Raw genomic sequence first — 57,671 nt, forward strand, 5'->3', positions numbered from 1 at the left:
CCCCTCAAACAAATCAATACCGACAATGTCAAGCAACTGCGCGTTGCCTGGACCTTCCGAACTGGTGAACTCGAACGCTATAAAGGCACGGATGCCGCCGAAAAAGCCGCCTTTGAAGCCACGCCGGTGCTGGTTGATGGAATGCTTATTTTTACCACGCCTACCACCCGGGTTTTTGCCATCGATGCGGTCAGCGGTACCAAAAAGTGGGAATACGATCCGGACGTGTACCTTCGGCAGGATTTGTCGGAGGTTACTTCGCGGGGTGTATCCATCTGGCCAGCCTCCACAGATCAGGCCAACGCCGGTGCCACCAAACGGGTTTTCGTGCCCACCCTCGACGGCCGACTGATTGCCCTGGATGTAGCCACGGGAAAACCCATTTCTTCGTTTGGAAAGGAAGGCACCATTGATTTGCGACAAGGAATCGGTAACATCAGCGTTACCTCCCCGCCCGCCATCATCGGTAATACCGTTGTTGTAGGTTCCTCCATGGGCGACAACCAACGGTTTAACTACGAGCGGGGCGTTGTTCGGGCCTACGATGCCCGAACCGGCAAACTACGCTGGAGCTGGGACCCCATTCCCCGTTCGGCGAAAGACCCAGGTGCCAAAACCTGGAAAGGCTCCAGTGCCACCCAGACCGGAGCCGCCAATGCCTGGTCCATCATCTCGGCCGACGCCGAACGGGATCTGGTTTTTATCCCTACTACCTCCCCCAGTCCGGATTATTACGGCGGAGAACGACTGGGCCAGAACCTCTACGCCAGTTCGATTGTCGCTATCAGGGCCTCCACGGGTAAAGTGGTCTGGAACTTTCAAACCGTCCATCACGATCTTTGGGACTACGACAATGCCGCTCAACCACTGCTTTTTTCGTTTGAACAGAATGGAAAAACCGTTCCGGCGGTTGCCGTAGGCACAAAAATGGGACACGTTTTCATTCTTCACCGCGAGACGGGCGTTCCACTGCTCCCCGTGGAAGAGCGTCCGGTTCCGGCATCAAAGGTTCCCGGCGAAGAAGCCTCCCCCACCCAGCCTTTTCCTAAAACCCTGCCAGCGCTGGGCCTGCACAAGCTGGAAGCCTGGGGAGCCACGCCAGCCGAAAAGGCCGCGGCCCAAAAACGAATTTCCTCATTTCAATACGAAGGAATTTTCACCCCGCCCTCCCTACAAGGGTCGGTGATCACCCCAAGCAACGTCGGCGGCATCAACTGGAGTGGGATGTGCTACGACCCCGAATCGGGTCTGCTCATTACCAATGTCAACCGCATTGCCGCCGTCATTCGTCTTTTGCCCCGCGAAGGGCTGGCGGTAGCCGTCAAAGACGATCAGGAGTTACTGCGGTCTGAAACCGGTTTCCAGGCCGGAACACCGTACGTTCTCAAAAGAAGTTATTTGTTTACAAAGGGCAAACAAGGCATATCGATGCAGACGGCTCCTCCCTGGGGAACCCTGGCGGCCATCAACCTCAAAAAGGGTTCATTAGCTTGGGAAGTACCCCTGGGTTTCATGTACGATCCCGCTAACTATCCTGACGCCAAGCAATGGGGAGCTATCAACCTTGGCGGGGCTATAGCCACAGCGGGTGGTCTGGTATTTATATCGGCTTCGGTTGACGGTCACTTCCGGGCTTTTAAAACGGCCGATGGCAGTTTGCAGTGGGAAGTACCGCTGCCCGCCGGAGGGCAGGCCACCCCAATGACTTATCAACTTAACGGCAAACAGTATCTGGTCATTGCCGCGGGCGGCCACGGAAAATTAGGAACGAAACTCGGTGATTACATCGTAGCGTATGCCTTACCGTAGTCCATTTTCAGAATACTAAAACTTTTTTCATTTCTACGCAACCGTTTGGCGCTCACGTTCGTATATGTGCATACAGAAGCCTTTGGCCCGACCTTTTATGTGAACGAAGCGCCAGGGGAACCGCTGATGTTACCGGTTCGCGTCATGAGGTTCTGCTTGAACACGCCCGGTCCTTCCGACTTGTTTCGGAAAGGCCGGGTGTTGTATTTCGGTTGGGGTAAGAATCTTTGAAACCGACAGATCTCGAAGACCTGTCAGGTTTACGCTACTCCTTTACAGCACCTTCACCGGATTCTTGTGCTCGTCGATGGCCACAAACGTGAACGAGCCATGAACAGCCCGTTCACGGTGGTCGCTGTACATTTCTTCAACGTAAATCTCCACATCAATTTTTAGACTTGTATTGCCGATATGCGCCACGCTACCCACTAACTCGACAATGGTACCGGCCGGAATGGGTTTGTTGAAATTGATCTTATCCGACGAAACCGTTACCACCCGTTTGCGGGTGAACCGGGTGGCTGTAATGAACGCGATTTCGTCCATCATTTGCATGGCCGTACCCCCGAAAAGCGTGTCGTAGTGATTGGTCGTATTCGGAAAAACCGCTTTGAAAATGCGGGTTTCAGCCAGTTTAATTTTTTCTTCAAGTGAATCCATTGATCAACAAATAAGCTACTTCCCTTAAAATTTTCAATTGGCTCGTCATCCGCTGAAGCAGTCTGCCAGGGCAGTTGATGACTCTGTTCAGGAAGGATTTAGGAGTAATTTCAGCGTTACGCGCTGTAAAGTAAGTGCAGAGAAAGGGTCAATGGGCATTCGGAAATTTATCCATGATTTCCCGATGCTGATTGTGGTTGTATTCCGTCCGGACTTCCTGCAAACAGCTGACACACAGACATGTATCATAGAGCGAACGAACGTAATTCCGCTGATTATCATCCAGTTGCACCATCACACACTGGCAGAGATTGATGTCATCTACCTTGCATTCGAAAGCCGCTCCACAGCGCGGGCAGCCGACAGTTTCGTTCTTTTTGGTTTGTGTTTCCATACGCTTGTCAGATGTCAGATTTTCCGGTCGTACGACCGGAAAATAAAACTTATACCTTCTCAACCACTCAGATTCTGAACCGGCAATACATCGGACAACACCGCGAACTAACGGCAATCTGCCCGCAAAAGCAAGCCCGTTGTGTCACGCGGTTTTCGGACATTCCAACCATCGGGACGTTTCTCGGGTTAAGAGAAAGAATCAGCACCCGGCATTCGCCGACTTACAAACCGTACACTCACTCATGCGCTACCTTCTGCTTTTAGCCTCTCTTCTTTTTGTCTTGACCAGTTGTGGAGATCGCTCCCGTGGATCCGAAACCGCCGATCAATCAGCCGACTCCACGGCATCCGCAACAACCAACCCGGTTTGCTACCAGCAAATAAGTGGCAATGATACCACGCGGCTCCGACTCGTTATTGAGGGATCGGTAGTAACGGGCGAGCTGACGGTTCTGCCGTTCGAAAAAGACCGGGCATCCGGTCCGATTAATGGAATCATCACAAACAATCAAATCCGGGCCGACTGGCAACGATCAGGCGAAGGCGTCGTTCAGCCCTATGAAATAACTTTTACGCTAACTGGTGATGCCGTCATTTGGCGAGAAGGCGAACGCGTTGATAAACAAGGCCGTTGGGTTCTCAAAGACCCGGAAAGCGGTTTTGAGTATAAGCTACTAAAAACCGAATGTCCCTAATATTTTTCCCACGGGCGGCCAGCCAGGTGGTTCGAAGCCGCCAGCGCCCCCACCTTTTTTTCGTATCGCTGGTAAAATCAGTGCCGTTTGTTCGATAATTAGCTTTTAGCCACTGATTTTTTTAAATTAATGGCGGAGCTGACATGATCATTTTTTAAATTTGGTAGCTATCGTGGTATTAGCGAACTTTACTTTAAATTAAAACCACCACCGTTTACATGACCTTTTTTGAAGATACGGTTTCCATTGTAAAAGTAGCCGTATCGTTGCTACTATCCATCGCCAGCTGGCTCCTGATCCAATATCCCGAGCCATTCCGAAGACTGCTGAACCCTCGGCCTACCCTTACTCTTTGGGCCTCATTCATTGGTTTGCGCATTGTCCCGTTCATCATTGTTTACCTGATTATGGGGTTTGACCCCCGAAGTGACACGGAGTTTTTCTACAAGAAAGCGCTGGCCGCTTTTGAAGGCGGCATGGTTTACCGCGACTTTCTCTCCTACCACGCCCCGCTCTTTGGCTATCTGATCAGCTTGCCGCTCTATATCTGGAACAGTGCCAAAATACTGATTCCTTTCATGGCACTATTTGAATTCGTTATTGTCTGGGCGACCTGGCGTTACTACCGATCCAGCCGTCCGGATGCCCTGCTGACGGCGGTTTTGTACTTTATTCTGCCGTTGCCATTTGTTGCCATGATTCTCAGCAGCGAAGAAGACATCTGGTTCTGGGGAGTGGGCCTGGTAACGATGCTGTATGCCAGCCGCAAACAGGGTAGCCTCTGGATTGGTATCATCTGGGGATTGTCAATGATTCTGATCAAAAGTATGGTGATCGTTCTGCTAATTCCCTTGTTTTTTCTGGTCGACAATAAATTTAAATACGTCCTGGGGCTGGCAATCATTGGTCTGCCCACGGTGGTGGTTCTGTATCTGCTAATGGGCGACGCTTTCCTGATGCCCCTGCAACATTCGGGCTACGACATGACGCCGAACATTGTGAGCATCACCCGCCCCTTTCTGAGTGGGCTGTACAATCAGATCAGTTTGACCCGCCTGAACACCATCAGCCTCTTCATCACCATGGGAACCGCTACCTACGTGGCAATTCGCTACCGGCATTTGGGGTACGAAAAAATTTTTCCGTCTCTGTTCATCGTCACCTTCGGAATTTTTATGCTGGCCCAACCCAGCGCACCCGGTTTTTACCTGTTTACGTACATGTTAGTGGTGCTGTTTGAGCTTCTTCGGAACAATAAACCCTTTGGTAACCAACTTATTTTACTCAATTTTCTGGTGGTCATTCAACCCATCATCTGGGTGCTGTACGCCGGCATGAAAAACTACGATAGCTGGCAAACCGTGTTCTCGTCGGGCGTTTGTACCGCCGATTATTTTATCCAGGTAACCGAAGTGGGCTTGCTGCTGGCGCTGGTTTGGAATACCTTTGCGCACTTGAAATCGCTGGACCGAACTGCCAGCGGGGCGTTTGCGGCCCAGTCGCTGCGAGCGGGTAGTTCTTCGCTGTCGTAACCTGGTGTCGGTCCGTCCTGCTTATGTTCATTATCTATTCAAAGGCAGCTGCCTCTCTTTTACTCAGTATTGCACTGATTGTTTTATGGTACAGACGCTCGGCTGTCGAGTCGTTTCTGGACCGTAAACAGTTGCCCTGGCTGCCCGTTTTCTGGGTGCTGCTACGGTTTATTCCGTTTCTGGCCGTTTACATCTTTTTCAATTTTGCGCCACAATCCGACGTTGCGTACTACTACTACCCCATCGGTCTATCGGCAAAAGCACTCGAGGTTCCTTACCGCGACGTGTATAACCCGTACGCACCTTTTTACGGGTACTGGATGGCCATTCCCTTGATTTTGTGGAACAACACGCGGGCGCTGGTCCTTTTTCTGACGCTGGTTGAATTGCTGGCCGTCTGGCTTACGTACCAGACTTATCAGGGCCTTCTCTCCCGGGGCGAGCGGCTTTACAGAGCCTTGTTTTACCTGATGTTGCCCGTGCCTTTTGTTATGTCGGTACTGAGCGGGCAGGAAGATGTGGCACTTTGGGTCTTTGCTTTATTGGCCATTATCGCCTTAAAACGGTACCGCAACGACTATCTCTGCGGACTTCTGCTGGCCTTAGGCATTTTATCGACCAAGGCGGTTTTTGTTCTAATTATTCTTCCGTTTTTTCTGCTCAGCCGCCGGTGGATTCCATTCATGGCGGGACTGGCAACGCTGGGCGTTCCGGTGGTGATTTTTCTGTTCCTCAAAACCGGTCTGTTGTTTATTGAGCAGCCCCTGGATGAGGGACAGTACCTGAAAGCTCCTAACTGGGCGTCGGTACTACACCCCTGGACCGCGTCTTTCATCAACGCCGAATGGTCAGTCTGGAACTACGCCGGCTTGCTTGTGAGTTTGCTGGCCGGTCTTCAGATTCTCCGAAATCGGGGAAATCACGATTACCGCACGTACTTCCCCCTGTTTTACATCGCAACATTTAGCTTGATGACCGTGGTGCAGAAAAATGCTGTGGCCAACTACGCTTATCTGTTCATGTTACCGCTGGTGTTTCAGTTGTTCGATTTCCGGCGTCTCCGTTCATTGTTGTTGCTGCTGCTGTTCAACTGCCTGGCGGCTGTCCAACCCTCCTTTTGGTGGCGCATCGGGCAACCTTATTACAAATCAGCCAGCGACATTCTCAGCCGACCGGATTATGCCCTGGAATACAGCATGGAACTTTTCATTACGGGCTACTTGATTTACCTGGTTATAAAAACGCAAAAACAATTTAAACCATCACCCAAATTACAAACTGAGCCGGTTTAAACCGGTTTGATTTTTCAATAAAAGCCTGAAAGATCGGCACGCAATGGGGCACGGTTTGCGCTAATCTGCTTCAGCCCCTATATTTGGCTTTGCTTACCTCGATTTTACGCTATAGACTGATATGACTGACGTACGCACTGACTGGACCCGCGACGAAATTGCGGATATTTATAACTCCCCCGTTCTTGACCTCATCTACCGGGCGGCCACCGTACACCGGCAACACCACGACCCGCAGGAAGTACAGGTTTGTACCTTATTGTCGGTTAAAACCGGCGGTTGCCCGGAAGACTGCGCTTATTGTCCCCAGGCGGCTCGTTACCATACGAACGTCAAGGTCCACAAGCTAATGGAAGTGGATGAGGTCTTATCGGCCGCTCACCGGGCCAAAGAATCCGGCAGCACCCGGTTTTGCATGGGTGCCGCCTGGCGGGAAGTACGCGACAACCGGGATTTTGACAAGGTGTTGGAAATGGTAAAAGGCGTCAACCGGATGGGCATGGAAGTATGCTGCACGCTCGGGATGCTGACCGAGAGCCAGGCCGAAAAGTTGAAAGATGCCGGGTTGTACGCGTACAATCATAACCTTGACACGAGTGAAGAATACTACGGCGACATTATCTCGACCCGTACTTACGATGACCGTCTGGAAACGCTTGGTAATGTTCGGCAGGCCGGGATTTCAGTTTGTTCCGGCGGTATCATTGGTATGGGTGAATCGCATCAGGATCGGATCGGCATGTTGCTGACGCTGGCCAACCTGCCGGAGCACCCCGAATCGGTTCCGGTCAACGCCCTGGTTCCGGTTGAAGGAACTCCGCTGGAAGAACAGCCCCGCGTATCGGTTTGGGAAATGGTTCGAATGATTGCCACGGCCCGAATCATCATGCCAAAAGCGATGGTGCGGCTATCGGCCGGCCGGGTGCGGATGAGCATCGAAGAGCAGGCACTTTGCTTCCTGGCCGGTGCCAATTCCATTTTCGCTGGGGATAAACTGCTGACCACGCCAAATCCGGAAGAAGATCAGGACCGTCAATTGTTCCAGACCCTGAACATTCGCCCGCGTAAGGCCTTCAAAGATGCCGAACAACCCGCCGTGGTTTTTGAACAAATTCCCCTGTAGTTGATTGTCAGCTCTCTATAAACAAAGTAGCACGATTTTTCAATCGTGCTACTTTGTTTATAAGCTTTTCAATACGAATCAGATAGCCACTTTTTCCCGCGAGATGGTATTGAGCAGCGCATTTTCAATTCGTTCAATGGCTTTATCAAACGTCCATTGTTCCTGAACCGCTCGCCGGGCGTTGCGCGAAAGTCGGTCGGCCAGCGCCTGGTCGGTCAGCACCCGCTCAACGGCATGCGCCATTTCCTCCGGTTTCCGATTGACCAGCAAACCGTTATAATTACCAATAATCGTTTCCCGAACACCACCTTCGGCAACGGCAACCACCGGTAAGCCACAGGCATTGGCTTCTAGCGGAGCCAGACCGAACGGTTCGAGCGTGGAGGTATACAACAGGCAGGAAGCCGTATTAAGCAACCGGACCAGCTCGTTATGCGGTATTTTTTCCCGCGGTTCGAACTGGACACCCGCTTCCTGACTCTGGGCTTTCAGCTTGTCTACGTAGGCCGTGTCGCCCATATCACCCACCCAGACGAGTTTGGGACGAATGGTTTCGGGAACCAGCGCCAGGGATTCGATGGCCAAATCCGGGCGTTTGTGCTGAAAGAAAGCGCCCAAACCCATCACAAACGGTTCTCGTGGTAAATCCAGAAAGGGGAACAAGGCCGAATCGATGCCTAAATAACAGACTTCACCCGCTCCACCATAGGCCCGAAGCAGGTTTTCGTTGCTAAAATACGAGTTGACTAGTACCTTATCGTAGCTACGGTAATTTTCAATTTCTTCCCGAACCCGAACCCTGGCCTGACGAATTTTAAAAATGTCATCCCAATACTGGCTTCGGTAATCGGCTTTTTTCCAATTTCCGTTGGCGGGAGGTAGGCCCTCCCAAATCAAATCGGGTGATGATTCGAACAGGGTACGGTTGGGTTCGCCGAGGTAAAGCGCTTTCGGAATGTTGACAAACCGTCCGATATACGGCATTGAGAAGATGATGCAGGAATTCGCAAACAGTACGTCAAACCCACCTTCGTTAATCTGGTCGGCGCATTGACGGCAAAAATCGAGCATCCGCCGGATGCGCGTTTCTGGCTCAAACTTCAACGCCCAGACTTTGTCCCGGTATTCATCACGAATACGAATATCCATCGACAACGGTAATATGTGCGTTTTAGTCACATATTTATCGACATCCAGAAACGTGCTGTCAGCGATCGACGATGTCCAAACTTCAATAGAGTGACCACGCTGAGCCAACCCCTTAATATGCTGATGCAGAGCCCTACTCCCGCCCCCACTTCGTAGGTTATGCCAAACTGCAATTTTCATTACTTACCACTTAGTTCCGGTAAAACGGTTGCCAATATAGGCTTTTTTTCTGTTAACTTTCTATCGATTTCCCAACTGAATCACTTCCATATCGGTTATTCGATTTGCGTCAATGGCAAACCGGATGGCCGTTCGAGTGGTGTGAAAACCGTGTTTTCCGGCGGCTCCTGGATTGACAAACAGCATGTTATTTAGTTGAGGATCGCGACTTACTTTCAGAATGTGCGAATGGCCGCAGACAAAAAGAGACGGTGTATTAGCCAGTAATTCAGGCCGTACAATAGGATTATACCGGGGTGGCGTTCCGCCAATGTGAGTCATCCAGACGGTTATTCCTTCCCGCTGAAACCGCTGATGCGTAGGACATTCCCGCGCAATCGCCTGATTATCGATATTTCCGTGGACCGCAACAAATGGTTTAAACGCCCGAAGCTGATCAACAATCTCCAGCGACCCAATATCGCCAGCGTGCCAGACTTCATCACATTTGGCAAAATGCGTGAATAATTGCGGATCTAAAAAACCGTGGGTGTCAGAAAGCAGACCGATTCGGATCAATGATAGAGTACAGTGTTTATCAAAGGTAAGCAGCGTTTACCAGAGATGCTCGATGTGTTCCGATAATCTCTGATAAACGCTGTACTTTACAGGCTTACTGCCAGCCGCCCCCCAATGACCGATACAAGTCAACAAGGGCCAGAAACTGGGCTCGTTTGGTGTTCACCAACGATAATTCCGCGGTTAAGACGCTGCGCTGTGCTGTAATTACTTCCAGGTAATTGGCATACCCGGTGGCAAATAATTCGTCAGAAATGGTTGCCGCCTGATTGAGCACCGCCACTTCCTGCGTCTGCAAATCCGCTACTTTCCGGTAGTTTTCAATCCCTCGCAAGCTGGTCATGACCTCACTGAAACCCGCCAGCACGGTTTTTCGGTACTCATAAAAGGCTTCCCGACTTTGGGCGATAGACAGGCTGTAATTCGATTTGAGGTACCGGCGGTTGAAAACCGGAGCCGATAAGCCTCCTATAACTCCCAGCGCCAGCGAAGCCGGATCCAGCAAAACCGATGCCCGGAACGAATTCAGGCCGATATATGGTGTCAAGTTCAGCGAAGGCAGAAACTCAGCCCGGGCTACATCTACATCAATATTAGCGGCTTGCAGTGCCAGCTCAGCCTGCTGAATATCCGGTCGGCGACGCAGCATCTGACTCGGAATTCCCGCCGAAACCTGAGCGGGCAGCTCCTCGTCAATAATTGTTTTGGTGCGGCTGATGGGCTGCGGAAACCGTCCGAGTAATTGATTCAGCTGGTTTTCGGCTTCCACAATCTGCTGCTGCACCTGTGCTTCCAGGCTCCGCGTGTTGATTAATTGGGCGTTGAATTGCTGAACGGCTAACTCCGTAACACGGCCCGCAGCCTTCTGTACACCCACTAATTCGGACGCCCGCTGCTGCAAAGTCAGGTTCTCACGGATAATTTCCAGTTCACCGTCCAACGCTAGCAAGCTGTAATACAAGCGGGCCACTTCGGCGATGAGCGAGGTAACAACCAGCTGACGCCCTTTTTCGGATGCCAGAAAGCGAACATAGGCGGCCTTTTTACGGTTTCGTAACTTCCCCCATAAATCAATCTCCCAGTTGCTCCGGAAGCCCAGAAAGTACTCCGGCGTGGCATCCGGAATACGCTGGTTGCCATCGATATTGGGCGAGAGGTTGGTATCAAAATTCCCCACACCGTTCAGAGTATACCGCCCAAAGCGATCAATTCCCGCAGACGCCACGGCGCTGACGGACGGGATCAGGGCTCCGCGCGTGTATTCAAAATTGGCCCGCGCCACTTCAATCCGTTGCGTGGCAATCTGCAAGTCTGGGTTCCGGGCCAGAACCGTATCAATCAGATTAGCCAGGTTGGGGTCCGAAAAAAAGTCCTTCCACGCCAGATTTCCAATTGATGTAGAATCCGTACTGCCCGAAAAGGTAGTCGGAATGGGCGTTGTGGCGGGTAGTCGGCCCGGCTCAGCAACCCGGCAGCTATTCAACAACAACAGGGGAAAACAACAACAGAGAATTTTAACAAGATTAGTTTTATGAATGAACGGTCGTGCCATTTTCGTGTTTTTGAGTTAATACCGGAATCTGTTCAGCCTCATCGTCTTTGGGCGTTTTGAGTTGCAGTTTCTGCGCCAGTTTGGCAAACGCGACATAAAGGCCGGGAATCAGAAAGAGCCCAAACAAGGTGCCGATGAACATGCCGCCCGCAGCAGCCGTACCGATGGAGCGGTTTCCTAACGCTCCAGCTCCCGATGCGATACAGAGCGGAATCAAACCCGCAATGAACGCAAACGAAGTCATCAGAATGGGGCGTAAACGCGACAACGCACCTTCCATGGCCGCTTTCAGAATCGACATTCCCTCCTGCTGCTTCTGATTGGCAAACTCCACAATCAGAATGGCGTTTTTACCGAGCAAACCAATCAGCATGACCAGCGAAACCTGCGCATAGATGTTGTTCTGCAAACCAGCCAATTTGAGACACAGAAAAGACCCAAAAATACCAGCGGGCAACGAAAGCAAAACCGCCAACGGTAAAAACAAACTCTCGTACTGCGCCACCAGCAGCAGGTACACAAAAACAAGACAGATCACAAAAATCCAGACGGCCTGGTCACCCGAGAGCACCTCCTCCCGCGTCATCCCCGACCACTCAAATGAAAAACCGCGCGGCAGTTTCTCCCGGGCAACTTCCTGCACCGCCTTGATGGCATCCCCGGAACTGTAGCCCGCGGCCGCTTCGCCGTTGATCATGGCCGACGTAAACATGTTGTACCGCGTCAATTGCTCCGGTCCGTACACCCGTTCGAGGGTTACAAAGTTCGAGTAAGGGACCATTTCTCCCTGATCATTCTTTACCCGCATGTTCAGCACGTCTTCGGGTTTGGCACGGTAGCTCGGGGCCGCCTGCACCATCACCTTATACATCTGGTTGAACCGGATAAAGTTAGACGCGTAAAAACTTCCCATCAGGGTTTGCAGCGTGCTCATCGCATTATCGATGGAAACCCCTTTCTGAGCGGCTTTGTCCTGATCCACATGAAGTAGGTATTGCGGGAAGCTCGGGTCAAAGCTGGTAAACACCCGGCTGATCTCAGGGCGTTTTTCCAGCTCCGCAATGAATTCATCGGCTACTTTCTTCGTATTTTGAAGATCGTCGCTCCGGGTTTTGTCGAGCAACCGGATTTCAAAACCGCTGGAGTTCCCAAAACCGGGTACTGTGGGGGGAGAGAAAAACTGAATGCTGGCGTCGTTGATGTGCTTGGTCTTTTCGGCCAGCTCCGCAATTACGTCATCCACGGTTTCCTGGCGTTGATCCCAGCTTTTCAGGTTGATCATTCCCATTCCGTACGAAGCTCCGGCCCCGTCAGTCATCAGGCTCAACCCCGCCAGTGTCGAAACGTTTTCAACCGATTCCAGCTTGGAAGCCGCTTGCTGAACCATGTCCATTACCTCTTCCGTTCGTTCCACGGTAGCCCCTACCGGCGTGGTTACGTTCACGTAAATCATGCCCTGATCCTCAGTAGGAATGAAGCCCGACGGCAAGATAGTATTGACGCCCCAGGTAGCCGCAATAAAGAGTAGAAGGACACCCCAGGTGACAACACTCCGGTTTACAAACGGCCGGACCCCGCCCATGTATTTCTGAGCAAGTGCCTCATAACCCCGGTTGAACTTGGTAAAAAACCGTCCTAGCCAACCCGTTTGCTCACCGTGAACGGGGCGCAGCAGCAGGGCACACAGTGCGGGAGTCAGTGTAACGGCATTAATCCCCGAAATGACAATCGAAATGGCCAGCGTCAGTGAGAACTGCCGGTAGAAAATACCGACGGGTCCCGACAGAAAAGCGACCGGAATAAATACCGCCGACATCACCAGCGTGATGGCAACGATGGCCCCACTGATGTCTTTCATAGCGGCAAAGGTGGCCGCTCGGGGTGACAAATGCTCCTCGGTCATCTTGGCGTGCACGGCTTCCACCACCACAATGGCATTATCCACCACAATACCAATGGCCAGTACCAGCGCGAACAGCGTCAGCAGGTTGATGGAAAAACCGATTACCTGCATAAAGGCAAACGTTCCGACCAAGGCAACCGGCACCGCCAGGGCACAAATCAGCGTCGAGCGCCAGTCTTGCAGAAACAGGAAGACAACGATAAATACCAGAATGAAGGCTTCAAACAATGTCCGCACCACCTCATGAATAGACGCATCCAGAAAGCGCGAAACATCATACGCAAAATTATAGGTCATGCCGGGCGGGAACGTTGTTTCCTTCAGCTCGGCCATTTTCGCCTTGACGTTGTTGATAACCTCCTGCGCGTTGGAACCCGGCCGCTGTTTCAACATAATAGCCGCCGAGGGTTTACCGTCGTTTTTGGAAAGAATACTGTAATCCAGCGAGCCAAACTCCACATCGGCAACGTCTTTCAAACGCAGCAGTGAACCGTCCTCTTCGGTTCGTAGTACCAGATTCTCGTATTGGGCAGGGTCAAAAAACTTCCCGGAATACCGCAAAACGTATTGCAGCACCTGAGCATCCCGATCAGAGCTTTCTCCCGCTTTTCCGGGCGCAGCCTCTACGTTTTGTTTTCGGATAGCACCGATCACATCGTCTGGTGAAACGGCATAGGCCGTCATGCGGTCGGGTTTGAGCCAAATCCGCATGGAGTACTCCCGCGCACCCAGGATATCGACGAAGCCAACGCCATCGATCCGTTTCAGCTCAGGAAAAATATTTATATCGGCGAAATTGTAAATAAACTTCTCATCGGCGGAGGTATCACTGCTGATCAGGTTGAGATACAGCAGCATACTGTTCACTTCTTTTTCGGTGGTTACCCCGGCTTTGATTACTTCCTCGGGCAACTCGTCCAACACCGTAGTGACCCGGTTCTGCACGTTTACGGCGGCCAGGTCGGGGTCAGTACCGACTTCAAAAAAGACCTGAATTAAGGTAGTGCCATCGTTCCCCGATATTGACGTCATGTACGTCATATTGGGCACCCCGTTGATCGCCCGCTCAATGGGCATCGCAACGGCTTTGGTACTCACCTGGGCGTTGGCCCCTGTATACATGGCCGTAACCGTAACCGAGGGGGGAACAATGTCTGGGAATTGGGTAACGGGTAAGCTCACGAGGGCTAACAAGCCCAGCAACGTAATCAATACCGAGATTACGGCGGAGAGCAAAGGCCGCTTTATGAAGGTATTAAACATAGCGTACGAGTATAGGCTTAAACAGTACAATCCAGCCCTTGTGGTCGCTTTGGCAACCAAAGGGGGCTGTACTGTTAAGGTGGGTTAGTGATCGAAAATCCCGAAGATTAATTAGCGCCTACCTGATTTTCATCTTTATCAGGGTTGAGTGTCAGCAGGCTATCAGCCGACATTTCCTGAGGCACAATCTGCATCCCATCGCGAATGTTCTGAATTCCTTCATAAACCACTCTTTCGCCGGGCTCAAGTCCTGATTTAACGAGGTAAAACTGGGCCAGGCGGCTCTGCGGAACAAAGCTTCTCATTTTCACCTTGTTGGCCGTATCAACCACGTAGACGTAGTTCTTATCCTGAATCTCAAAAACCGCTTTTTGCGGCACCAGAACGGCGTTATTTACTTCATTTTTCAAACGGATTTTTCCCGTTGCTCCATGTTTCAACACCTTGTTCGGATTTGGAAAACGCGCCCGGAAAGCGATGGTTCCCGATCCATCGTCAAAAACGCTTTCCATCGTTTCGATTTTACCCGGCTGCCCGTAAGGCGTATTGTCCGCCAGCAGTAAATCAACTTCCTGCCCATTGTGGCTGGGGCGGTTCTTCTTGATGTATTCGAGGTATTCTTTTTCCGAAACGTGGAAATAGGCGTAAACTTCACGAATATCCGAAACCGTCGTCAGCAAGGATCCTTCCTCAATCAGACTGCCCATCTTAAACGGAATCCGGTTGATAACCCCATCGAACGGCGCTCTAACGCTAGCCTGTGACAGCCGTAGACTCGCATTCTGTTGCGCCGATTCGGCTTCTTCGATGGCTGCTTTGGCCGCTTCCAGTTTGGATTTTGACAATTCCAATTCAGAAGCCGAAATTACTTTCTTATCGACCAGCAGCTTCACCCGCCCCATTTCTACTTCGGCGGTTTTGGCTTCGGCCATCGCACTCTTCAAATTAGCTTTTGCCTTAGCCAGTTCGGCCTGGTATTCAGCCTGGTTAATCTGGAACAACAACTGTCCTTTTTTCACCTGCTGGCCTTCATCGACATGGATTTTATCCAAATAGCCACCCACCCGGGCACGGAGCTCTACATTCCGGACGGCTTCTACATTCCCGGCGTACTCCCGTCGCAGCGTAGTTGATTGGCGGGAGATTTCAAAAATTGGTAAGGTCGGTTTTTCAGCTTCGGACTTTTCTTCGGTTGTACTCGAACAACCGGTCAGGAAGCCACTGATCAACAGAGCACTTACGGCGAGGTATCTTTTCATAATTTTTTATGCTAATTTCAATTAGTTAAGCGCACAGAATAGCCATCATAAAGACCCGCCCAAAAGGAGGCCCATCATGAATTTTTCAAGGTAAAATGCTACTGCGGTTTTGTAGTGTACTGTGGTTAGGCTTTTAAAGAAGCCCGGAAGAGATAGCCATGCTGAGGGGGTGGAGAAGATATCTCCTGAACGTGCGAAAAGGCGCGTTCACAGGTGAGACCGGCGGGTCGTGGTATCAGATGCCAACTGGCAGGTTGCAACGTAAAGGCAAAGAGCGGAGCAGAGAAATAATCGTGCTCAATATTAAGCACATCAGATTCCCGGTTCGACTCCTCCTGCTCCGGAACAGCATCAATGATGCCCAGCCATTGTTCCAGAACCAGTTCGCCAATACTTTCGATTCGGTTTACGGATAAGTCTTCTTTTTGGGCACCATGCAGCATGCGGGGCGAGAAATGCTCCGGCACATCAACACTAATGTTGATAATGTGCAAAGCCATCAGCCAGCAGAATAAGCGGTGCAGAAAGAAGTTTTTTCTCCGTTTACTCATTTGAAATTGTATTCTTTACAGTTTCAAAATTAAGCACATATATCGGAAATATGCAAATAATATTCTAAAAATAGGCCATATTTACGAATATATACTGCTTTTTCCCCGATCATTACAATTTAGCCTCAATTCACCTAAACACGTTTTTCAGTCCTTTATGCCCAGTTATAAACTTGAATTACTGAGCCAATGGTATAATCTTAAAACAAAGTGCTTATTAAAATAAAACGCAACAAACAGAAAAGAGTTCGGATTTTGCATTTCGGAATTAATGGACAAGCCTTTGTTGAACTATTACTAGTCTACTTATTCCGCTTTACATGCCAGAGAAACGCTGTTTTAAGGCAGAACCCTTAAAAATATTTATTGATTTCTGAGGGTATTCCAATACGGTTGTAGGAAAAAATGAAGTTTGTCCAGCCTCTGTTGAACTTGGCAGATAAACAGCACAACTTGGCGAATGGAAGCTCAAGATCGTATTTCTTTACGCGATCTCAAAAGGATAAAGTGCTGGTTTTTAATTATCTACAAACGACAAATTCTGCTTTGTATTGCAACGTTTATGTAGCGCAACTTTCAGCCCACAAAAACTTTTATAGCAAAGCTGACCGGAAGAATGTTCCTTGGTTTCCCGACTATAAAACCGCTTCTTTGCAAGGTTGTAGTCTATAACCTGTTCCGAAATTGTCCCCTTCAGAAAACACTCAAAAAGCCGCTAACACGATTTAACTCGTACGGATATGTAAATAAATCGATCAACAAATGATCGGTTTATAATTTATAAAACCCTCCGGTAACGGTATGCTTACAATAATAACCCGGCCAAGGTAGCGGACATATATGAGGCTAAAGTACCGCAAATAAGAGCTTTAAAACCTAGTTTAGCCAAGTCTCTCCGGCGTGATGGGACCAATTCACCAATGCCGCCCACCTGAATAGCAATCGACGAAAAATTGGCAAATCCACACAAAGCAAAACTGGTAATCGCAATGGTTTTGGGGTCGAGTGTTTCTCTAATCTTCACCAATTCGAGGTAAGCGACGAACTCGTTCACGACCATTTTGGTGCCCATCAATGCCCCGGCAGACTGAACGTCTTTTCCCGGCACACCCATTGCCCACGCAAAAACCGAGAACACATTGCCCAGCAGAAAATTAAGACTGAGGTTGGAATAGCCAAAGATGTAATAGCCAATTCGAAACAAAATACTGTCGATGAGAGCAATAAGGGCAATAAAACCAATCAACATTGCGACAACATTAAACCCTACCTTCAGCCCTTCGCTAGCACCGGCAGCAATAGCGTCCAGTAGGTTGGCATAAACTTTCTTAATTTCCAATTTGACCGTACCCTGCGTTTCTGAAACTTCCGTTTCAGGAAAAACAATTTTACTGATCACCAAAGCGCCGGGAGCAGCCATCAAACTGGCTGCCAGCAAATAAGGAGCCGGGACACCCAGCGAAATATAAACCGCCATAACTCCGCCAGCGATGCAGGCAAAACTCCCCGTCATTGATGCCAGCAACTCAGAATTGGTCATGGTTTTTAGGTAGGGCTTGATCATAATCTGCGCTTCCACCTGTCCGACAAAGGTGCTGGAAACGTTTGATAAAGCCTCTGCCCCACTAACACCCATCAGCCATTTCATGAACCTCGCAAGCACCGCAACGATCCGCTGCATGACCCCCAGATGGTAAAATATATTGACCAGAACCGCAACAAAGATGATCGTTGGAATAACTTGAAAGAAAAAAATGAAGCCATTTTCGGGCCCAAAGGCTCTGGTGAGTAACTCCCGGTTCACCAGCGGGGCAAACACAAATTCAGCCCCTTTGACTGATTTCTGCAACAACCGGTCTACAAACTGCCCTAACGTCTGGAAAATGTGCTGACCAATATCGGTTTTCAAAATAAAAACCGCCAAGCCAAACTGCAACAACAGCCCCACGCCAACGGTTCGGTAATTAATTGCTTTACGGTTGTTGGACATGGCATACGCAATGCCCAGAATCAGTACAATACCAATCAGTCCAGTAAAACGACTCATTCAATAAGTTAGTTAGTAGAAGTGTACGGAATTTCACAAAAAACCTGTGAAGATACGAAGCTTTAACCGGTATAGAATAAGAATAGGTGGTTTTATTCCGCTCCACTTCCGGCTTCATCTTTCTTCTACTATACCCATGCTGCTATACCTTTTCTCATGAAGGAGACCCACAATTTCCTTGATCAATTGTAAGACACTTTAACTGAAATATAGTTATGTATACATTATTGATAATTAGATCATTGATTATAAAAATTTAAATAATTAATGGACAGTTATGAAAAAAATTAAATTTCTCTGTTTGCCCGTATTCTTTCTGATTTCGCTGACCGCTTGCCAAAATCCGTTGGAAAATGTAACGCTTGGCTTTAAGGATCCCATCGAAAATGGGGTGGTAGAAATCCGATTTCGTAGCCTGAAAGGCACGATCCCCAAAAACGTCGACCTGACCATAGTAGGCAATGACGCGGACCAAATCGTTACAACGTTGAATACAACTAATTACAAAGTCAACGATGACGGCGTTCTGCTCCTGGCGGCCTCCCCGGAAGCCGATTATTCGCAAACGAACCCGCTGCAATTCATTGTGGCGGCCAAAGCCAGCGGTCATCTGGATATTATTCAGCCGGTCCAACTGGCCGATACGGGACGATCTACGCTGTCTCCGGCCTGGATTAACCTCAGTGATCCACCCGCTCATTTGTCGGCGGTCCAGCAAACCGGTATCAACACCCCGCTTTCGGCTGGCGCAACGCTGACAACCCCAGCCGTTAACCAGAAAAAAGACAACGTAACGGTTTCCATCGAATCGGGCACCGAATTGAAGGATGTGAACGGCACTACGCTAACAGGTCCTTTTACAGCGGCCATTTATCACATCGAAAACCGGGGCAATAATTCGGCGGCTTACTTGCCCACCGGCTCGGTCATGCGCAGTGTAAGGGGACAAAACGGCGCTAATCTGGGTTCTTTACAACTTAGCCAGCTGACTGGCGTTTTCTCGCTGGAGTTTTATAATGAAGACTACCGGATTGCTCAGCAGCTCTCCAAACCGTCAACCGTGGTGATGACGTTGAATCCGGAAACCATTGATCCGGCCGATGGTCGTGCCATTCAGGCGGGGGATAATATCCAGTTTTACCGTTACGACCGGTTTAGCGCCCACTGGCAGCAGGAGAAACCGGGCGTCATCAGCCGGAATGCGTCGGGTCAACTGGAATGCCGCCTTTCTGTTTCGCAACCTGGGCTCTGGGTAGCCGGGTGGACGCAAGCCGTTTGTGATGAAGGCCCGATTTTTACAATCAACAGTGCCCTCAATCAGGTGGATATTCAGTTTCTCTGTAAAGTAGTGGATGCGGATACGCGGCAGGAAATCACGTCCTTTTATTCATCACTCAACAATGGAACCCGGATTACCCTGCAACATTTACAGCAAAATCGGCGGGTACGTTTTCAAGTATTCAACTACAATAATGCCTACAGTAGCGGTAACCCCGGACAACCTTTTTTCGAAACCGCTCCCCTCCAGACCTGTAACACCGTTCCTCAGGGGTTGGATTTGCAGCGTTTTCCGGTTTCGCCAGCAATCACGGTTAGCTTCGACTTCGTCTGCCCTCCCCCAACCCGGTTGAATGAGTCTTTGCTGCCGACCCGATTACGGCTGCAATACAGTGAGGCTGGCAAACGGCAATGGAGCGATCTGATTACCCTGAATCGCAGCAACCTGCGGGCACTTTCGTATAAATTACAGGTCCGAAAACCGTATGATATCCGCGTCAGTACCGACGGCGGAGCAACCTGGCCGCTGGAACGAGCCCGCTTTGTTCCCGACAACAACACTCTGTCGTTCGAGCTGGCTTCACCGGAATTTTGCAAATGAGATGGCACGAAAAAACCGCTCCTCGGAGCGGTTTTTTCGTGTTAGTTATTATGAACTTCTTCCGCCGGTTCAGGCTGCGAGGGGGTATCGGATGGCTCCGGCTCGGGGAGTTTCTCGGTGGCAAAAAGCTTTGCCTGCATGACTTCTTTCTGAGTCACCTCGAAAAATTTCCTCTGCGTATTGAATGGTTGTTCAACCCCTTCTTTCACGCAACATTTATCGTACGTTCCGTCTTCCTGAAGTTCGTAAGCATTTACGTTGTCGCGCAGATTATAGTCCAGAATATGAATAGCCTGCTGTTTCACCCGCTTGTCGACCAGCAAAAACAGGGATTCGATACGCCGATCGAAACTACGCACCATGGCATCGGCACTACCACCGTAGATTTTAGGATCACCGTTGTTATGAAAGTAAAACAACCGGGTGTGTTCCAGGAAGTCCCCCACAATCGACCGAACGGTAATATTCTCACTCAATCCCTGCCGATGTGGGCGCAGGCAGCAAATTCCGCGCACAATGAGTCGGATTGGCACCCCTGCCTGTGACGCCTTGTATAGTTCGTCGATCACAATTTTGTCTTCGAGCGAATTGATCTTGATACATATTCCGCTCGGCAGCCCCTGTATCGCATTTTCGGCCTCGTGTTGAATCAGTTTGACGAGCTGATTCCGCATATCCCGTGGTGCTGTAATCAGGTATTCATAATCATTCGGCAGCGAATGGCCGGTGATGACGTTAAAGAACTCCGAGATGTCGTGCGTGTAAATTTCATCGGTCGTCAGAAGACCGATATCCGTGTACAGTTTTGATGTCTCTTCGTTATAATTTCCACTTGACAAGTGCGCATAGCGAACCACTTTTGATCCCTCATTGCGAACCACCAGCAGCAACTTCGTGTGCGTTTTGTAACTGCTGATGCCATAAATGACAAAGCAGCCCGCCTTCTGAAGCCGTTGCGCTTCGCGGATGTTATTTTCCTCATCGAAACGGGCTTTCACTTCAAACAGTACCGAAACGTGCTTGCCATTTTCGGCGGCTTTGAGCAACGCTTCCGTAATCCGCGAGCGTTTGGCCAACCGATAGATCGTCAGTTTGATAGCGAGCACATTGGGATCTTCAGCGGCCTGTTCCAGCAAGGCGATAACGGGTTCAAAGTTGTTGTAAGGGTGATGCAACAGAATATCGCGTTCCTTCATCAACTCGAAAATATCCGTGTTTTTGTCGCGTTGCATGCCCAACGCCGGAACCGGCGGGGGCGATGCGGGCAATTCATCCCGAAACTCTGGATGACGTACCACCTGCCACAGGCTTGTATAGTCAATCAGTTGGCCGTTTTCAAACAGATTGTAATCGTCAATTTCCCACTTCTTCTTCAACAGATTGATCATCCACTCGGATGCATCCGGCTCGATCTCCACCCGAACAACCCGGCCCAACCGACGGTTTTTGATCTTCTGTTTGATTTCGTAAATAAAATCCGTTTCAATATCATCGCTCTCTTCGAGCGTAAAGTCACCATTGCGGGTAATGCGCAACAAATTGACCGCAACAATGTCAACGTTACGATACAGCTTCTTGATCTCCCGGCGAACAATCTCTTCAATCGGCAGAAAACAGGTTTCGTCTTTGCGTTCAAACGTCATGAAACGCGGCAAATTGGCCGGAATCTGTACGAAAGACATGCGCTGGTTTTCGTCATCATCGCCTGCTTTGACGGATCGGTTTGGATCTTGTGTAACTACACAGAAAATCAACACCTTAGCCAACAACATCGGAAAGGTATGTGTGTAGTCGTATACCATCGGCGTCAGCATCGGATAAATCGTGCGATCAAAGTAATCGACGGCACGTACCCGCTCCTCTTCTGTTAAGTCTTTTAGGCCAATAAAACGCAGGTCAATATCCTTGAATGAGCTTTTCAGTTCCTCAAAAACCGTAAGCTGTTCCCGACTGAACTGCTGAGCCGCCGACATCAGAGCCTTGCGGAACGGTATTTCCCGCAAACCGGAGTAATCGACCCGTTCTTTGCCATAGTCCAGGTAATTGTATAAGCTTCCGATCCGGATGGTAAAAAATTCATCCAGGTTCGAAGCTGTAATGGCCAGAAACTTCAACCGGTCGAGCAGGTGCCGTTCCGGATTCCGAGCCTGATCGAGTACCCGTACATTGAATTTAAGCCAACTTAAATCTCGGCTGATGTAATTACTCTGATCGATTACACTCGCCAGTTTGTCATTTATTTTCATGGCCTTACCGTCTTCCAAATCATGGGGTAAAGTTACTTTACGCCCCGAAAAAAACGAGAAGATACCCCCGAAAGTCCCCTTTCGTTCTGTGTTATCTTTTTGTGAAGGATTTTTGTCAATCATAGGTAGGGTGGATGCTATAACCTAGTAACGTACATCAATACAACATCGTACGATTTTTTTAGTTTTCGTTTCTATTTCCCGTTTTTGGGTAACTACACTTATCGGTACAAAATGTATGCTAAAAAAAAGCGGGCTCTTGGCCCGCTCTCTCTTACACATCTACTTTAGCATACTTTGCGTTTCGTTCTATGAATTCCCGGCGGGGGGCGACCTCATCGCCCATTAAGGTAGAAAAGACGTGATCAGCTTCGGCGGCTGACTCAATCGTCACCCGTTTAAGACTCCGTTTATCAGGATCCATGGTGGTGCTCCAGAGCTGCTCGGGGTTCATCTCACCCAGACCTTTGTAGCGTTGCACGTGGACGTTTTCTTCCCGCCCTGAACCAGCCAGTTCGCGAACGTAGGTTTCACGCTGCTGCTCGGTCCAGCAATACCGCTCTTCTTTTCCTTTTTTGACCAGATACAAAGGCGGTTGTGCGATGTACACAAAACCGTTCTCAATCAATGTCCGCATGTGCCGGAAAAACAAGGTCAGAATCAGCGTCCGGATGTGGCTACCATCAACGTCAGCATCGGTCATGATGATAACTTTGTGGTACCGCAACCGTTCCAGGTTCATGATAGTTTCGCCATTTACCCGTTCAAAGCGAATGCCGAGCGCCGTAATAATATTCTTGATTTCCTCGTTTTCGTAAATCTTATGCTCCAGCGCTTTTTCGACGTTCAGGATTTTTCCCCGTAGCGGCAAAATTGCCTGAAAAGCCCGGTTCCGCCCCTGCTTGGCCGAACCACCGGCCGAATCCCCTTCCACGAGGTAGATCTCGCAATTCTCCGGGTTTGTATCCGAACAGTCGGCCAGCTTGCCGGGTAAGCCCATACCGCCCATGAAGTCCTTCCGGTCTGCCATGATGCGTTTATAAGCCTGATCGGCGGCAATCCGGGCCTGCGCCGAAATCAATACCTTCCGGATGATGGACTGTGCTTCTTTCGGGTGTTCTTCCAGCCACATTTCGAGCATTTCGGCCACCGTTGAGCTAACCGCGCCCACCACATCACTGTTTCCCAGCTTCGTTTTGGTTTGTCCTTCAAACTGCGGCTCAGCCACTTTCACCGAAATAACGGCGGTCAACCCTTTGCGAAAATCGCCCCCGTCAAACACTACCTTACCCGCACTTTTGCCCAATACCTGCGCATTGCGTTCCGCGTAATTTTTCAGAATGCGGGTCAATGCCGTCCGGAAGCCCTGTACGTGCGTACCGCCTTCGATGGTATTGATGTTATTGACGTACGAAGAGATATTTTCGCCCGCTTCCAGGTTATACACCATGGCTACCTGAACAGGAGTCGATCCGGTTTCCCGCTCCATATAAATCGGCTGCATGCCTTCCAGCGAAGCCCGGTTTTCGTCCAGGTACTTGACAAACTCGATCAAACCACCTTCCGAAAGGAATTCCGATCGCAGCGGTTCGCCCTGTTCGTTCAGATCCCGCAGGTCCGTCAGCGTAATCCGAATTCCTTTGTTGAGGAACGCCAATTCGCGCAACCGGCTGGCTACGGTATCGTACTTGTAAACAGCCTCGGTAAAAATCGTTTCGTCGGGCTTGAAGTGAACCGTTGTTCCGGTGTCCTCAGCCGTTCCAATTTCCCGAACCTCATACAACGGATGACCGATGCTATATTCCTGCTCAAAAACTTTTCCTTCCCGGTGAACCTCCACCCGCAGGTGCGTCGAGAGTGCATTAACGCAGGAAACCCCTACCCCGTGCAACCCCCCGGAAACTTTGTACGTATCTTTGTCAAATTTTCCCCCCGCATGCAGTACCGTCATCACGACTTCCAGCGCCGAACGGCCGGTTTTATGCATGCCTGTCGGAATACCCCGCCCATTGTCGCGAACGGTAATGGAATTATCTTCGTTGATGGTTACGTGGATGGTGTCGCAATAGCCGGCAAGTGCCTCATCAATGGAGTTATCGACCACTTCCCAAATCAAATGGTGTAGTCCCTTGATTCCAACATCCCCAATGTACATGGCCGGGCGCTTTCGAACGGCTTCAAGCCCTTCTAAAACCTGGATATTACTAGCTCCATAATCACCTTGTACGTGCTCTTCTGGTGCGATGTCGGTATCAATCACTTCGTTTGTCATAGAATGCAACCAATATGAATCCGCTTTGGCGGAAATGTTATAAGGAATACGGTAAAAAGACGTTTACAGATAGTAAAAATACAAATTTTTAGGGTCATTTCCTAACCTTCCTACCCTTACCGTATAAATATACCAACAAAACAATGGACAGCCAAATTTTGCGTTCATTAAAAACGGCCAGAAGCGCGAAAAAACCGCATTATTAAACTAAACCATTGCACATTGCGTCTATCTAAGAACAACATCCATCAAGAATACAAGTACATGAAAAAACTGCTGTTTTTCGGAGCCTTTTCCGCACTCGTGCTGCTGCTCAGCCAATGCAGTGTCAACCGCCAGCTTGCCCAGGCCAAAGCTATGGGCAACTGCAAGTTTAACATCACGTCAGCCGACAGTATTTACCTGTCCGGCATTGACGTTCGGAAGCTCAAAAACCTGGAAGATCTGAATCCCATGAGGTACCCGCAGCTGGCCGCCGGTCTGTTTTCCAAAAGCATTCCGCTCAGCGCTCGCATCAACGTCGACATAACCAACCCAACCAATAAAGTGGCCGGTATCGAACAACTCGAGTACAAAATTCTGCTGGCCGAACAGGAGCTTTTCAACGGCTTTGTCAACCAGCGGATTGAAGTAGCGCCGGGAGGTGGCACCACCCGCGTTCCGGTCAAACTGAACGCTAATGCTTATCAGTTGATGACCGACGACAAAACCCGCAGCGCCTTCACGGACCTGATGCGGAATATGAGCGGATCCAATAACACAAAACCGTCGAAGCTGACGATCAAAATCAAGCCGACGCTGGCCCTGGGTAATAAAAAAATCGACTATCCTGGTTACATTACCATCGATCAGGAAGTAACCAATAAGATCCTGACAGGACAGTGAAGAGTTCAAATTAAAAGCTAAGAGTTCAAACGGGGCCGCCCGGCGGCAGTGATCCACAGGACTCAGGCGCCAGCCAATTTTTAACTCTTAGCTTTTAATTTTTGCTTACAAAGAGTAGCTTTCTTCTACTTTCCAGACGTTGCTGGCGTAGATGAGCAGTTCGCGAACCCGGTTTCCCAATACCAGACGGCATTTCGGGCGGGCTCCTTTTTCCAGGAAGCTAATGGCTTCTTTGTTTAGAATGTGGCTTTTTCCGATGCGGATAAATTGATCGGCGGGCAAAAGTTTTTCGAGTGTATCGAGCGTCAGGTTTGGCACGTTAAGGTGCTCCTGCTTCGAGCAATACACGTTAATCTGCTTGTTGGCCGATTCGCAGTACATGATATCAGCCACCTCAATCCGGTGCAGTGCCACCGAATTTTGAAATACGAAGAACCTTGGCCCTGATAGCGCAGCGGGCTCCGGATTCTGACTGAAGGCTTTCTCCAACTGGGCAGTCAACTCGAGTTCATGCTCTTTATCAGCTCGCCATTTGTTGTAGAACAACCGGAACTTCTCTTTCAAAATCAACGGGTCGATCGGCTTGACGACAAAGTCAGAATGCAGGTGCGGGGCCGCTTTCTGCACCGCCATCAGCGCATCGTCCGGATACCCCGAAACAAAGATCACCCCGTAAAACTGCTGCTGCTGCGTTAGTTCGTCCAGCAATTCAAAACCGCTCCGGATGGGCATTTTGATATCCAGAAAAATCAAATCCGGTTTTTGCTCCGCAATCATATCAAGTCCTTCGGTCACATTCCCGGCTTCGCCAACTACGCTGACCTCCGGCACCGAAGTCAGCATGCTGCGCAGGGTCCGCCGAACCGGCAGTTCATCGTCAATAATGACAGATCGTACAGTGAGTGAGTTCATAGATCAGCAACGCTAAATGTCAAAATTATTCATTATCAACCGTGTTTTCTTCCGGTGGCAACACCGGATACAACGGTAAAATAGCCTCTTGCCGTACCCCGGAAATGCCTGTTTCAGCGTGGGTCAGATCCGTGATGTGCTGGGCGCTTTTTAAATCGTTGTATTGATTGAGCTGGTCGAAAATCGCCTGATTGATGTTCAGGCCACGACCGGTGCTCCGGCGTCGGTATAGTCTGGCTTTCTCCAGCCCCACCCCGTCGTCTTCCACTTTCACTTGTAAGCACCCGTCGAACTCACGAACGAAAACCCCGACGGTACCGCCCTCCGCCTTATGCTCCAACCCGTGCTTGATGGCATTGGAAACATAGCCCTGAATCAGCATTTTCGGAATATTGGTATCCATCGGTACTTCCGGGCAAACCGTCACCGAGAATTTGATTCGATCGCCAAAACGCAGCCGTTCCAGATCCAGATAATTCTGGACAAACTCCAGTTCTTCGCGAAGCAGCCAGAACACCCGACTGCGCGTCATTAGCTGGTTCCGGAAAATAGAACCAAACTTAGCCAGGTAACTGACAACCGTATCCGGATCAGCTTCGTACGTGATGGATTGAATGGCTGTCAGAAAGTTGGCGACAAAATGGGGGTCAATCTGGTTGGTGATGGCTTTCACTTCCAGCAAAGCCCGTTGCCGCCCCGCTTCGGCCAGTTCACGACGAATTTCCGATTCCTGCTTACCCCGATTGGCAGCTTCCAGTTCCAGCTGGCCCATCCGGCGTTGAATCTGAAGTTGCTTCAGTCGCCGTTGGGCCAGCACCCGCACCTGCCGTAAGCGCGCGTAAAAGAAGGCCCCTACGACGGCGATAATCGCCAGGGTACGAAACCACCAGGTGGCATACCAGGGGGGCGCAATCTGAAAATTCTGCACAATGGGCTGAACATTCCACAAACCGTCGGCCCGCAGCACCTGAATCGTCAACCGGTAGGACCCATCGCCCAGGTTTTGCAGCGTAAAGGAATTACTACGGAACGGTTCCGACCATTCCGGCGTCGTCGGATTGCCGTCCAGGCGTTCCAGCCGGTACTGATACGTTGGATTAGCCAGTACATCGCCCCCGCCGGTTTCCAGCAGTTGAACTTCCAGGTCATTTTCGCTGGATTTGAAGGAAAGTGTTCCCTGCCGGATAGCAACCACCCGCCCCGAGCGCATGTCCTTAAACGCCGTAATGCGGGTCGGTACGGGTTTCAGCAACTGAAAAAGCCGTTTCTGCGAAATCATCATCATCCGATCCCGCGTGGCTACCCACAGCCGGTTCCGGGAATCGAGCAGAATACCGTTGAAAATGCACTGGCTTCCGCGAAAACCGTTTTCCCGGTCAAAATACGCAATCCACTCCTCACCGGTTTCGTAAAACCGTTCCATATCAAATACAAATAATCCTTCCAGCGAACCAACCAGCAAATAGCGGCCTATGGGGCGGCAATAGGTAATCGTTCGCTGGATAAAGTGCGGAGCAATCGGACGGTATTTCTTGTAATCATAAAACCAAAGCCCTTCGCCGGTAGTCAGCCACAAATTTCCGCGCTTGTCTCGTTTCACTTCGGCCAGTACCGACGTGGGTAACCCCTGGTTTTGTTTTGTCAACGGCCGAAACCTTCGACTGACGCCATCCCACAAGAGGGACTTCTCCAGGCCACAAATCCAGAATCGGCCAAATTTATCGGTCTCAATATTTTCGTATTGATCCGGGGGTACTGGAATAACATCCGTTAAATCCAGTGTTTGGCGGTTGTAGATAAACAGGTTGTAATTAGAAATCACCAGATAGCAATTGCGTCGAACATCGTCGTAAAAACCCAGCGCCAGCGTAGCCGTGTCAGAACCGGGCAACAGCCGATAATTTTTTCCATCGAACCGGTAGATCCCCTTCTGGGGCTCTGCCACCAGAAAAATGTTGCCATCGGCATCCATGCGGCTTGTCGGGTGAAAATGATCCGCCGGTAACGACTTCCGGTACGTCTGGTCGGCTACAATACCGTTCGCCCCCAAACGGCTGATGCCTTTTCCCCAGGATGCAAACCATACAACACCATGGCGGTCTTCAGCCACATTATTGGTTTCTTCCAGCCAGCCTTCTGACCCGTCAAAATATTGCCAGCCACTCATCTTAATGTGCACCAGCCCGTGGTGCGACGTTCCGGCCCAGAGGTCTCCCCGCCGATCAAAGATTAGCCGGTTGATGGCCGATGAGCTGATGTGTGAATTTGTCACGGTTTTGCCATCGTACCAACAGATGTCTCTATCGCCCTCACTTTTCTGAAAGGCCAGCTCGCCATGCAAGCCCATCGCGCAAATGGCCAGTTCCGAGGCTGCTACCGGCACCTGATAAACTTTACTGAGGGTTTGGCCTTCCAGTCGATAAACCGTTGAACCAGCCAGGGCATACAGGCGACCTGCCGGGTCGGTCAGCAACTGTTCCAGCGGTAAACGATCGGCCATGAGCGTAAGCTGGCTGTTCTTCAATTCCCACAAACGGCCATCATCCGTTAGGAGCAAGATCCGGCGGTTTGGCCAGTCGGTCAGAATACCCCGCAAGCGCTGATCCGGATTTTTGAAATACCGTTGGGTCATATCCTCCATCTGTTCACCTTCCCAGCGGTAGAGCCGCTTTCCCAGCACGCCATCACGGGCCGAAAACCAGAGGTTGTTTTCATGGTCGGCCGTCATAAAAACCACCTGCTGCAACGGTTCTTTCCGCCCGACCCGAACCGAAAACTCTTTGACCGTCAGGTCCGACGAAGTAATGTTGTTCATCCGAAATAGACGATTGCCAGCACAGGCCCACACTGTTCCGTCGGGCGCATCGGTCAGGTTATCGCCCCCATCGGGCAGTTTTGGTATTTTCCGTTGGTTAACAATGGGATCAACGCCGTCAAAAAAGTTCAATCCAAAATAGGTTCCAATCCAGATTCGCCCAACCCGATCCTGGTGCAAACCCGACACATACAAGTATGATAACCCATCGTAAACGCCGTACGTCCGATCCGCAAACTGTTGTGCAACCCCCGTTCTGACTCCGCAACAGATCATAAGTCCGATCAGCAGTTGATACCGACAACGGTAGAAATACGTCAATAATGGGTGCAACATGCACATTCTGAGCGAGAACGAAGATGATAGCACTCAAGGTACAAAGATGTGGTCGGGATCACAATTGGTCCAGCGCCCAAACGGACGAAAAGGGCTTTTGAGCGGTTATAATCACTCCTTTACCGCCTGATATTTGCAACAAAAAAGCCGTGCATACGGCACGGCTTTCATGGAGCGAAATGAGTATGAATGCGCTGGCGAGTGTACTACAACCGGGAGTTCAGCCGGCTTCCGGAGCACTCTCCATCTTCAAAGCGAATCGAATCTGACCAGCTAGTTACTTTTTTCCCTTTCAGGGTAGCAACCGCATCCAGGGAATAGCTGCCCGCTGGCTGGCGAAGGTTCAACACCATTCCGGATGTTGGTGTATTACAGGCTGGAGAAGTTGTACTGGTATAAGTTTGAGTTAAAATTCCAACGGTTTTTCCATCAAGCTTTACTTCAACCTGATCAAACTTATCCGCTTTTAAACTAGTGTAAAGCAGATAACTCCCAAAATTCTGAGGCTTAACCTCTTCTTTGTCTTTGCAGCTAACAACGGCTAATACCGTAACGAGGGCTAAAATTATTTTTTTCATGGCAGTAAGTATGTGTTGTTTGTGATTGATGCTTCAAAAGTAGAAACAACACAGGCTGCCTACGGACAAACGCTGACCCACCAGACGAATCACCTCTTTTGGCCGACAAAATTAAAGCAGGAAACGATGTATTATCAAACGGTAAGATAACAGGGGTGATCAATGAGAACAATGAATCAGCGGGCGAATTACAGCCAATCCATCGTTCTTCATTCGTTGTGTTTTAGAAATTTCGGGCGGTTAGCAGCCACTCGTACGGATTTTGGGGAAGCGGTAATCCGTCGTCCTGAAGCTGGAGATACATCAGGTGTAAATGTGTTGGAGACCGGGCTGCGTACGCATTATAACCCGTGCGCCCTACTTCGCTGATTTTTTGACCCGACTGTACCCAGTCGCCGGGTCGCACTACAATTGCGTTGTTGTGTGCATAATACCACAGGCCATCCAGAATGGGATCATAAATCCAGATCCAGTTTCCGCCCCGGTACTCCTGCCCGGGCGTCCAGGCGGTCTCGATAGCCAGCACGAGCCCGCTCGACATCGCCAGCACATCCGCTGGCTGATCGGTATTATCATCAATGCAGTCCTGATTCCGGTCCGAAATAAAGATATCCTGGGCCGGATGGCTGCCCCGAACGTTGTAATCGAAGAGATCAAACCCTTTCCCCCGGTATCCTTCGCCGTGCCTGCCTCCAATTGCATCCGGGGTATAATGACGCAACGGAAACGAGAAATACCCCGTTTCTAGCAGGCTATCCCGGCGAGCACTATCCAGTCGGAACGGTTCGGCGGTGCGGAATTTTGTCCGCAAGCCCAGCATGATATCACTGAAGATTTTCCGGGCCGTATCCGGCAGAACGCTTTCTTCCCGAATCTGGGTATACAATTGTTGAAACTGATGGCACATGGAATCGACCCGGGGAATGTCCTTCCCCGCCCACGCGATGGTTTGCGACGAAGCTGAGTTTGACAAGCCAATCCACAAAGCACTTAGGACGCCGACCCACCGCATAATTTCCCAGAATCCTGATTTCACCTTGACTAGTTGTATTCAATTAATAAACGGGGAAAATACAAAAAAACCGTACACACCCCTTATTCGGGACATACAATTCGATAGAATGTGTACGTCAGCGTCAGGCCGACATAGGTGTAGCTATCTTTCGAATTGGGGTTCCCGTTTAACAGTTTGTCGGTGCCACCAAAGGTATTAGGCCCGAAATTATCCAGGTAATCTGAACCCGAAAACCGTGTCCCGTACTCCAGCCCCAGGCTCCACGGGCGCTTGAACTCGTACTTGATTCCGGCACCCAGCGGGAAGTTAAATAAAGATTTTCGCTGATAGCCCGGGCTACGCGGTTCGGTTTTGAAGGTGAATAAACCTAGTCCGCCAAATACATAGGGGGTCCAGTTTTTTACTTTACGCAGGGGGCTATAATTCAAGAAGTTATATTCCATTAGCACGTTCAGCTCCCGGAGGTTGGTTTTGAAGGAAAGGTCACGAGCTTGTTGAAATGGATCATTGAACCGCCGGTCTTTCCCCGCAATCTGCCCCAACCCGGCGTTAAACCGCACGGTAAACGGCTTACTAACATTATACCGCACCAGCAGATTGCCCGCCGGGCGGATGTTCCCCGGAATAATACTCGGTGCCAGATCGCCCTTATAAATCATGCCACCCAGCCCTCCGCCTACTTCCCAGGTCGATTGCGCCCTGGCTTTAGAATAGTTCAAAAGCAGCATACCCAACACCATCAGCCACGCCAAGGCCAGCCGATGATCACGCATCGGCAAAACGAAAAAAAAGACACGGCAAAATGGCAACGGGTACGTTATCGAATGGGTGGGCATTTAATTTTGGGAGTCAAAACGTAATTAAGCTGTAAACTGATGGTCATGTAGCCATCATTCAGAATACCATCGGCCCCGCGTGCAGAATAATTAGCATCATTTGCGATAAGAGTAAACGGGTCATCCGTACCGAGGTGCTCCCGCAACTGCGTCAGACGGTCTCCCCCTTTTCGGGCCGCGGTTTGCTCAAACCGACGGTCAGCCATCACGCGCGACAGGTCATCTTTGAGAATGGCCGGATCGGGATAAGGCCCACCAGCATCATCCAAGTAATCCGTGAAGGTATAGCGGTAATTGATTTCACCCGCTACGTTAAACCGTTCGTTCAGTTTGTAGCGTACCCCAAAACCGACCGGAATGGCCAACGTGACCAGAGAATACGGTTTCATGCCATTCTGCCCCTGTCCTTCGGTGCCCAAGGGCTGAAGTTTGACCCAACGCTGCTGGGTATCATCCGGAGTTGTTCCGAACCCAATCGGCGTACGGGCTTCGGGGCTGTGGGCTACGGCGGCAAGCCCCAGCGTAATATACGGCGTTAATTTGGCCCGAAAATTCGAATTTCGGCCATCCGGTACAAATTGGTATATCCCGGCGAGCGCAAACTCCTTCAGGTCATTTCGAAAATGCAGGTTCCGGGCATATTGCATGATGCCCGAATTCAAATCTTTGCGATTGTATAAATAATCGTCACCCGCAATGCGCGCCCAGGTAAACGAAGCCCGAGCCGCCAGCCTGGGTGTGAAATGCCGGGTGTACATCGCCCCCGCGTTCCAACGCATCATTAAAAACGTTGATTTAACAACTTTGCGGTACCCGGCTATCTCGCCATAATAACTGGACGTTCCCAGTCCTAAGCCCACTTCCGAATAAGGCACAAACGGGTTTCGACCGCTCTGCGCCTTTCCATCAACCGGCTGCAGCGCAAGGCAAGCTGCAGAAATGACACTGGCAATCAGTAGGTTATTCTTCATGTTTCTTTGCTTACTACCGCACCGGCGAACCGGAGCTACTGATTCATTGACCGGAACTTTATTGGGTAATCCCTGCTCCTCCTCTGAAACGTGTACGTTTGGTGTTTTATTGGGTCGTTTAGTAAAAGTGTTCGGCGATGGTCCACAAAATGCGTGGTTTTTACTTCATGCAGACCCAATATCGTGCCGAACTGTTTTCTAATTTCGGATATCCCACCCCCAACTGAGCTTGCTGCGCAAGGTGTTCAGGAAGGTGTCGTCGCTCATTTTGACAAGCCGGGCTACAAAGTTTTCTTTGCGAACACTCAGGCGAGTCCCGGTATTAACGGTCCGAAATCGGGAATCAACCGAAACCAGAAACGTATTGCTCCGGCTTTCTACATCGAACGACAACTGGGCCGAATCCGGCACTACCATCGGTCGGACGTTCAAATTATGTGGGCTGATCGGTGTGACAATAAAGTTGCTGTTGTGGGGCAGTAACAAAGGGCCGCCACAGCTCAGCGAATACCCTGTTGATCCGGTTGCCGTTGAAATGATCAAACCGTCGGCCCAGTACGAATTCAGGAAATCGCCATTCAGGTAGGTATGAACCGTAATCATCGACGACGTTTCCGTTTTGGTAATGGTTACGTCATTCAAACCAAAAGGAACCCCATCAAACAGGTCTTCTTCCGATTGCAGGTTAACTAATGTTCGTTCATCAAGCCGGTAGTCGCCAATGGACAATGCCTGAAGCAGCGCCGGCAAGGAATCCGGTTTTTCAGGAGAGATCGTGGTCAGAAATCCGAGTCGGCCGATATTGATGCCCGCAATCGGAATCCCCCGGGGCCCAACGTGCGTCAACACTTCCAGCAGCGTGCCATCACCACCGAGGCTAAAAGCAAAATCGGCGTCAAAGATGTCGCGGTGTGAAGAATAAGTTAACGTCGTATGATGGATAATGCCGGCAGAGTCGAGGAAGGAACGGTAGACTTCGGATAGCTGCACTTCAATCTGCCGCCGGGCCAGTTCATCGAACATCGATTGGATAAACGGGGTGGCCAGTTCGACAACATTGCGTCCGTGAATAGCAATTTTCATAAAACTCGTCGGTCAGTTCTTCTGTCAGACTGCAAAGATGAAAGAAAAGTCCAATATTCTGATAAGAACTGCCGACCGATTGTTGGCTGTATTTTAAGAATCCAGGTATCGAAGCAACATATCGAGTCGTCCCTGGTCAATGGTCTCGATGGGGGTATTGGCAAAAGCTGCTTCAATGGTGTAGCCAAACCGCTCTAGCGTGGCCACCACGGGACTAATGTCTTTGCGGTTGAGTTTGAGCGTCAGCCGCGACTTATCCGGCATCCCATAGGCTGCACCGGCGAAGTAACTGCTGATAACCCGAACGTTATTTGATTCGACCAGGCGACTAATTTCGGCCATGGAGTAATCACGTTCGTTGATCGAGAGAATCAGAATGGCCCCGGCTTCCTGGATGCCCAGCAACTGCGCAAACTGCTTCAGCAGCTCGCTGGTCGAAACCGTTCCCATAAACTCCTGATCTTCGTTGACTACCGCAATGACTTGAAGCCGGTGTTCGGCAACCAAACTCAGAAGTTCGTACAAATGTTGATTTTCATGCACCGACAAATGTTCGAAAAGCCGCATGACATCGCTCAATTGGCTTCGGTCGTCGGGAATATCCATCAGCAGGTCCTCATTCACCAGTCCCTTATACTGGCCCTGATCTACAATTGCCAGTTGTCCGACACGGTGTTCCTGCATCCAGTCAATAGCCTGCCCAACGGTATCCGTTGGCTTCAGGGCTGGTATCATCGGGTCAATCAGTTCGGAAGCCAGCATCGGTGTCGGTTGTTTACTAAACTGTTCGTTGTTTTCAGCCAATCGCACCCGGCTCTTCCGAAGAAACGCCAGTGCAAATTGGCAAAACAGTATAGCTGAAAACTAAGAAATTTCCGTTAGAGTTTCAAAATCTTTCCGGAAATTTCTTTCATATAATCAGGCAACGGTCAGATTACTTTGTCGATTGATCTCTGAAAGGGGTTGTTTTTCCAGCCATTCCGTCAGCAACGCATTAAAGCGGTCGGGATGCTCCATCATCGGAGCATGGCAGCATTTATCAATAAAATACAATTCTGAATTGGGAATCAGCCGGTTAAACTCGTGGGCGACTTCGGGCGGGGTAATCGTATCGTTCAACCCCCAAATCAACAACGTTGGAATGGTAATCTGCTGAATATCCTTCGCCACATTGTTCCGCTGGGCCGACTTGGCAATGGCAACAATCCGCAGGCATTTCGGAATGCTGTTCGTAATCTCGAACACTTCGTCAATCAGCTCCTTCGTGGCTACTTTCGGATCATAGAAGGTGTACGCGACGCGTTCAGCAATATAATCGTAGCTGCCCCGCTTGGGATACGAACCGCCCATCGAGTTTTCAAACAGGCCCGAGCTGCCCGTCAACACCAGCCGTTTGACCATATTCGGGTGTTTCAGCGTGTAAAGTAACCCAACGTGGCCCCCCAGCGAATTCCCCAACAACGTCAGCTTATCCAGCTTTTTAAAATCCAGAAAATCTTCAATAAATTTTACTAATCCTTCTAATCCAGCTTCCCGAATCGGCATTTCATAAATAGGCATCACCGGAATGACAACCCGATACCGATTGGCAAAGGCGTTGATGACGCCGTCCCAGTTGCTCAGTGCACCGAATAGTCCATGAAGTAAAAGCAACACCTCGCCTTGTCCTTCGTCAATGTAGCGGAAGTTACCCTCTTTCCGAACATGATAGTTCATAGCGGTCTTAGTTTTGTCGTAGAAAAATTAGAAAAATACAACTAAAGAGACGTTATTTTATCGTTTTCACAAAGGTAATCCAATTTTTTAATATCTCTAGTCCATATTGGGTTAATGCCGCTTCGGGATGAAACTGAATTCCCCACAGTGGAAGGGCACAGTGCCGCAAAATCATATTTTCTCCTTTGTCCGTTGCAGCCAGCGGAACCAGGTCCGCTGGCAGGTCGTTCAGTACCAGCGAATGATAGCGGGTTACCGTAAACCGATCGGGTAAATTGACCAGCAATCGGTCATTGGCCAGTTTGTGCACAATCGATAATTTACCGTGCATGGGCTGTTGGGCTTTTGTCAGACACGCGCCAAAATACTCACCCAGGGCCTGATGCCCTAAACAAACACCCAGCATCGGAAGTTGCTGGTGGTAGTGGTCGATCACGGCATGCAAACACCCCGCCTGCCGGGGCGTTCCGGGACCGGGCGACAAAACGACTCCGTCGTACGGTTCGTTCATAATGTCACTCATCGAAGCCGTATTCCGGACTACCCGGCACGTTGCTCCCGCCTGTTTCAGGTAATCAACAAGCATGTAAGTGAACGAATCAATGTTGTCCAGAACGAGTAAATTCATGGAATGATAAACTAAAACGGCAAAAATAATCATCCTATCCGGTAAGCCGTATTTTTGTGCAAACTAGAACTGAAATCCTGATGCAATCCAATTCCTCAGTAGTGATTGTCGGGGCAGGCATGGCTGGTCTGACCTGCGCCGTTTACCTCCGCCAGGCTGGCATCGAAGCCACCATCCTGGAAGCTTCCGACGGCGTCGGTGGTCGCGTTCGTACCGATACAATCGACGGCTTTCGGCTCGACCGGGGATTTCAGATCCTGCTGACGGCTTATCCCGAAGCCCGGCGGTTGTTGGATTACGACGCCTTGAACCTGCAACGCTTTCGGCCCGGTGCACTGATTCATCACCAGAGTGGTTCTTCAGAGCGCTGGATTCCATTCATCAACCCACTTCGTGAGCCATCGAGCGTGTTTCAAACACTGTCGTCCGACGCGGGTACCTTCAGCGATAAATTACGGGTTGTTGAATTGATGCGGCAGGTTAGTGGGCTGTCAACGAATGATTTTTTTCATCAGAAGGCAACCGATACCGAGACGTTTCTGGAAGAATTTGGATTTTCTGAACAGATTATCAACCTGTTTTTCCGCCCTTTCTTCGGCGGCATTTTTCTGGAAGATGCCCTGGCCACGTCCAGCAACTTTTTTCAGTTCTGCTTTAACATGTTCTATGAAGGTGACGCTGCGGTTCCGGCAACCGGTATGGAAGCGATCCCCCGGCAGTTGGCCAGCCGACTGGCCCCCGACCAGATCCGGTTAAACACGCCGGTTCGGCACATCCAGGGCACCACCCTTTACCTGGATAATGGCGAAACCGTGCACGCAGGTACAGTCGTCCTGGCGGTCGATGCTTCATCCGCACACCGCCTGCTGGGTACTACCAATTCCGAACGAGACTTCACCCACACGACCAATACGTATTTTGCGGCCAGTCAGTCTCCAAAACTGACACAGCCGCGGGCCGGAAAACTGTTGCTGCTCAACACAAACCGGCAATCGGCGGTGCACAATCTGGCTATTCTGACTGACGTAGCTCCTTCTTACGCCCCTACCGGGCAAGCCTTGATTTCGGTGAGCACCCAGGGGCTCGAAGTTGTCAATGAAAAGGCCCTGACCGAACGGATTCGCAAGGAACTGGTGGGCTGGTTTGGCCCTGAGGTCGAACAGTGGCGCTGGCTCAGAACCTACCACATCCCGGAGTCGCTGCCCGCTTATTGGGCAGATGCCCACCATGCCGCCCTAAAACACGACGACCATCTGTATCAGTGCGGTGACCAAACAGCGTACCCTTCTCTGAATGCGGCCATGCAAACCGGCCGGCGCGTTGCCGAAATGATCAGCAACGCAAAAAGCGCTGTATAACAACCTCGTAGGAACAAAAAAGTATGTGGTTTCGAGCTTACGGTTTGAACGGCTAAAAAAATAGTGCTCCTTCTCAAACCGTAAACTCGAAACCATAAACGTAATTTGCTTTAATGCGCTGGTTTATTCGTTTTCTTTTATTTCTGCTGATTCTACCGCTGGCCTACTTCCTGACCTTTCCCCAGATTGTCCGTTGTCAGTTCATCCACTATGCTTCGGACTTTCAGCGGTTGGCTCCGGCGGTTTGGGTGGATAAAACCACACCGGAACACCAACGGGTGTATCTCTTATTTGAAATCCACGAAGCCCGAAAACGCCTGGAAGCGCTGTGGACCAGCCCGCCCCAAAGCCACGCGACCATCATCTACTGCCAAACGCCGGAGCAATATGAGCAGTATTGCCACGACAGCGAGGGGGCCGGGTGCAGCCTCGGGACGCCCTGGGGAGATTCCTGGATTGTCATCAATCCGTACGGACGCAACCCCGATGTACTGGCGCACGAAATGTGCCACGATGAATTGTTTACCCGGTTAGGCTGGCTAAAAACCCAGCGGCAAATCCCCCAGTGGTTCAACGAAGGCCTGGCAATGATGATCGACCAGCGGTTTACCACGGCCAAAGATAGCTTGCGTCGTTACGAAGAATTTCAGGATCACTGGCAACAGCAATCCCACGGCCAGCAAATGGTGTTGGAACTGAACGAGCTGAAATCGCTCAAAGGCTTTTTTTCCGGTGAACCTGACCGGGTTATGCTGGCGTACATGACCGCCGGGCGGGAAGTTTCCCGCTGGCTGTCGGTAGTGGGGCGAAGCGGTTTACGAAAGCTAGTCGAAGCCGTTGAGCGGGGTGACGATTTTGCGATGGTTTACCAGCAATTGCAAGAAAAAGCAAAGACCGGTCCATAGCCCCGCCGTTGCTTTTTCAGGTATGTATCAAGCCTTTCCGATTTTCGCGGATGCTTTCTGGATGGTTTCTAATCCTATTTTTCGGAGCGTGGCCGCATCCGATTCTCCAAATGCATCGGCAAACTGAAGCAAGAGAACACCTTTCTGAAACTCAGTAACAGGACCAGACCAGGGATCCAATTTAACCGGTCCACCACCAGAACCGCCCGGAATAACCCATCCGGGGCCATCAGTACGAATAGAGCCAAAGATTAGCCAGTAGAAAGCCAATATATGCTTCAACCGCTCCATGGTCTCAAAAGCATTCAGTTGTTCCTGGCTAATTTCCAACAGATACTTGGCCAGATTGTTCTGTTCAGCGATTCTCTTCAGATCAGGCATTACCCCAATTCGATCCATACCAGGATTTGCCGATGGCGTATTCAAGTTTTGATCCGACAATATATTGCGTAATGCTGACGGTGCCAATACGCCCCCCGGCCGAATTGACTTCGCCATTCCCTGCACAGCGGCTGCAGCCCCCGCCACGATTGCTGCGGCTCCAGAAGTACCCCCAAAATTGCTGGTGTAGGCACGCCGGTTTGATGCATCCGTAGCACTGCCTGTCGTCCTTATATTTTCGCCCCAGGCGTAGGCATCAATTCGATAACCGTAATTTGAGCTTCCCAAGCGACGGTGTGGGCTATCTGATGTAGCTGCGGCAACCAGAATGGCACCCGAATCACGCGTGCTTCGATTGTAAATCCGGGTACCAGCTTCGTCGGTATAAGTGTCAAGATCCAGCCCGGGCTGGTTCTCGATCACACTCTCCCCTGCCGACGCAATTACGCAAGTACCGTGATTGGTTGTGGCAAATCGAATTGCTTCGTACACCATCAGCTCTGACTCCACAGGCACGAAATGATGATAGCGGTCCCAATCCGAATACCGAAAGAGATTAGACGTTATCAGCATAATGCTTCCTGAACTCCCCCGGCACCACTGTGTAGCATACGCCAGCGCGGCATAATAAGCCGGGCCTTCGGAATGATAAATTCCGGCTATTCCAAAGGTTGCATTTGGCACGATACCTATTCCTCCTTTCGAGTTATCAGCAGCGGCCAAAACGCCCATTGTCGCGGTCCCATGCCATTGTTGCTGATCGGACGTCCCAGTTCGCGGTATCCGAAAGATCCGTGATCCCGTCCCGTTCAAATCTTCATGCGCCAGCAACCAACCTGAATCGACATGCGCGATTTGTATCCCGCTCCCATCGCCGTTAGCCAATCGTTGCGTGAATCGAGCGTCTATGCCAAGCGGGGCCGCGTCCAGATACCGCTGTTCAACCGAATAAGGGTTCGAATCACGTGGATTGGGGTCTGCTGGTACCCAAATTCCTTCTTCATACACCGTAACCACTTCCTGCCAGGCCCGAACCGATTTCATCAGCGCTTGCCGGTCAGCCTTTTCGGGGACATCAATGTAGAAATAATTGAAAAAATCCGGAACGGGTTGGGCAGGCTTCTCAAGCCGGGCTGATTCGATCAAATCACGATAGCATTTTTCGGTTTCCGAATCAAAAATCTTCCGCAGCGTAACTCCGGGAAACTTTTTCTGCAAGTCGCTCCACAGCCCCTTTTTCTGAGCCAGCAGCGCTTTTTCAGCCCCGTCTTCATAGGGTAACCTAACGGCCGATCCGAATTTCACAATCACCCGGGGGCGGTAATTTTTCAACATCGTTTCGATGTGGGGAGGAATGGTTTGTGGCATGGTCAATAATGATTAGGAATGTGAACCACTGGTTGTATGTCTTCAAAACGTACTGACTTTTTGCGCCAGTTGATCGCCGTCTTCCCAGACTCGGGCTTGATGGATGGGAATTAGTTTGACATTGGATTCATCACCGGTTTTCTGAGTGAGCGTCACGGCGAACTGAAAATTCCGGATGCCGCTGGCGGTCATTTCGCCGGTCAGTACCTGTACGGCTTTGTAAGGAGCTCCGCCACTCGTTCCCGACGATTCCAGAAACAGACTGAACGCATTCCCGGCCCCCGCCAGAAAAGCCCCATGACCAGTACCGGTTTCTGAACCAGAAGCATTCCGGTAATCCACCTGAACGACATCGCCCTGCTGCTGATAAAACCGGAATTTATAATTGCTGTTAATTCGCCCTTTTTGGAAAGGATCCGCCGGTCCATACGGACTGAGTAACCGTTGCGGACTCGACTCAAATATTCCCTCGATGTTGGGCGGCTGTGTACCTTCATGAATGATCAGCCCCTTGGCCCTCATATCATCAAGGGCTGCTTTCGATACAATGTTCTGAATCTTGGCTGAAAGTCCGCTGGTGGGCTCTGCATCTTTTTTACAGGCTATCAGGAACAAAGCACTCCCCAGTACGGTCAGCATAGCCGACCGGAAATGAATAAAATTGTTTTTCATTGTCTTGATAAGTTTGGATGATATCCGATGAATGCCGTCTCAACCGGAATCGGTTGAAAAAAGGACTATTGTGAAGATCAGCAGCGAATTAGGGCTGGTCAGCCGCAGCTACGATGATACCAAAACGGCTGGTCATCTCGACTACAGTCGTACCAAATTGTGTTTTTCCGGTTGGAAACGAACTTGCCAGCAACACGCTCCCTCGGGTGGTTACGGCAATTCGGGCAGAAGAAGGGTTCCCGGCAATAGGCTGGTTTCGAAGGGCCCATTGCCATTTCTTCTGAACCGGACTGTATTTACCGAGCAGCAAATAAGAAGTTTTCGTGTTGTCGTAAGTTTGTGTGGAAAAAAGGGCCGGCAAGTCGATATCGCCTAGTTTCTGTGGTGAATAACTGTTACCGAATCCAACGGTATACAGATTGCCTTCCTTGTCCATCTCATACCCTTTGTAATAAATTTCCTTCAATGCAGTGCCCCACTTGACGGTACCATTTTCCCGAAAAACAGCCAGTATGCGGGGTTCAGCAGCCGTCGAGGTAATTCCCTCAATTGTGGCCCCAATCTGGCTGGAAATGCTAACAATAAATTCTCCGGAAATTTTGCACTGTAAATCGGAAATGGATGCATTTGCGTTGCTTTGCAAAGTTTTGGTCCACTCAATGGTTCCGGCGGGGCTCATTTTGAGAAGATATTCACCAGCCGACGCCAGTTTCGTCGCTCCAATGGAAGGTGCCCCTTTCGGTGATTGAAGAGAGGCATAGACCGAACCATTCGGATCCACATCATAATAGAGATCCTGGGTTCCGGGGCCTGTAAACTGACGAACCCACTGAAACACTCCGTTGGGGTCGAATTTGGCCAGAAAAGTATCCCATCCTTCGCTGCCGTCGGTGCCGGTTAGGGTTGAAGTTCCAACGGTGATGGATTCCGGCCCCACCAGCCGTCCAATGGTATACAGATTGCCCTGCGCATCCACCTCAATCTGAGAACCTTTAGCGACCAGTGATCGTACCCATTCTACGGTTCCGTTTGGGCTCACTTTGGCCACGTTGCTGCTACTTCCCGGCAAACTCACTCCCCCAAAACTGCCTCCTCTGGTGCCCGCCCGCAACCCAACGTAATAATTCCCTCTTGCATCCAGATCGATTGAATAAACCGCATCGCTCGACGTGGATTTCAACTCGAGGACCCAGAGCGGTTCTCCTTTTGGGTCGAGTTTGGCCAAAAAACCGTCCTGTAGATTCAAAGGAGTCAAGGTAAACTGGCCCATTTTTCCGGGTTTATCGTAAGTACCAGCCACCAGAACACTGCCGTCGGCCCCGGCCTTCAAAGCTTCTAATTGGGTGTAATCAAAGCCGTCGGATAGCGACTGAGCAGCTTTCCAGACCATTTTATCCGCCGTGGGAGTTGGTGATGAATTTGTCGTTACCTGCGCAACGGTACCGTAGTTTGTCCCCTTCTCATTGGTTGCGTAAGCCCGAATGTGGTAGGTTGTGCCCGCTTCCAGACTGGAAAGTGAACTGGTGATTGTGAGTGGAAATGGTCCGGTCGTGGCTCCAGCCTCGGTTTTATTGTCGGCGATGGTCGGTGTCTGGCTGGTTTTGCTGTATACAAAACCGTGCTGCTTGATTGGGGTGCCCCCGTTGCCGGCGATAACGGCAGAAACCGTTGCTGAGGTTGCGTCTACACCCGAGATTGTTGGAGCAGCCGAGTTGACAACCGGGGCCGTTGCGGCAGAATTACCGGGACCAGTCGGCCCACCGGACGGGTTCGGGTCTGTTTCTTTTTTACACCGGAGTGCGGTTATTGAAAACAGGATTGCCAAAGTGCAGTAAAATAAACGTTTCATGGTTCACAAATGGAATGATCGTTTTTTGAAAAGGTGGATACAGCCGGCAAAGCCTTGCAGCCTGAAATCACTTACTGAGTCGCATTGACAGCTCTGAACGGAAACACGAATCCTGATTTTTTTTTGAAAGCCCGGTTTTTCTCGTACATTCCCCCTTCAATTTCATCCTATGGGCCTTTTTACCAGACACTTGCCGGATTCCGACATTGTCAGCGGTTTGCAGGCAGGCGGCCCGGCGCGCCGGCAGGCCGAAAACCAGCTCTACAAAAAGTATCTTTTCTTTATTCGTAAAGGCGTTCGCAAACACCAATTATCAGAAGATGATTGTGCCACAGCGTATGCCGATACGGTTTTGGCCGTCATTGATCAGATCGGCAACGGGCGTTTTGAGGGGCGTTCGGAACTTGAAACCTATATCTATCAGATTTTCAACAACAAATGTGTTGACCTGATCCGAAAAAAGACGACTAACCGTCAGCGGGTTAACCACGGGGTTTCGCTGGATGATACCCTGCTGCAACTGCCCGATTCGGCCCGTACAGTGGTGCAGAAGCTGCTGGAACAAGCCGATACAGACCACCTCCACCAGCAACTGCAGAAACTAGGTGACAAATGCCGGGCTATGCTGCTGGCCTGGGGAGAAGGGTATTCGGACGAGGAGATTGCGGAACAACTGGGGTACAATACCTCTTCGGTTGCCAAAGTGAGTCGGTTACGGTGTCTGGAACGGCTACGCGAAGCCTATAAACTTACGAAGCAATGAACGACCTGGAAACCATTGATAATTATTTCGCGGGTCATTTATCAGGCACGGAAAAAGCCGCCTTTGAGCAACGCATCGAAGCTGACCCGGAGCTGGCCGAAGCCGTTGCCTTTTACCTGCAAGCCCGAAAAACCGTTCAGCAGGAAGCTGTTCGGCAACAAAAAGCAGAATGGGAAATGATTCGCCAACAGGAGAACCAAAGCCGTACGGTTTCCTGGCGACCACTGGCTTATGCGGTTGCAGCCTGCACATTGGTGGTACTGGGGTTGTTCCTGTTCTGGCCCAAACCCCCGGCAGAGGAACTAACCGATCGCTACATTCGGGAGAATCTTACCCTGTTGCCAGTAACCATGAGCGGTCAGCCAGACAGCCTGCAACGGGCCAAACAGGCCTACAACGAAGGAAAACTGACGGAAGCCGGCAAGATGCTGACGGTTTTGCTGGAACGAGATTCGGCCAACACAGAGCTGATAAAATTGAGCGGCCTTGTTTCCCTCCGACAGGGAAACAACGACAAAGCCATCGACCTGTTTCAGCGCCTGAGCCAGCACACCGAGTTACGGGCTAATCCCGGTATTTTCTACGAAGCATTAGCCTTATTGAAGCGCGGACAACCGAGCGATAAAAATCGCGCCCGGTTATTGCTTCAAACCGTGATAAGCAGGAATTTGGAAGGCAGGAAAGCGGCTGAGCGGTTGATACCTCCATTGGAATAAATTCATCTCTTGTTGCCCGCTATGACCCGTACCCCTTTATTCAGCCCTGGCTCCACCGATGCACTGGCCAACTTTCTCACTACCAATCACTACCCTCTTTCCCGGAGCAGTAATAACCTGTTGATTCCGGGTGAGTTCATTGTCAGACCGCTCAAAAATGCGGATGCGGCCTGGCTAAAAGACCTCCTGTCGGGAAAAGAAGTTAGTGCGCGCCTGTATAAACCCGCTAGAAAACCGCTACGACCCGCGCCCAGACCGGTCCTGTCTCCTCTGCTCCACATTCGTTTGATTCAACTGTGCCAGTGCTGCGATTATTTCCTGATCACGGTACGAGGAGACAAAAGCATCGTTCGCTTGCTGACCGAAAATGCCCTGATTAGTCCCGGACGTGATACCGAACCCCGGGGCGCATCCCTCGAAGTGTTGGGCCAGAATCGCTATGCTTTTTCGTATCCGTCAACGACCGAATCGCTTCAGGTCTCAACCAGCCAGACGTTTCTGTCCCAAGAGGAGGCCAGACGTAATTTTGGCTTACCTGCGGGCCTTTCTCAAGATTCAAAATCACCGAAAGTGGCGGTTATCGATACGGGTTTCCGGCTGAACAATACGGGCGGGATGAGCGTACCGCTCTGGCAGGGCGGTATAGGAAGCCCCTGCCAGCTTACCAATGATTTTGTTGGCTGGAACTTTGTTGGCCAGCCTAAGATTGACATGATTCGTGCCGGAATTCAGTACGATCCCACAACGGGCCGAATTGTAAATAATTTTGAAAACAACAACCCGGACGACGACTGCCCGTGTGAACACGGCACGCTGCTGTCGGCCATCATTTCACAAACTGCTGATCGCTACCATCGTGCCTATTTGCCCGAAATTATGGTCCTGAAGGCATTCGATTCCGAAGGGGTTGGCAGCCTGTTTACCGTTGTTTGTGCTTTATGCTACGCCCAGGCACACGAAGCCGATGTCATCAATGCCAGTTTTGTGATTCCGGCGTCCAAAGCAATTCCGTTGCTCAAAACCTGCTTCGACGGGCTGCTGGAAAGCAGAATCATGGTAGTCTGTGCGGCCGGGAACCGGGGCAATGCAGAGGAGCAATCGGGCGTTCAGTTAACCAATAATCTCTTTCCGGCTTGCCTGAGTGCGACGCATAAAAATGTCATCACGGTTACTTCTGTCTGGGAAAACGGCCAGGGCCGCGAGAACTATTCGGATCAGTACGTTAACGTTGGCGTAGTGGCAACCCAACAAAATCCGGATGCCCGCCAAAGGCAGGGGTATTTTCGGGCTCCTTACCTTTGGTACAAAAACTCCCTTCCGAATACGACCGATCCGGCGTTGAGTGCCGATCGCAACCGGGGCGGCATTGATCGGGTCGGTGGCAGTTCCTTTGCAACAGCGTTTTTCTCCGGTCTGGTTGCAGGCGTGCTGGGTCAGCACCACGGTCTTGATCAGCTCAGCCACAGGAGCAATGATTTCCGACACGTACTATTAAAGGCTATTCAAGAATCGCGATGGAACGATCTGGCTTTTCCAGAGGGAGCCGATGGTGTCGTTGCGAGCAATTATTATGTTCAGATCCCGTAACGTACCTGTTGTTTTTCTGCTTTTATTCTACGCTGGCTTGGCCCGGGCCCAGTGCCTGCCAGCGGCTTCCCTAACCAGAAAGTACCAAACGATTGTCAACCAGCCTCAATTTCCAAAATATCCGGTCTTGAGTCAGTTAGTAGCCCAATGGGAATCCTGCCACTCTGTGCAGGATTCCCGTTTTATTGAGTTGCTTTACCAGCTTGCCAAGGACGCCGGTTACTATCGAAAAGACTCACTGGCGTTAAAAACCGCCCGGCAGGCCGTGGCGCTGGCGCAAAAAAACCGTTCGGCAGCTCGCCATGAAGATGTCCCCAAAGCGCTTTTCCGGTTGGGCAAAGTCCACCTCCTACTCAGTGATTTTTCTACGGCAACGTCCTATCTGACACAAACCGTGGACCTCAGCCTGCAACATCATCGCTGGCATTGGGCCGCGATGGCCGCTTCGGAATTGGCATTCATCCAATTTAATAAAGGCGACCACGAATCCAGCCTCAACTGGACAAACCGGGGAATGGCCTGGGCCACAAAAGCGGATGATTCGGAAGGATTGATCAACAACCAGTACGAACGGGTCCGGGTGTTATTAACGATGGGGCAAACCGCCGATGCATTAGCGCTGGCGAAATCAATTGTTGCGCGAAGTGGCTCCATTCCTTCGCTGTATCTTGATCAGCCGATTTATCACCGCATGGTTGGCAACCTGCTGACGATGACCCGGCGATTTGCTGAAGCTGAACCGTATTTTTTGCAGTCGCTGGCCCGCACCCGCCAGTTGCACAATGAAGAAAAAATTGCTTCCGTTGAGCTGGATCTGGGTTTTTACTACTACGATCTTGGCCGCTATGACCAAGCGCTGCACTATTACGAACTGGCGTTAATGAAAGCCAAAGATTTCAATCGACAGGCCCGGTTGTACGATAATATCGGCGCCGTGTACTGGATGAAAAAGGATTTCGCAACCGCGATCACTTATTACCAAAAAGGATTGAAAACCCTCCGGACGGATTTAAAAAACACCAGCAAGCCCACGCTGAACCCATCGGCCCGATCCATCCAGACATCCGCCTACAAAGAATACCTGCTGACGCTCATTCAGGATAAAGCCGACACCTGGCTCGATTGGGCAAAAGAGACCGGCAACCCTACCGCTCGTTTACAAAACGCCTTGAATACCTACGCACTGGCCGATTCCATGATCGCCTTTATGCGTTGGGAGCACGTGGGGCAGCAATCAAAGCTATTCTGGCGGTACAAAACCCACCGTCTGTACGAACAGGCAATTGAAACCAGCTTCCGGCTGAATGATGCGGCCAGCGCTTTCCGTTTTTTTGAGAAGAGTCGCGCCGTGCTGCTCAACGACAAGTTGAACGAATTGGGTGCCAATCGCCAGCTGTCAGCTGCTCAGACGGTGGAAGAAAGGCTACTTCGGCAACGGGTAGCTGACTGGCAGAACAAGCTCGCCGGCAAACCCATCAACACCGCTGGCTACGCCAAAACACTGGATAGCCTATACCGGGCTCAGGAAGAACAGACCCGGTTTATACACCAACTCGAACGCAGTAATCCGGACTATTACCGGTACAAATATGATAATGAAGTAGTTTCGCTGGCTCAGGTGCAGCAACAACTGGCCCAGCGAAATGCCTCGCTAATGACCTATTTCGTAGGTGAAACTACTTTATACGCCCTGAGCATCACTGCAACCGCTACCAAACTCCACCGGCTGCCTGCCGCGTTATACGCCCAACTGGCGAGCGAATTGCTTGCCCTGAACGCTACACCCGACGAGCAGAATCGGCAGTACGATCATTACCTGCGCCTTTCGAATCAACTCTACCAACAGCTTCTGGCACCGCTAGCGCTCCCGCCGGGCCGGGTAATTGTTTCGCCCGATGGCGTCCTACTGCCGTTCGATGCCTTGAGTGCCTCAGCGAGCCATCCAGACTTTCTGATCAATCAGTATGCTTTCAGTTATGCGTATTCACTCAATCGGCTTTTTAGGGAGCCGTCGTCAGCTACTGGTCTGTTTCCTGCCCCATCAAAGGCATTTTTGGGTATGGCCCCCGTTCAGTTTTCGGCCCGACTGAATCAGGTTGCCCTCACGGGTTCCGATGCTTCTCTGCAACGAATCAGCAACCGGTTTTCGTCGCCGATTTTGTTGATGGGAACGGCCGCTACCCGAAACGCTTTTCGTCGGCAAGCAGATCAATATCAGGTTATTCAACTTTTCACCCACGCCGAGGCTGACAGCAGTGGCGGTTCGGAACCAGCGCTTTTTTTTGCCGATTCCACCTTACGTCTATCAGAGCTAACGGCTTCAGGTCAGCTTCCTGCCGAACTCATCGGACTATCGGCCTGCAAAACTGGCGTAGGTGCGAATCAACGGGGCGAAGGGGTTTTTAGCTTGGCACGGGGTTTTGCCTTACTGGGTGTTCCGAGCGTGCTTACCACGCTTTGGAATGTAGAAAGTATCGCAACCTATACGCTAACGGAACGGTTTTATGACCACCTGGCCGAAGGCCTCCCCAAAGACCTGGCATTGCGGCAGGCCAAACTTGATTACCTGGCCCAGGCTGACCTGACCGAACAACTGCCCAGCCGCTGGGCGGGCCTCCTGCTGGTTGGCAACGCCGATCCCCTCCCCAAATCTTCGAAAGTGTGGGTATGGGCCATCGGTCTGGGTGGTCTGGGAATCGTATCCCTCAGGTGGTGGATTCTTCGAAGCAAAAAAAAGCGTAACATTGCTGTATGAAGCCTTTTTTTCTCGTTGTTTTTTGCTGCCTCTTTTTCTTTTCCGCCCGGAGCCAACCGGTTTCCTTTACGCTCAAAGACTACCTCTCCCTTCCCAAAAGCCGTAATCTTCACAATATTTCCGGCCTCGAATACATTCCAAATCGGCAGGAGTGGCATTTGGCAGGAGACCGGGGGCAATACCATATCATCCATCATATCCGGCAGCTCACAGACTGGGCTTGCCAGTCGGATTCCAGCTTCCAGACGGGTCTGTATCTCGAAGCTTTGCGTTACGATGCAGCATCAGACACGTATTATTTTTCGGTTGAAAACGACACCGAATCGTTTGTTGGTTACCGGAAACAGGCCATACCAAAAACGAATGAGTCGTTTCAGAGAATACCGTTGCCCTATCCCATGCCGGTTAAACGTAACAAAGGCATTGAAGCACTGGCTCTGACGGATAGGTACCTTTGGATTGCCCCCGAAGCTGGGTCAACCGATGAAGCCCATGTAACCAACTCCCTGATTCATTTTTACCGTTACCGTAAAGACAACGATTCGCTGGTTTTCGATGCAGAGTTTGGTTACGAAATCGACCGGAACGTCTGTCCAAGCGAAGCCCTCGGTGGCATATCCGAAATTATTGCCATTCCCGGGGATGAAACCCGGTTACTGGTGCTGGAACGTTGCTACGAGAACTCGACCAAAACCGTCACGGCAAAACTCTACGAAGCCCGAATCGATGAAACGAACCGTAAGCTGATTAAACTAAACGAAAAACCCGCTTTTGATTTTAACAACCGCAATAGCTTTCACCCCGACAATCTCGAAGCCATGACTTGGGGAGAAGACACCGACGGCAAAAAAAACCTGGTCATTATGTCGGACGACAATACCGGGAAAAATCAATGGACGCAGGTTATTGTACTGGAAATGCAGGTAAAATAGCTTTTTAGCCAGCGGCTAAATCAACCCTACATCATTTGTAGGCTAACGGCTCCGATAAGACCTTCCCTTTCAGCCACTTGTAGCTACCGTTACTATTCTCTTTCATCATAAGGATCACCAATTATTGTTTGTCACTAAGGTGTAAAAAACAGTAAATTGTTTGGACTTTTTAGCAAACGGTTCTAATTTTAAGAATCGCAACTTGACTTGACCTACTAATTTATGATTAGAAAAGTGCTCCTGACGGCGCTCTGCGTTGTCTCGTTTGGCATTGCTCAAGCCCATCGTCCATTCAAAAGAGTTCTTAAAAATCCTTCTGCCAATCGACCGGCAGTGGCCGATTCAACCAAGCACGAAGCCGCTTTCTACGAGCGCTTACCGTTGGTGCAGGACTTACTGAGTTACGCAAAAAAACATCTTTCCTCCCGCTACCGTTCGGGCGGTTCGTCCCCCCGCGGTTTTGACTGTTCGGGCTTTACCCGTTTTTGCTTTAGTAAATTTGGAATTACCCTGCCCCATTCCAGTACGGCTCAGAGCAACGTCGGTGTCGAAGTAGATCAGGATGTGGCCCGGCCCGGTGATTTGATTTTCTTCAAGGGACACAGCTCCCGTAGCCGCAACATTGGCCACGTTGGCATGATTGTCGAAATCGTTGGCGACCGCATCAAATTTATTCACTCGGCCTGGAATGGCGGAGTTCGTTACGACTGGTTACACGCCAACTATTACCAACAGCGTTATGTGGGCATTCGGCGCGTTATTGGTTGATTCGATAATACCGCGTAAAGCTTAAGCACCTAAACCCAAAACCGTTCCTCCTCCGCTCCCACTCACGGCTTCGGCTACCTGATTGGCGTGGCAGATAATGACCTTTTTGACACCCTGTTCCAACGCCCGAAACGCGTTATCCAACTTCGGGATCATGCCTTTATTGATGATTCCCCGGTTCTTGTAATCGACGTAACTTTCGGGGGTTAGTTCGGCAATGACACTATCGTCGTTATCCGGATCTGACAAGACGCCTTTTTTCTCGAAGCAGTAAACGAGTGTTACTTCGTTGCGAACAGCGGTATCTACGGCAATGGCCGACGCCATCGTATCCGCATTCGTATTCAGCAGGCTACCGAAGCGATCGTACGTCAACGGCGCAAAAACCGGCACCAGATTCTGCCGGATCATGTATTGAATCTGACCGGAGTTTACTTCCTCAATATCCCCGACAAAACCGTAATCGATAGCTCCCACGGCCCGTTTTTTCGACCGGACGGTATTGGCGTCCGCGCCGGTCAGACCGATGGCGTCAACGCCAAGGGACTGTAACTGAGCAACAATCTGTTTGTTCACCAACCCGCCATATACCATTGTTACCACATCCAGCATAGGCTGGTCCGTAATTCGGCGGCCTTCCACCATGGTCGTGGCGATCCCTAATTTTTCGGCAACCTGGGTCGCAATTTTGCCGCCCCCGTGAATCAAAATTTTGTGGCCGTTAATGCTGCGAAACGAGGTCAGGAATTGCTTCAAGGCTTCGGGGTTGTCGATGACATTGCCCCCGATTTTTATAATTACCAAACTGTTCATAAACCTTGCAAAATACCTTTGAGCACGGCTTGCGCCGACCATTCGCGGTTGCCCGCCTGTTCGATAACAATTGATTGAGGACTATCCAGCACTTCGTCGGTCACTTTCATGTTGCGTCGAACGGGCAGACAATGCATGAACTTCCCATTATCGGTCAACCCCATTTTCTCCATAGTCACCATCCACGACAAATCCTGGGTCAGTACTTGCCCGTATCGCTGGTAAGATGACCAATTTTTGCCGTAAATGAAATCGGCGCCTTCGAACGCTTCATCCTGATTGTGGGTAACGCGGGCACTGCCCACAAATTCCGGAGCCAAATCATAGCCTTCGGGATGGGTCACCACAAACTCCACATCCATGTGGTTCATCCATTCACAGAAGGAGTTGGCAACCGCCTGCGGCAGCGGCTTGAAATGCGGCAACCAGGTCAGCACCACCTTCGGACGTTTCCGCACCTTGAATTCTTCGATGGTGATGCAGTCGGCCAATGATTGCAGCGGATGGCGGGTGGCCGATTCCAGATTGACAATGGGTACACCAGCGTATTTTTCAAACTGGTTTATTACCACTTCACGGTAGTCCAGCTCACGGTCTTTCAGGCCCGCAAAAGCCCGTACCGCAATGATATCGCAGTATTTGCCAACCACAGCCGCAGCCTCTTTCACGTGCTCGGCCTTATCACCATTCATCACCACTCCTTCTTCCATTTCCAGCCCCCAACTATCCTGGCCGACGTTCATCGTAATGACGTTCATACCCAGGTTCTGAGCGGCTTTTTGCGTGCTCATGCGCGTACGCAGGCTCGAATTGAAGAAAATCAGACCAATGGTTTTATTGTGGCCCAATGCCTGATCGGCAAATGGGCTTTGTTTGGCATTCAATCCCTCCTGAATAAGGGCATTCAAATCGGGTACGTCGTTGTACGTAAGAAAATTTGTCATTTCCGGTAGCCAGAATCAGGTTATAGCGGTTACGAAATTACACGCACTTCTTTGCTCAAAGCCTCCAGAAATACATCGACTTCCTCGCGGCCCAGCGCCAGGGAAGGCAACAACCGAATGGTATTTTTACCCGCAACGCCCGTAAACATATGATGCTCAAACAGCAGGTTATTCCGCAGTGTTTCAACCGGGAAATCGTATTCAATCCCGATGATCAGCCCACGCCCGCGTAATTCTTTATAGCCACCAATCTGGCGCACACCGTCCATGATGTACGCGCCGATTTCGGTGGCATTTTCAAGCAGATTTTCTTCTTTCATGATATCCAGCACCGCAATTCCGGCCACACAAGCCAGGTGATTGCCGCCGAACGTAGTTCCAAGCAAACCGTAGGTTGCCTTGAACTTTGGAGAAATCAACACGCCACCAATCGGGAAACCGTTGCCCATTCCTTTCGCCATTGAGATCAGATCCGGCGTAATACCGCTGAACTGGTGCGAGAAGAATTTGCCCGTACGACCATACCCGCACTGCACACCGTCGAGAATCAGGACCGTACCGGTTTCGTCGCATTTCTGACGCAATGCCTGCAAAAACTCGTCGGTAGCCACCTGAATACCACCCACGCCCTGAATACCTTCAATAATTACAGCACAAACTTCGTCGGTAATTCCGGCCTGAGCGGCTTCAATATCATTGAATGGCAGAAAGGTGACGTGTTCGTTGTAATTGACCGGCGCAACGATCGACGGGTTGTCAGTAGCCGCTACAGCACCGGCAGTGCGTCCGTGAAATGCTTTTTTGAAAGCCACAACCTTTTTCCGGCCGGTATGAAACGAGGCCAGTTTCAGGGCGTTTTCATTGGCTTCCGCGCCCGAATTACACAAAAACAGGGCATAGTCTGGATAGCCTGACATGGCACCTAGTTTTTCCGAAAGTTCTTCCTGCTGCCGAATCCGTACCGAATTGGAATAAAAACCAATCCTATTTAATTGCTCTGTCAACGCCCTGACGTATTTCGGGTGTGTATGGCCTACGGAAATAACCGCATGCCCACCGTACAGATCAAGATAACGGTCACCTTTGGTGTCCCATAAATAGCTGCCCTGCGCCCGAACGGGTTCGATGTCGTAGAGCGGATAGACGTTAAAAAGCATTTTGAAACTGGATTAAGCGAATAAGTAATTTCAGGGTACTGACAATCAGCCTGCAATTTTACGCATTCTAACGGGAAATATGCGCTAAAAATGTAAAAAGCAGGTCTGACCACCTGCTTTTCCTACCTTAGGCTGACAACGGTTCTTCAGAGATGACCTTCCGGCCGTCTTCCGGCCACGAACACCGCGACTTGCTCGGGCAAAAAAGGCGCTCCAAACAAATTTCTTGTTTCGTGGTAACACCGAAACAAATCCGCGATGAAATGAATGCGTTCAGCCAGATCGGCCCAATCGACCGCACCAGTGTCCAGCAGGCTATTGGCGGTTGGATCAATTTGTAACAGGAGTTCGTGTAGCTCGGCGTTGGTAATGACCTTCAGCGAAGTCGGAAATATATTCATTAAATCATGACCCAGCCGCAAACGAACATCCGGCGGAAAACTCATCGTCATGAGTTGTTCCGTTACCACCAGCCGAATTTGCTGGTGAATTCGGCGAACGAGCGCTTCGATGGCCCGATCCAGGCTTGAAAGCTGGCCGAATAAATTCAGGAAAAACAATCGCCCTCTTGCTAATTGGCTGTTTGGTGGAAACACCAGGTCAAGCAAATCGTTTTTCAAAACCGCCGGATCGATTGGTGCCAGGGTAAGCGATTCGGCAATTTCAGGTTGCAGACGGGTTTGCTCGTGAAATCCGATTTCCAGATTCGCCAGCAGCTGTAATTCTGCCCGTTGCTTGGGGTCCTCTTCAAACCAGGACTGGTAATAAGCGGTAAAAGCCTGCCGGAGATAGTCCTGTCCGTCCGGGGGTGCCCCCGGCTGGAGTCCCTCCAAAAATTCCTGAAGGTGTTCCGATTCATACGAAGAATCAGAACCGCAGATCGCCAGAAACCGGGCAAATTCACGCCCAATTTCGACAAAGACTTTCCGGTTTCCGCGACTGACGGCTTCACTGGCCCGGTTCATGGCAGCTCCAACCACTTTACCCCAGATCATCTTCCGGATTCGGTCCGGCTGCTGGCTAAGGCCGAGCTGACGAACGATTTCGACCAGTTGCCGCAGAGCCTCCCCCGTTTCCGACTGGATGCGCAAACGGGCTTCTAGCTCCCGAACAGCGTCTTCCTGCCGAATCGTCTGTCCAGCCTGTTTGGAAGCCCAGGTGGCAAATGTACACCAGTTGGCACCAGCCCCTGTCCGTTCGTCAAACACCGCCGACAACTCGTAGTAACACTGCGTAATCGCTAAGTTTCGGATAACCGGATCGCTGATCGCGCCAATCCGTTCAATATCACCAACGGTGGGAAGTCGTCGCTTATAGGTGAAGGTGTGGTTCATTACTAATTCCGTCATGGATTTGCTGTTCTAATCGGCGTCCAAGGTACGGCAAACCCTCCCGGTCTTTGCCGCCGATTTAGTTATCGGCGTTTGCTCTCTGGAATAGGGCACAAAAAAGCGGTATTGAGTTGCCCCAATACCGCTTTTCAGGTTGAATCCGGGTTTCGGTTAAACCTTATCTTTTGTTCACAAAGTTCCGAATAGCATTGATCAGTTCATCCGAACTTTCGATCATTCCCAGGTGACCAGCATTGTTGAGAACTACGGTTTGTGCACCGGGTACTTTATCAAACAATTCCTGACTTTTATCAAACGGTATGATCTGATCCTGTCTGCCCGCGATGATCAAAACCGGGAAAGACGCATTTTGCAGTACCTGAACACGTTCTGGTCGGGCAGCAATGGCTTTAACGCCCGCAATGAGTGCCTCCGCGGGTAATTCGGAAAATTGGGCTACATAGGTTTTGACGTCTTCGGAACGACGCTGGCTGAACTCCTCGCCAAACATCTTTGGTACGGTTTGCTCGATGAATGCTCCGGAACCATTTTCCTCCATCGTTTCGATGGCTTTTTGCCGGGCCTGTTTTTTCTCTTCCGTATCGGCAAAAGCCGTTGAGTTAACCAGGATCAGCCCATCGACAAGATTCGGGTGCTGTTCGGCAAAAGCCAGCGCAATATAGCCCCCCATCGAATGACCCACCAGTATGCACGACTCAATTTGCGACGATTGCAACTGGCTAAACAAATCTTCGGCGTAAGCTTCAATCGTCTCGTGGTTTGTATTCGTCGAAAAATCGGGTTTAACAACGGCATATTCAGTAGCCAGGCTGTCATGGACTTCCTTCCAAATGGAAGAATCAACGCCATGTCCGTGAATCAGCACAATAACGGGTTTATTGCTCATAGTTCAATTGCTTTGAAGGTGTATCTGTGTTTATAAACCACGAAGTCCGAAAACAGTTTGGCGTAGCCACCAGTCACAGACCAGCAACTACGCCAAATGATAACAACTAAAATTTAAATTTTATGCCTGCGAGAGTACATCAACCAGGATCAGCACAAGACCACCGATCAGCATCAGTATACCCAGCAATCCTAATACGCCACCAAACAACAGCGCGAACAGCAAACCGACAACACCAACAATGATACCGGCTTTCAGGGTCCGGCTCATGGCCTTAGCTTCTTCCGGCGCCAGTGATTTTTTAAGTTGTTTGTCGACTTTTTTCATCATCATCCGCTCCGCCAGATTCATTTTCTTGGTCGAAGTCATTGCTGCAGCCTTGGTGTTATCCGTTGTGTTAGCTGCTTTGGCACTTGCTTCAGCAAGTAAATTCTGAACGCGGGCCATCCGCTTTTCTACTTTCTTAGAACCGGCCAGTTTATTGTCATTCCGGGCCACAGCTTCCTGAAGTTGCTGCTCAACATTCTTCAACGCAGCTGCTGTTGTCAGCGGGGTTGCAGTCTCGGCGGGGGTTACAGCAGGAGCTTCTACCGTGAGCGCAGCTACATTTTCCGAAGCAGTTGAAGGGGCTTGCGGTGCCGAAACCTCCTGACGGCTACCAAAGCGTTCAACCGGCATTTTCTGGTAGGTGGCGTAAGGACGGCTACAAGCGCTTAACAGGGCTGTGGAGAGCAGTGAATACACTGCCAATTTGGAAAGAGTTCTCATGAATGTTAAAAATGGAGATTTGATTAACTGAATTGTATTCGTTGTAACTGGGGGCAAATAAAGCAGAATGATTGTCATCCCTGCAAAATTTGGCTTATTTTTTACTTAAGCGGGCCTCCGAAATGGGGTATTTTTTATCCAGTGCGCCCAAAATCCCCGGTTTTATCCCTATCGGACAGGTAAAGAAGAGCACGATTGCACAATCGTGCTCTTCTAAAATTCCTTAGACAATCAGCCCTACCAGCAGCAAGACTAAACCGACAAGGAGCAAGGTTACTCCTATTCCGGTCGAAGTAGTGGCCAACCACAAAATCAAACCGAGCAGGGCGACGATGGCCCCAATGGTTACGATAATGTTCACAGCCTTTGGCGCGTTGGGGTGGCTGGGTGCCAGTGTTTTTTTGATTTTTTTGTCGACGTTCTTCAACATCAGCCGCTCCACCAGGTTTGGCTTCTTGGCCACGCTGGCCTTTTTGGTTGTCTGGTCGGCCTGGCTGGTTTCGGCAGCCAGCATCGACTGAATCCGGGCCATCCGTTTTTGAACCTTGTTGGCAGTTGCCTTATTCGCGGTGCTGGCAACCACCTGATCGATGGCTTTCTGCGCTACAGCTAAATCGGCAGCTTGTTGAGTAACGGTAATAGCCTCGGAAGAAGAAGTGAGAGCATCATTCTGTTGCACTTCCGCCGTTATCGTTTCGGCGGGCAACGTCTGGGTGGCTTTGGGAGCTTTACTGCCAAAATGCTCAACCGGCATTTTCTGGTAAGTAGCGTACGGGCGGCTACAAGCACTAAACAGAACCGTGGCAATTAACGCGTAAAACACGTTTCGGGAAGAAGTTTTCATACGGATGTAATTGAGTTTTGAGAAAACATGAAGGTTGCTTCGTATCCAAAACTGCACAAAACCGTATTTGTTCGTTTTCCAGAAAAAATCTGATTCCTCAGAACCCGATTTGCCGGGTTCTGAGGAGTTCATCAGGCCGCCGACCGCAGTACATGCAGCGAGGATTTCCCGAATTTTTCCCGGGCGTAATCGAGGGTAATGGTCAATTCTTTGACGCCTTCCAACGAAGGCAATTCGTACATGGCATCGGTAATGATGGATTCACAAATTGAGCGTAGGCCACGGGCTCCTAAGTTATAGACCATCGCCTGATCCACTACATAGTCGAGGGCCAGATCATCCCATTGAAGAGTTATATCTTCCATCTGGAACAGCTTGGCGTACTGCTTTGTAATGGCATTTTTCGGCTCGGTCAGAATCCGGCGCAACGCTTCGGCACTCAACGGTTCGAGATACGTCAATACCGGCAAGCGACCGATCAACTCCGGAATCAACCCAAACGATTTGAGATCTTGGGCCGAAACGTGGCGCATCAGATTCGCACGTTCCAGGGAAAGGTTCAAACGGCGATCGCCCGAAAAACCGATAGGACGGGCATTTACCCGTTTTCCAATGTGCCGATCGATTCCATCAAACGCTCCCCCGCAGATAAACAAAATATTTTCGGTGTTCAGAGCAATCATGCGCTGATCGGGATGTTTCCGGCCACCCT

The 57,671-nt window shown here is 50.4% G+C and carries 47 protein-coding genes (2 of these 47 cut by a window edge); 15 read left to right on the forward strand and 32 right to left on the reverse strand.

Annotated features, from left to right (window positions below):
* Window positions 1–1,809, forward strand: the 3' portion of a protein-coding gene (locus ACYVH9_RS11610) for a pyrroloquinoline quinone-dependent dehydrogenase (RefSeq protein WP_460636519.1). Its footprint begins 126 nt before the window's first position; the window shows 1,809 of its 1,935 coding nt (coding positions 127–1,935); the start codon falls outside the window, past its left edge; it ends in the stop codon at window positions 1,807–1,809.
* Window positions 1,810–2,082: 273 nt separating this feature from the next.
* Here the strand turns inward: ACYVH9_RS11610 and ACYVH9_RS11615 are convergent, their stop codons facing one another.
* Complete coding sequence (locus ACYVH9_RS11615; RefSeq protein WP_460636520.1) at window positions 2,083–2,469, reverse strand: acyl-CoA thioesterase; 387 nt, start codon at window positions 2,467–2,469, stop codon at window positions 2,083–2,085.
* 148 nt (window positions 2,470–2,617) lie between these two features.
* Window positions 2,618–2,863 (reverse strand): cysteine-rich CWC family protein, encoded by a 246-nt coding sequence (locus ACYVH9_RS11620; protein WP_460636521.1) that lies wholly within the window; start codon window positions 2,861–2,863, stop codon window positions 2,618–2,620.
* 244 nt (window positions 2,864–3,107) lie between these two features.
* Between ACYVH9_RS11620 and ACYVH9_RS11625 the strand changes: the two genes are divergently transcribed.
* The 4 genes from ACYVH9_RS11625 to bioB all read left to right on the forward strand — a co-directional run bounded on the left by ACYVH9_RS11625 (window position 3,108) and on the right by bioB (window position 7,507).
* Window positions 3,108–3,560 carry a hypothetical protein gene (locus tag ACYVH9_RS11625; protein WP_460636522.1) on the forward strand — a complete coding sequence of 151 codons (453 nt, stop codon included), beginning with the start codon at window positions 3,108–3,110 and terminating at the stop codon, window positions 3,558–3,560.
* A 218-nt stretch (window positions 3,561–3,778) separates the two neighbouring features.
* Complete coding sequence (locus tag ACYVH9_RS11630) at window positions 3,779–5,092, forward strand: hypothetical protein (protein WP_460636523.1); 1,314 nt, start codon at window positions 3,779–3,781, stop codon at window positions 5,090–5,092.
* Window positions 5,093–5,115: 23 nt separating this feature from the next.
* Window positions 5,116–6,384: a hypothetical protein gene (locus ACYVH9_RS11635; protein ID WP_460636524.1), complete on the forward strand. Its 1,269-nt coding sequence runs from the start codon at window positions 5,116–5,118 to the stop codon at window positions 6,382–6,384.
* Window positions 6,385–6,505: 121 nt separating this feature from the next.
* Window positions 6,506–7,507, forward strand: coding sequence for a biotin synthase BioB (bioB, locus tag ACYVH9_RS11640; protein ID WP_460636525.1), 1,002 nt, complete (start codon window positions 6,506–6,508; stop codon window positions 7,505–7,507).
* Between the two features lie 78 nt (window positions 7,508–7,585).
* Here bioB and ACYVH9_RS11645 read toward each other — a convergent pair whose 3' ends face one another.
* The 7 genes from ACYVH9_RS11645 to ACYVH9_RS11675 all read right to left on the reverse strand — a co-directional run bounded on the left by ACYVH9_RS11645 (window position 7,586) and on the right by ACYVH9_RS11675 (window position 17,969).
* Complete coding sequence (locus ACYVH9_RS11645) at window positions 7,586–8,836, reverse strand: glycosyltransferase family 4 protein (protein ID WP_460636526.1); 1,251 nt, start codon at window positions 8,834–8,836, stop codon at window positions 7,586–7,588.
* Window positions 8,837–8,896: 60 nt separating this feature from the next.
* On the reverse strand, window positions 8,897–9,394 hold the full coding sequence (locus ACYVH9_RS11650) for a metallophosphoesterase family protein (protein ID WP_460636527.1): 498 nt from the start codon (window positions 9,392–9,394) through the stop codon (window positions 8,897–8,899).
* A 94-nt stretch (window positions 9,395–9,488) separates the two neighbouring features.
* Window positions 9,489–10,946, reverse strand: coding sequence for a TolC family protein (locus tag ACYVH9_RS11655; RefSeq protein ID WP_460636528.1), 1,458 nt, complete (start codon window positions 10,944–10,946; stop codon window positions 9,489–9,491).
* On the reverse strand, window positions 10,924–14,112 hold the full coding sequence (locus ACYVH9_RS11660) for an efflux RND transporter permease subunit (protein WP_460636529.1): 3,189 nt from the start codon (window positions 14,110–14,112) through the stop codon (window positions 10,924–10,926). The genes ACYVH9_RS11655 and ACYVH9_RS11660 overlap by 23 nt, the downstream gene beginning before the upstream one ends.
* 107 nt (window positions 14,113–14,219) lie before the next feature.
* A complete protein-coding gene (locus ACYVH9_RS11665) occupies window positions 14,220–15,371 on the reverse strand; it encodes an efflux RND transporter periplasmic adaptor subunit (RefSeq protein WP_460636530.1) in 1,152 nt (383 codons plus the stop codon).
* A gap of 125 nt (window positions 15,372–15,496) precedes the next feature.
* Complete coding sequence (locus ACYVH9_RS11670; RefSeq protein ID WP_460636531.1) at window positions 15,497–15,922, reverse strand: hypothetical protein; 426 nt, start codon at window positions 15,920–15,922, stop codon at window positions 15,497–15,499.
* Between the two features lie 805 nt (window positions 15,923–16,727).
* Entirely contained in the window at window positions 16,728–17,969 is a 1,242-nt protein-coding gene (locus ACYVH9_RS11675) for a NupC/NupG family nucleoside CNT transporter (RefSeq protein ID WP_460636532.1), read from the reverse strand.
* Between the two features lie 277 nt (window positions 17,970–18,246).
* Between ACYVH9_RS11675 and ACYVH9_RS11680 the strand changes: the two genes are divergently transcribed.
* Window positions 18,247–19,848 (forward strand): hypothetical protein, encoded by a 1,602-nt coding sequence (locus tag ACYVH9_RS11680; RefSeq protein ID WP_460636533.1) that lies wholly within the window; start codon window positions 18,247–18,249, stop codon window positions 19,846–19,848.
* Window positions 19,849–19,889: 41 nt separating this feature from the next.
* On the opposite strand, the gene ppk1 is transcribed toward ACYVH9_RS11680, so the two are convergent.
* Together ppk1 and gyrB are read right to left on the reverse strand one after the other, a co-directional pair.
* Window positions 19,890–22,094 carry a polyphosphate kinase 1 gene (ppk1, locus tag ACYVH9_RS11685; protein WP_460636534.1) on the reverse strand — a complete coding sequence of 735 codons (2,205 nt, stop codon included), beginning with the start codon at window positions 22,092–22,094 and terminating at the stop codon, window positions 19,890–19,892.
* A 274-nt stretch (window positions 22,095–22,368) separates the two neighbouring features.
* On the reverse strand, window positions 22,369–24,366 hold the full coding sequence (gene gyrB, locus ACYVH9_RS11690) for a DNA topoisomerase (ATP-hydrolyzing) subunit B (RefSeq protein ID WP_460636535.1): 1,998 nt from the start codon (window positions 24,364–24,366) through the stop codon (window positions 22,369–22,371).
* A 264-nt stretch (window positions 24,367–24,630) separates the two neighbouring features.
* Here gyrB and ACYVH9_RS11695 point away from each other — a divergent pair, with 264 nt between their 5' ends.
* A complete protein-coding gene (locus tag ACYVH9_RS11695; RefSeq protein ID WP_460636536.1) occupies window positions 24,631–25,251 on the forward strand; it encodes a hypothetical protein in 621 nt (206 codons plus the stop codon).
* A gap of 105 nt (window positions 25,252–25,356) precedes the next feature.
* Here the strand turns inward: ACYVH9_RS11695 and ACYVH9_RS11700 are convergent, their stop codons facing one another.
* The 10 genes from ACYVH9_RS11700 to ACYVH9_RS11745 all read right to left on the reverse strand — a co-directional run bounded on the left by ACYVH9_RS11700 (window position 25,357) and on the right by ACYVH9_RS11745 (window position 36,141).
* Window positions 25,357–26,163, reverse strand: coding sequence for a LytR/AlgR family response regulator transcription factor (locus ACYVH9_RS11700; RefSeq protein ID WP_460636537.1), 807 nt, complete (start codon window positions 26,161–26,163; stop codon window positions 25,357–25,359).
* A 25-nt stretch (window positions 26,164–26,188) separates the two neighbouring features.
* Entirely contained in the window at window positions 26,189–29,314 is a 3,126-nt protein-coding gene (locus tag ACYVH9_RS11705) for a histidine kinase (RefSeq protein WP_460636538.1), read from the reverse strand.
* Window positions 29,315–29,520: 206 nt separating this feature from the next.
* On the reverse strand, window positions 29,521–29,892 hold the full coding sequence (locus ACYVH9_RS11710; protein WP_460636539.1) for a hypothetical protein: 372 nt from the start codon (window positions 29,890–29,892) through the stop codon (window positions 29,521–29,523).
* A 223-nt stretch (window positions 29,893–30,115) separates the two neighbouring features.
* Entirely contained in the window at window positions 30,116–30,904 is a 789-nt protein-coding gene (locus ACYVH9_RS11715; RefSeq protein WP_460637581.1) for a M23 family metallopeptidase, read from the reverse strand.
* Window positions 30,905–30,987: 83 nt separating this feature from the next.
* A complete protein-coding gene (gene porG, locus ACYVH9_RS11720) occupies window positions 30,988–31,680 on the reverse strand; it encodes a type IX secretion system protein PorG (RefSeq protein ID WP_460636540.1) in 693 nt (230 codons plus the stop codon).
* 44 nt (window positions 31,681–31,724) lie between these two features.
* Complete coding sequence (locus tag ACYVH9_RS11725) at window positions 31,725–32,714, reverse strand: DUF6089 family protein (RefSeq protein ID WP_460636541.1); 990 nt, start codon at window positions 32,712–32,714, stop codon at window positions 31,725–31,727.
* A gap of 198 nt (window positions 32,715–32,912) precedes the next feature.
* Entirely contained in the window at window positions 32,913–33,797 is an 885-nt protein-coding gene (locus ACYVH9_RS11730; protein ID WP_460636542.1) for an NAD kinase, read from the reverse strand.
* A gap of 93 nt (window positions 33,798–33,890) precedes the next feature.
* Window positions 33,891–34,559, reverse strand: coding sequence for a CBS domain-containing protein (locus ACYVH9_RS11735; RefSeq protein WP_460636543.1), 669 nt, complete (start codon window positions 34,557–34,559; stop codon window positions 33,891–33,893).
* Between the two features lie 156 nt (window positions 34,560–34,715).
* Entirely contained in the window at window positions 34,716–35,513 is a 798-nt protein-coding gene (locus ACYVH9_RS11740) for an alpha/beta fold hydrolase (RefSeq protein WP_460636544.1), read from the reverse strand.
* A 52-nt stretch (window positions 35,514–35,565) separates the two neighbouring features.
* The gene (locus ACYVH9_RS11745; protein WP_460636545.1) at window positions 35,566–36,141 is read right to left on the reverse strand and encodes an anthranilate synthase component II; all 576 of its coding nucleotides are present in this window, start codon (window positions 36,139–36,141) and stop codon (window positions 35,566–35,568) included.
* Between the two features lie 80 nt (window positions 36,142–36,221).
* Here ACYVH9_RS11745 and ACYVH9_RS11750 point away from each other — a divergent pair, with 80 nt between their 5' ends.
* A complete protein-coding gene (locus tag ACYVH9_RS11750; RefSeq protein WP_460636546.1) occupies window positions 36,222–37,499 on the forward strand; it encodes an NAD(P)/FAD-dependent oxidoreductase in 1,278 nt (425 codons plus the stop codon).
* Between the two features lie 113 nt (window positions 37,500–37,612).
* A complete protein-coding gene (locus ACYVH9_RS11755; RefSeq protein ID WP_460636547.1) occupies window positions 37,613–38,404 on the forward strand; it encodes a hypothetical protein in 792 nt (263 codons plus the stop codon).
* A gap of 27 nt (window positions 38,405–38,431) precedes the next feature.
* On the opposite strand, the gene ACYVH9_RS11760 is transcribed toward ACYVH9_RS11755, so the two are convergent.
* From ACYVH9_RS11760 to ACYVH9_RS11770, 3 genes are all read right to left on the reverse strand, one after another.
* Window positions 38,432–40,153: a S8 family serine peptidase gene (locus tag ACYVH9_RS11760; protein ID WP_460636548.1), complete on the reverse strand. Its 1,722-nt coding sequence runs from the start codon at window positions 40,151–40,153 to the stop codon at window positions 38,432–38,434.
* A 42-nt stretch (window positions 40,154–40,195) separates the two neighbouring features.
* Entirely contained in the window at window positions 40,196–40,825 is a 630-nt protein-coding gene (locus tag ACYVH9_RS11765) for a hypothetical protein (protein ID WP_460636549.1), read from the reverse strand.
* A gap of 88 nt (window positions 40,826–40,913) precedes the next feature.
* Entirely contained in the window at window positions 40,914–42,674 is a 1,761-nt protein-coding gene (locus ACYVH9_RS11770; protein ID WP_460636550.1) for a hypothetical protein, read from the reverse strand.
* A 169-nt stretch (window positions 42,675–42,843) separates the two neighbouring features.
* Between ACYVH9_RS11770 and ACYVH9_RS11775 the strand changes: the two genes are divergently transcribed.
* The 6 genes from ACYVH9_RS11775 to ACYVH9_RS11800 all read left to right on the forward strand — a co-directional run bounded on the left by ACYVH9_RS11775 (window position 42,844) and on the right by ACYVH9_RS11800 (window position 50,195).
* The gene (locus ACYVH9_RS11775; RefSeq protein WP_460636551.1) at window positions 42,844–43,437 is read left to right on the forward strand and encodes an RNA polymerase sigma factor; all 594 of its coding nucleotides are present in this window, start codon (window positions 42,844–42,846) and stop codon (window positions 43,435–43,437) included.
* Window positions 43,434–44,153 carry a hypothetical protein gene (locus tag ACYVH9_RS11780; RefSeq protein ID WP_460636552.1) on the forward strand — a complete coding sequence of 240 codons (720 nt, stop codon included), beginning with the start codon at window positions 43,434–43,436 and terminating at the stop codon, window positions 44,151–44,153. Before ACYVH9_RS11775 ends, ACYVH9_RS11780 begins: the two co-directional genes overlap by 4 nt.
* A gap of 21 nt (window positions 44,154–44,174) precedes the next feature.
* Window positions 44,175–45,740, forward strand: coding sequence for a S8/S53 family peptidase (locus ACYVH9_RS11785; RefSeq protein WP_460636553.1), 1,566 nt, complete (start codon window positions 44,175–44,177; stop codon window positions 45,738–45,740).
* Window positions 45,724–48,495, forward strand: a complete 2,772-nt coding sequence (locus ACYVH9_RS11790) for a CHAT domain-containing protein (RefSeq protein ID WP_460636554.1) — start codon at window positions 45,724–45,726, stop codon at window positions 48,493–48,495. Before ACYVH9_RS11785 ends, ACYVH9_RS11790 begins: the two co-directional genes overlap by 17 nt.
* Complete coding sequence (locus ACYVH9_RS11795) at window positions 48,492–49,427, forward strand: esterase-like activity of phytase family protein (protein WP_460636555.1); 936 nt, start codon at window positions 48,492–48,494, stop codon at window positions 49,425–49,427. The genes ACYVH9_RS11790 and ACYVH9_RS11795 overlap by 4 nt, the downstream gene beginning before the upstream one ends.
* A gap of 222 nt (window positions 49,428–49,649) precedes the next feature.
* Complete coding sequence (locus tag ACYVH9_RS11800) at window positions 49,650–50,195, forward strand: C40 family peptidase (RefSeq protein ID WP_460636556.1); 546 nt, start codon at window positions 49,650–49,652, stop codon at window positions 50,193–50,195.
* Between the two features lie 21 nt (window positions 50,196–50,216).
* On the opposite strand, the gene argB is transcribed toward ACYVH9_RS11800, so the two are convergent.
* From argB to clpX, 8 genes are all read right to left on the reverse strand, one after another.
* Entirely contained in the window at window positions 50,217–51,008 is a 792-nt protein-coding gene (gene argB, locus ACYVH9_RS11805) for an acetylglutamate kinase (RefSeq protein ID WP_460636557.1), read from the reverse strand.
* Window positions 51,005–51,952 carry an N-acetylornithine carbamoyltransferase gene (locus ACYVH9_RS11810; RefSeq protein WP_460636558.1) on the reverse strand — a complete coding sequence of 316 codons (948 nt, stop codon included), beginning with the start codon at window positions 51,950–51,952 and terminating at the stop codon, window positions 51,005–51,007. The genes argB and ACYVH9_RS11810 overlap by 4 nt, the downstream gene beginning before the upstream one ends.
* Window positions 51,953–51,981: 29 nt before the next feature.
* Window positions 51,982–53,109, reverse strand: a complete 1,128-nt coding sequence (locus tag ACYVH9_RS11815) for an aspartate aminotransferase family protein (protein ID WP_460636559.1) — start codon at window positions 53,107–53,109, stop codon at window positions 51,982–51,984.
* A gap of 146 nt (window positions 53,110–53,255) precedes the next feature.
* Window positions 53,256–54,458 (reverse strand): hypothetical protein, encoded by a 1,203-nt coding sequence (locus tag ACYVH9_RS11820; RefSeq protein ID WP_460636560.1) that lies wholly within the window; start codon window positions 54,456–54,458, stop codon window positions 53,256–53,258.
* A 160-nt stretch (window positions 54,459–54,618) separates the two neighbouring features.
* Window positions 54,619–55,347, reverse strand: a complete 729-nt coding sequence (locus ACYVH9_RS11825; protein WP_460636561.1) for an alpha/beta fold hydrolase — start codon at window positions 55,345–55,347, stop codon at window positions 54,619–54,621.
* A gap of 120 nt (window positions 55,348–55,467) precedes the next feature.
* Entirely contained in the window at window positions 55,468–56,193 is a 726-nt protein-coding gene (locus ACYVH9_RS11830) for a hypothetical protein (protein WP_460636562.1), read from the reverse strand.
* Between the two features lie 145 nt (window positions 56,194–56,338).
* On the reverse strand, window positions 56,339–56,959 hold the full coding sequence (locus tag ACYVH9_RS11835; RefSeq protein WP_460636563.1) for a hypothetical protein: 621 nt from the start codon (window positions 56,957–56,959) through the stop codon (window positions 56,339–56,341).
* 131 nt (window positions 56,960–57,090) lie between these two features.
* A protein-coding gene (gene clpX, locus ACYVH9_RS11840) for an ATP-dependent Clp protease ATP-binding subunit ClpX (protein WP_460636564.1) crosses the window boundary here: on the reverse strand, window positions 57,091–57,671 show its final stretch. The gene runs 655 nt beyond the window's last position; the window shows 581 of its 1,236 coding nt (coding positions 656–1,236); its start codon lies off the right edge, out of view; it ends in the stop codon at window positions 57,091–57,093.

The organism is Larkinella harenae (assembly GCF_054780515.1).

Coding starts and splice junctions, on each gene's coding strand:
- ACYVH9_RS11615 (WP_460636520.1), bottom strand. CDS start 2,469: ATGGATTCACTTGAAGAAAAAATTAAACTGGCTGAAACCCGCATTTTC.
- ACYVH9_RS11620 (WP_460636521.1), bottom strand. CDS start 2,863: ATGGAAACACAAACCAAAAAGAACGAAACTGTCGGCTGCCCGCGCTGT.
- ACYVH9_RS11625 (WP_460636522.1), top strand. CDS start 3,108: ATGCGCTACCTTCTGCTTTTAGCCTCTCTTCTTTTTGTCTTGACCAGT.
- ACYVH9_RS11630 (WP_460636523.1), top strand. CDS start 3,779: ATGACCTTTTTTGAAGATACGGTTTCCATTGTAAAAGTAGCCGTATCG.
- ACYVH9_RS11635 (WP_460636524.1), top strand. CDS start 5,116: ATGTTCATTATCTATTCAAAGGCAGCTGCCTCTCTTTTACTCAGTATT.
- bioB (WP_460636525.1), top strand. CDS start 6,506: ATGACTGACGTACGCACTGACTGGACCCGCGACGAAATTGCGGATATT.
- ACYVH9_RS11645 (WP_460636526.1), bottom strand. CDS start 8,836: ATGAAAATTGCAGTTTGGCATAACCTACGAAGTGGGGGCGGGAGTAGG.
- ACYVH9_RS11655 (WP_460636528.1), bottom strand. CDS start 10,946: ATGGCACGACCGTTCATTCATAAAACTAATCTTGTTAAAATTCTCTGT.
- ACYVH9_RS11660 (WP_460636529.1), bottom strand. CDS start 14,112: ATGTTTAATACCTTCATAAAGCGGCCTTTGCTCTCCGCCGTAATCTCG.
- ACYVH9_RS11665 (WP_460636530.1), bottom strand. CDS start 15,371: ATGAAAAGATACCTCGCCGTAAGTGCTCTGTTGATCAGTGGCTTCCTG.
- ACYVH9_RS11670 (WP_460636531.1), bottom strand. CDS start 15,922: ATGAGTAAACGGAGAAAAAACTTCTTTCTGCACCGCTTATTCTGCTGG.
- ACYVH9_RS11675 (WP_460636532.1), bottom strand. CDS start 17,969: ATGAGTCGTTTTACTGGACTGATTGGTATTGTACTGATTCTGGGCATT.
- ACYVH9_RS11680 (WP_460636533.1), top strand. CDS start 18,247: ATGAAAAAAATTAAATTTCTCTGTTTGCCCGTATTCTTTCTGATTTCG.
- ppk1 (WP_460636534.1), bottom strand. CDS start 22,094: ATGAAAATAAATGACAAACTGGCGAGTGTAATCGATCAGAGTAATTAC.
- gyrB (WP_460636535.1), bottom strand. CDS start 24,366: ATGACAAACGAAGTGATTGATACCGACATCGCACCAGAAGAGCACGTA.
- ACYVH9_RS11695 (WP_460636536.1), top strand. CDS start 24,631: ATGAAAAAACTGCTGTTTTTCGGAGCCTTTTCCGCACTCGTGCTGCTG.
- ACYVH9_RS11700 (WP_460636537.1), bottom strand. CDS start 26,163: ATGAACTCACTCACTGTACGATCTGTCATTATTGACGATGAACTGCCG.
- ACYVH9_RS11705 (WP_460636538.1), bottom strand. CDS start 29,314: ATGTTGCACCCATTATTGACGTATTTCTACCGTTGTCGGTATCAACTG.
- ACYVH9_RS11710 (WP_460636539.1), bottom strand. CDS start 29,892: ATGAAAAAAATAATTTTAGCCCTCGTTACGGTATTAGCCGTTGTTAGC.
- ACYVH9_RS11715 (WP_460637581.1), bottom strand. CDS start 30,904: ATGCGGTGGGTCGGCGTCCTAAGTGCTTTGTGGATTGGCTTGTCAAAC.
- porG (WP_460636540.1), bottom strand. CDS start 31,680: ATGCGTGATCATCGGCTGGCCTTGGCGTGGCTGATGGTGTTGGGTATG.
- ACYVH9_RS11725 (WP_460636541.1), bottom strand. CDS start 32,714: ATGAAGAATAACCTACTGATTGCCAGTGTCATTTCTGCAGCTTGCCTT.
- ACYVH9_RS11730 (WP_460636542.1), bottom strand. CDS start 33,797: ATGAAAATTGCTATTCACGGACGCAATGTTGTCGAACTGGCCACCCCG.
- ACYVH9_RS11735 (WP_460636543.1), bottom strand. CDS start 34,559: ATGCTGGCTTCCGAACTGATTGACCCGATGATACCAGCCCTGAAGCCA.
- ACYVH9_RS11740 (WP_460636544.1), bottom strand. CDS start 35,513: ATGAACTATCATGTTCGGAAAGAGGGTAACTTCCGCTACATTGACGAA.
- ACYVH9_RS11745 (WP_460636545.1), bottom strand. CDS start 36,141: ATGAATTTACTCGTTCTGGACAACATTGATTCGTTCACTTACATGCTT.
- ACYVH9_RS11750 (WP_460636546.1), top strand. CDS start 36,222: ATGCAATCCAATTCCTCAGTAGTGATTGTCGGGGCAGGCATGGCTGGT.
- ACYVH9_RS11755 (WP_460636547.1), top strand. CDS start 37,613: ATGCGCTGGTTTATTCGTTTTCTTTTATTTCTGCTGATTCTACCGCTG.
- ACYVH9_RS11760 (WP_460636548.1), bottom strand. CDS start 40,153: ATGCCACAAACCATTCCTCCCCACATCGAAACGATGTTGAAAAATTAC.
- ACYVH9_RS11765 (WP_460636549.1), bottom strand. CDS start 40,825: ATGAAAAACAATTTTATTCATTTCCGGTCGGCTATGCTGACCGTACTG.
- ACYVH9_RS11770 (WP_460636550.1), bottom strand. CDS start 42,674: ATGAAACGTTTATTTTACTGCACTTTGGCAATCCTGTTTTCAATAACC.
- ACYVH9_RS11775 (WP_460636551.1), top strand. CDS start 42,844: ATGGGCCTTTTTACCAGACACTTGCCGGATTCCGACATTGTCAGCGGT.
- ACYVH9_RS11780 (WP_460636552.1), top strand. CDS start 43,434: ATGAACGACCTGGAAACCATTGATAATTATTTCGCGGGTCATTTATCA.
- ACYVH9_RS11785 (WP_460636553.1), top strand. CDS start 44,175: ATGACCCGTACCCCTTTATTCAGCCCTGGCTCCACCGATGCACTGGCC.
- ACYVH9_RS11790 (WP_460636554.1), top strand. CDS start 45,724: ATGTTCAGATCCCGTAACGTACCTGTTGTTTTTCTGCTTTTATTCTAC.
- ACYVH9_RS11795 (WP_460636555.1), top strand. CDS start 48,492: ATGAAGCCTTTTTTTCTCGTTGTTTTTTGCTGCCTCTTTTTCTTTTCC.
- ACYVH9_RS11800 (WP_460636556.1), top strand. CDS start 49,650: ATGATTAGAAAAGTGCTCCTGACGGCGCTCTGCGTTGTCTCGTTTGGC.
- argB (WP_460636557.1), bottom strand. CDS start 51,008: ATGAACAGTTTGGTAATTATAAAAATCGGGGGCAATGTCATCGACAAC.
- ACYVH9_RS11810 (WP_460636558.1), bottom strand. CDS start 51,952: ATGACAAATTTTCTTACGTACAACGACGTACCCGATTTGAATGCCCTT.
- ACYVH9_RS11815 (WP_460636559.1), bottom strand. CDS start 53,109: ATGCTTTTTAACGTCTATCCGCTCTACGACATCGAACCCGTTCGGGCG.
- ACYVH9_RS11820 (WP_460636560.1), bottom strand. CDS start 54,458: ATGACGGAATTAGTAATGAACCACACCTTCACCTATAAGCGACGACTT.
- ACYVH9_RS11825 (WP_460636561.1), bottom strand. CDS start 55,347: ATGAGCAATAAACCCGTTATTGTGCTGATTCACGGACATGGCGTTGAT.
- ACYVH9_RS11830 (WP_460636562.1), bottom strand. CDS start 56,193: ATGACAATCATTCTGCTTTATTTGCCCCCAGTTACAACGAATACAATT.
- ACYVH9_RS11835 (WP_460636563.1), bottom strand. CDS start 56,959: ATGAAAACTTCTTCCCGAAACGTGTTTTACGCGTTAATTGCCACGGTT.